This window comes from Actinomyces denticolens (genome assembly GCF_002072185.1).
Classification (GTDB): domain Bacteria; phylum Actinomycetota; class Actinomycetes; order Actinomycetales; family Actinomycetaceae; genus Actinomyces; species Actinomyces denticolens.
In genome coordinates this window covers 1-57,443 of record NZ_MVIW01000009.1, presented here as the reverse complement: position 1 = coordinate 57,443, position 57,443 = coordinate 1, and the positions used below count along the sequence as shown (strand labels likewise).

Here is a 57,443-nt window from a genome sequence, read left to right as displayed (position 1 = left end):
GAGTGGTGCGACCACGCCGTCGCCGCCGGCACCGCCCCGGACGGGCGCCCCCTCTTCCTCTACGGCGGGGACAGCGGCGAGGAGGTCCACGACGGCAACTTCTGCGTCGACGGCCTCGTCTCCCCGGACCGCGTGCCCCACTCCGGGCTCGCCGAGCTCAAGAACGTCCAGCGCCCCGCCCGCGTGGTCTCCTACGACGCCGAGGCCGGCGTGCTGACCCTGCGCAACGAGCTCGACCACACCGACCTGGCCGCCTACGCCCGCGTGGCCTACGAGCTCACCCGCGACGGCGAGATCGTATCCAGCGGGGACATCCCCCTGACCACTCCTCTTCCGCCCCACGGCGAGGCCGCCCTCCCGCTGCCCCTGAGCATCCCGGATACCGGGCGCTGCCACCTGCTCGTCACCTACCGCCTGGCCCATGACGAGCCCCTTCTCGCCGCCGGCCACGAGCTCGGCTTCGACGAGGTCGCCCTGCCCGGCGCGGACCGCCGCCACCGGGCGGTGGCCGCCCTGGATGAGCGCCCCGCCCCCCGGGGCTCCGTGACCGCCACGCGGAGCGGGGCGCGGATCGACGTCGCCGCCCCCGGGCTCACCTGCTCCTTCGATACGCGCACCGCCCTGCCGACGAGCATCAGGGCCGGCTCCGCCGAGCTCCTCGACCGCCCCGCCGAACTCATCATCTGGCGCGCCCCCACGGACAATGACCGCCATATCCGCGCCGAATGGGAGCGGGCCGGCTACCACTGGGCGACGGCGCGCGCCGAGGGCCTGCGGGTCGTGGAGCCCTCCGAGGAGGGCCGCGTCGTCCTGAGCGGTGAGATCGCCATGGTGGCCCCCACCCTCCAGCCCGCCCTGCGCGGCACCATCACCTGGACCATCCGGGGCGACGGCGATATCGACCTCGACCTCGCCCTGCGGCGCACCGAGGGCTTCCCCTCCCTGCCGCGCCTGGGTCTGCGGCTCCTCCTCCCGGAGGCGATGGACCGGGTGTCCTACTACGGCCTGGGCCCCGGAGGGGCCTACGTCGACAAGTGCCGGGCCAGCCGCCACGGGGAGTTCACCGCCGCCCTGAGCGAGCTGCACGAGGATCACATCAAGCCCCAGGAGAACGGCAGCCACGCCGACTGCGACTACGTCGCCGTGGCCGGCGGGGGCGGCGGAGGCGGGGCGGTGCCCGGCGGGCGGTGCCCCGGCCTGACCGTCATCGGCCGCAGCCCCTTCTCCTTCAACGCCTCCCCCTACACCGCGGAGGAGCTGGCGGCCCGCCGCCACAACACCGAGCTCGTCGCGTGCGGATCCACGGTCCTCACCCTCGACGCCGCCATGGCGGGCATCGGGTCGAACAGCTGCGGGCCCGTCCTCGCCGAGCGCTACCAGGTTGCCGAGCGCGACCTCGCCCTGACCCTCACCCTTCGTCCGAACTGCAAGGAGAACCAGCGATGAGCGCGCAGAGCCCCCAGGCCTCGCAGGCCGCCTCGAGTGCCGAAGAGCGCAGATACCTCAAGTGGTACAACAAGGTGGGCTACGGCTCCGGGGACGTGGCGGGCAACGTCGTCTACGTCCTACTGTCCGCCTTCGTCATGATCTACCTGACGGACACCGCAGGACTCAACCCCGGCATCATCGGGACCCTCATGATGCTCTCCCGTCTCTTCGACGGCTTCTCCGACATCGTCTTCGGCACCCTCATGGACCGCACGCGCACGCGCATGGGCAAGGCCCGGCCCTGGATGTTCTGGGGATTCTTCGGCTGCGCCGCCATGATCATCGCGGTGTTCGCCATCCCCTCCTCACTGGGGGACACGGCGAAGTACGCCTGGTTCTTCATCGCCTACAGCCTGCTCAACGCCGTGTTCTACACGGCCAACAACATCGCCTATTCGGCGCTGACCGCGCTGGTGACCCGCAACAGCGCCGAGCGGGTGCAGATGGGCTCGATCCGCTTCATCTTCGCCTTCTCCACCAGCCTGCTCATCCAGAGCGTCACCGTCGAGGCCGTGGACGCCCTCGGCGGCGGCGCCCAGGGATGGCGGGCCGTGGCGATCATCTACGCGCTCCTCGGCCTGGCTGTCAACACCCTGTCGGTCATGTCCGTCAAGGAGCTTCCCCCCGAGGAGCTCGAGGGGGCGGAGGCGGGCCCCGATGACGCCGGGCGGGGCGAGGGAACCGCGCCTGCCGCCGAGGATGAGGAGAAGCTGAGCCTGCGGGAGTCCCTGCGCCTCCTGGGCGGGAACAAGTACTACCTCATCATCCTGGCCGTCTTCCTCCTCGCCCAGGTCTTCACCGCCATGCTCAACATGGGCATCTACTTCATGACCTACGTGCTCAAGGACAAGACGCTGCTCGGCGACTTCGCCTGGGCGATCAACATCCCGCTCATCGCCGGACTCGTCCTCACCCCCATGATCGTCAGCCGGATCGGCCAGATGTACCGCGTCAACGTCGTGGGCTACGTCATCGCCGTCGTCGGCCGCCTGGGCGTGGTCGTGGCCGCCTACATGGGCAGCGTGCCGCTCATGCTCATCCTGTCCGGCGTCGCCTCGCTGGGCATGAGCCCCCTGCAGGGGACTCTCAACGCCCTCATCGCCGAGGCCTCGGAGAACACCTGGCTGCGCACCGGCAAGCGCATCGACGGCCTCATGTTCTCCTGCACCTCCCTGGGGGTGAAGGTCGGGGGCGGGCTGGGCACCGCCGTCGCCGGATGGCTCCTGGCCTTCAGCGGCTACGACGGCAACGCCTCCGTCCAGGCCGACTCCGTCATCCAGATGCTCTTCTTCATGTACGCCTGGCTGCCGCTGGCCGCCAACGGGCTCATCCTCTTCCTTCTGACGCGCCTCGACGTCGAGAGGGTCAACGCCCGGCTCAAGGCCGACGCGCAGTAGCGCGACCGCGGGAGTAGTGATCACCACGGCGGCGGGCCTGCGCAGCAGGCTCGCCGCCGCCGGACGTCGTCGTTAGCATGGGGCCCATCGCGGCAGCCCGCAGGCATCCACTCCCGGAGGAAGAACATGCACGAGCCCATCAAGCTCATCGATCGCGTCCAGGCGATCAACTGGAACCGCCTCGTCGACGACAAGGACCTCGAGGTCTGGGACCGCCTCACCGGGAACTTCTGGCTGCCCGAGAAGGTGCCGCTGTCCAACGACATCCAGTCCTGGGCCACCCTGACCGAGGCCGAGAAGAACATGACCACCCGCGTGTTCACCGGCCTGACCCTCCTGGACACGATCCAGGGCACCGTCGGCGCCGTCTCCCTCATCCCGGACGCCCGCACCCCCCACGAGGAGGCGGTCTACACGAACATCGCCTTCATGGAGTCCGTGCACGCCCGGTCCTACTCCTCGATCTTCTCCACCCTCATTTCGACGGCGGAGATCGATGAGGCCTTCCGCTGGAGCGAGGAGAACGCGAACCTCCAGCGCAAGGCCCAGATCATCCTCAACTACTACCGGGGCGACGACCCGGAGAAGCGCAAGGTCGCCTCCACCATGCTGGAGTCCTTCCTCTTCTACTCCGGCTTCTACGCCCCCATGTACTGGTCCAGTCACGCCAAGCTCACCAACACCGCGGACCTCATCCGCCTCATCATCCGGGACGAGGCCGTCCACGGCTACTACATCGGCTACAAGTACCAGCTGGCCGTGCGCGAGTCCTCCCCGGAGCGCCAGGCGGAACTGCGCGAGTACACCCTCGACCTGCTCATGGAGCTCTACGAGAACGAGGAGCAGTACACCGAGGACCTCTACGACGAGCTGGGCCTGACCGAGGACGTCAAGAAGTTCCTGCGCTACAACGCCAACAAGGCCCTTATGAACCTGGGCTACGAGGCCCTCTTCCCCGCCGACGCCGTCGACGTCAACCCCGCGATCATCGCCTCCCTGTCCCCCAATGCGGATGAGAACCACGACTTCTTCTCCGGCTCCGGCTCCTCCTACGTCATGGGAACCGCCGAGGCCACCGAGGATGACGACTGGGACTTCTGAGCCCGTGGGAGCGGGCGCGCCCGTGAGGCTCCGGCCGACGGCCCCGCCCGTCTACCGGGGATCGAGCAAGGTGGCGCAGGCCCGCGCCCGCGGCTGGGGATTCGATGACGTCATCGACGCCGCCTTCTTCGCCTTCGCCGCGGGCGCCGCCCTCTGGCTGGCCTGGCTCGTCATCGGCGCCGGATGGCACCCGACCCCCTGGGCCCTCCTCGCGGGAATCGCCTTCTGGGGCCTGCTCGCCTACCTCGCGATCCCCCGCGTCCACCAGGTCCTCACCTGGCTCTACGTCCCCGACTACTTCATCGGGCGCACCCGCACGCCCGACGGCCTCCTCGGCGACCCCGTCAACCTCGCCCTCTTGGGCGATGAGGAGGACCTCCACGAGGCCATGCGCAGCGCCGGCTGGGTTCGGGCCGACCCGATCACCCCCTACTCCTCGTGGAGGATCGTCGTGGACTCCCTCCTGCGCCGCTCCTACCCCTGCGCGCCGGTGTCGACCCTCCAGCTCTTCGGCCGCCCCCAGGACGTCGCCTACCAGAAGGAGGTCGAGGGCAACCCCTCCCAGCGCCATCATGTGCGCCTGTGGCACACCCCCGCGAACTGGGTGCTTCCCGGCGGGCGCGCCGTCGACTGGCTGGCCGCCGCCACTTACGACCGCGCCGTCGGCCTATCCACCCTCACCCTTCAGGTGACCCACAAGATCGACGCGGATATCGATGTCGAGCGCGACTACGTCGTCGACGACATCCGATGGGCCTCCCCGGCCGCCACCCTCCAGATCTGGCCCGACTTCTTCACCGCCTACCACGACAAGAACGGCGGGGGAGACCAGGTCATCACCGACGGCGACCTCTACGTCCTCAACCTCCACGGCGTCGTGCCCGACTCCCGGCACTCCGTGGAGCTGGCCCGCGCCAGGGCGGCCGATGAGCGCGCCTCGCGGCGCAGGCCCGGGCAACTCGTCATCGCGCTCGGCCTCATCGCGCTGCTCTGCGCTGCCAGGATCGGGTCGGCGATCGACTCGGCGGCCCTGTCCACCACGATGGACTTCCTCCGGTCCAGCGGGGTCGCCGACGCGAGGACCGTCGCCTACGCGGCGGTGGGCACCATCTCGGTCATCCTCACGCTCATCGTCCTCGCCCTTGGATGGGCCGCCTGGAACGGCCACCCGCGCAGCCGGATCGCCCTGCTCATCGTCCTCGCCCTGAGCGTGAGCATCGACATGTCCCAGGTGGCGGCCCTGGGCGTGCGCCACGCGACCGCCTGGATCCTCATCACCTCCGCGCTCGCCGTCCTCGCCCTCCTGGCGCTCACCGCGCGCCCCGTCCACCGTTGGGAGCGGGCGCGCAAGGCCGAGCGGCGCGCCGCCCGACCCGAGCGCGTCCAGCGGCACTAGGCGTGCTGGAAGCGCCGGGAGCCCGCCGACCCGGCCCCGGGTGGGGAGTGCGATCCATGGCGCGACCAGGTGCGGCGCAGCATGCTGAAGCCATGAGATCGATCGCCGAGCGGACGCGATCGCTCCTGATCGATCTCCATGCGGCATCCGGCCACACGCCCCTGAGCGGGCCGGGCGAAGGGCAGATCGCGCCGCATGGCACGGACTGGGTGGGCCCGGGCGCTGAAGGGAGACGGCGCCCGGGCCGCCCTCTCGTCCGGGCTCCTTCCACCGGTTCGTGTCAGTGCTTCCCGCTACCCTGGCCACATGAGCGACTACCTCGCGGGCCCCAGCGGCGACGATCCCACCGGCGACCCCGCCCCGGTGCCGACGATCCCGCCGCTGCCGGCGCATGTGCGCTTCGGCATCCCCTTCAACGGGGTCGTCCCCCTGTGGTTCGACGGCGACCGGATCGCCTGGTACCGGCCCGCCGACGGCACCGATCTCGCCGACGTCCTGGGCCTGGGGCACGTGGAGACCGAGCCCGGGCCCTCCTCCGTGCCCGAGGGCTGGGCCGAGCGCGTCGAGTTCGGGACGCTGGAGGAGGGGGGCCTGCGCCTGCGCGCCGAGGGTCCCACCGGCCGCCGCGCCATCAACGACGCCGGTACGGGCGTCCTCGTCCCCCTCGGCGATCCGCTGAGCGTGCCCGAGGCCATGGGCGGCGGCCTCGACACCGCCTCCTTCGCCGTCCACATCGCCCGGCTCATGCTGAGGGCGGCTCGCGACGGCGCCATCCTCGTCTTCACCCTGCGCGCTCCACGCGATCCTGAGGCCCACCACATCCTCTCCGTGCCCTCCGAGGTGGACTCCCAGCGCGTCATGCGCTTCCACCTGGGGACGCTCATGGAGATGGAGGGCGGCGCCTGGGATAAGGCGGATCGCCGGGGCGGCATGTCCCTGCTCGACCTGTCCATCCCCTATGAGTCCCTCCTGGCCGGCGCCGGCCCCGAGGCCGAGCAGGGCCTGGACGCCGGCCTGCTCATCGAGCTCGCCGAGCCCGTCGTCGCCTGCCTGCTCAAGCCCGGCTTCCCCTTCGCCCTGGGCTGCTCATACGTGATGCCCGTCAAGGACTGAGCGTCGAGGGGCCGCAGCGGCGCGGGGCGTCATCCGGCTTCCGCGCCGTCCGCCGCACTGAAGGCGCGACGGCGCCGCGTGCCTGATCACCTCTGTGCCGGTGGGGCGGGCGATGACCCGCGGATCCTGTCAAATCTGCGATCCATCGCAGATTTTCCTGCGATGGATCGCAGATTTGACAGGGCGCGAGTATGATCGAGACATGGAATCGCTGCTCCCCAGGCATCTCGCGCCTCTCGGCCGGGACATGCTCGCCGCCTTTCCCTGCATCGTCGTCCAAGGGGCGAGGCAGGTCGGGAAGAGCACGATCTCCACAATGCTCGCCGATGACCGGGCCACCGTCCTCTCCCTGGATGACGACGACGCCCGCCACGCTCTCCAGGCCGACGCTCGCGCCTTCCTCGAAGGGCGCGAGGGCACGCTCATCCTCGACGAGGCGCAGCGGATGCCGGACATCCTCCTCGCCGTTAAGGCCAGCATCGACCGCGATCGCCGCCCCGGGCGCTTCATCCTCACCGGCTCGGCCGATCTCCTGCGGGTCAAAGGAGTCGGCGATTCGCTTGCGGGCCGCGCCGTCGACCTCCCACTGAGGCCCCTGAGCGAGGGGGAGAAGCGCGGGTTGCAGGACGACTTCGTCGGCGCCGTCGTCAGTGGGGGAATTGACGTCCGCGGCCTTCGCTCGCAGTGGGGCAGGGCCGACTACCTCGCTGCCCTTGAGACCGGGGGCTACCCCGAACTCCAGGAACTGCCCGACCGCATGAGGAGCCTGTGGGTCGAAGCCTATCTCAACCGCCTCCTGAGCCGGGACGCCGCCTCAGTCCCCGGCGGTTCGAATCCCGCGCGTCTTGGGACGCTGCTGCGCCTTCTGGCCGCCAATCAGTCGGGCGAGCTCGTCAAGGCCAGGCTCGCCCAGGCCGCCGGCCTCTCGGAGTCCATGGTCTCCAACTACTTGGACGCGCTCAGTTCGGTCTACCTCATCGACCGCCTGCCGCCCTGGACCTCCAGCCTCACACGGCGCGAGACCGGTCGGCACAAGGTCAGCATCATCGATAGCGCGCTCGCGATGCACCTGACGAGCCAGAGCGCCGCGAGCCTCCTGCCCCCGGAGAAGGACGCCATCGGGCCCCTCCTCGAGGGATTCGTCACGAGCCAACTGCTCGCGCAGCAGGGCTGGAGTGAGCAGCGCTTCCGGCTCCATCACTACCGGGACCGGGGCGGACGCGAGGTCGACGTCATCGTCGAGTTGCCGGATGGGCGCGTGATCGGCATTGAGGTGAAGGCCTCATCGAGTTATCGCGCCGAGCAGTTCCGCGGGCTGAGCTACCTCAAGGAGGTCCTGGGGGATCGTTTCATCGTCGGCATTGTCCTGGGGACCGCTCCCGAGGGCTACCAGTTCGCCGATCGGCTCTGGGGCATGCCGATCTCCACCCTCTGGTCCCACTGCTTGGGGAGCCGCGCGCACCAGAGGACCTGACGGGTGCCCGAGCCCTGCTCCCGGGCCGCGCCGCTCAATGGGCTCGCGCCAGGGCGGTGATGCGGGACATGAACTCGGCGAGGAACCGCTCGGCGTCGACGGCCACGGCCGCCCGGCTCGTCCTCGGGGCGCCGAGGCGCCCCACATCCCCGATGGTGCGCCCGCGCGTGGCCCCCTCCAGATCCACCTTGAGGTTGATCGGCAGCATCGTCACCAGGGACGGGTCCACGGCGACGCCGACCGCCAGCGGGTCGTGCAGGCCGCAGCCGCCGAGCCCGGGCGCCGTCGTCTCATAGGCCCGGATGTAGTAGTCCGTCATATCCGCCAGGAACGCGCCCGCGGCCGTCCCCAACTCGCGCCAGCGGCGCGTGTGCTCGTAGGTGAGCAGGGTCTGGAGGGTGACGTCGAGGCCGACCATCGTGGCGCTCACCCCCGAGCGCAGGACGGCGTCGGCCGCCTCCGGGTCCTGGCTGATATTCGCCTCCGACCACGGAGTCACGTTCCCGCTCACCGTGAGCGCCCCGCCCATGAGCACCACGGTCAGTCGCTCAGCCAGGCCGGGGTCCTTCCTCAGGGCGGCGGCCAGGTTGGTCAGCGGACCCGTGGGCACGTACACGAGGTCCTCCCCGTGGGCGCGGGAGGCCTCGATGATGAAGTCGACGGCGCTCGTCCCCTCCGCGGGGCGCGGCGAGGGGACGAGCGCCGCATCCCCCAGGCCATTGCGGCCGTGGATGAAGGCGGAGACCTCCAGAACCTCGAAGTCGTCGCGGGCCACGGCGTGGGGCAGGCCGGGGTAGACGGGCACATGCGGCGCTCCGAGCAGGTCGAGCACCGCCAGGGAATTGCGCGCCGAGTCCTCCACGAGGACATTGCCGTAGGTGGTGGTGATGCCGATGAGCTCGGCCTCCGGGCTGCCCAGGGCGTAGGCGATCGCCAGGGCGTCGTCGATGCCGGTGTCCAGGTCCAGAATGAGCTTGCGGGTCATGATTCGCTTCCTCCTCACCAGACGAACAGGCCGACCATCCCGGCCGACAGCAGCGAGACGAGGATCCCGGACAGGAGCATCCGGCCCACGTTCTTGGAGATGAGGTCGTTGCGCTCCTTGTCCACCAGGCCCTTGAAGCAGCCGATGATCATGCCCAGCGTCCCGAAGTTCGCGAAGGACGTCAGGAAGACTGTGAGCACCGCCTGGTAGTGGCGCGCGTAGCCGCTGATCTCGGCGCTCACCTGCCCCATGGCCACGAACTCGTTGGTGACCAGTTTGAGGCCCATGATCTGGGACATGTCCCAGGCGGTGGAGGTGTCCAGGCCCAGCAGGAGCGCGGGCGCGTACATGACGACGCCGAGCGCCGACTCCAGGGACAGCGGCTCCCAGATCGCCCCGAGGATCTTGTCGATGAGGGCCGCCAGGGCCACGAAGGTGATGACGTTGGCGGTGATGATGAGGATGAGCTTGCCCGCGCCCAGGATCGAGTCGCCCAGGAAGGAGAAGAACGGCTCCTTCGCGGGTCTGCTCGCCGCGCGTCCCGGATCGCGGCGCAGGACCTTGGTGGCCAGGGCGCCCAGGCCCCCGGGAGTGCTGCCGCTGCTCGGCGCCGCCCCGGCGGCCGCCGGTCCGCCGCCCGCTGCGGTGGGCGCGCCCGCGCCGTCCTGGGCGCCGTCGGCGTCCCCGGAGTCGCCGACCCCCTCGTAGGTGACGATGATGTCCTCCTCGGGCGGGACGTCGACGGGGTAGAGCATGGAGGTGACGATGAGCGCGTTGAGGCAGTTGATGGGCACCGCCGTCAGCACGAACTCTGCCGGAACGATCTGGATGTAGGCCGCCAGGATCGACGCCGTCACGCAGCTCATCGACATCATGGCGATGACGACGTTGCGCGCCGGGCTCATCCGCTGCACCTGCAGCTTGGAGACCGCCAGGGCCTCCGTGTTGCCCAGGAACATCATCTCGATGGAGTAGAAGGCCTCGAACTTGGGCTGACGGGTGACCGCGCTGAGCCCACGGCCGATCCACTTGATGAGCCAGGGCAGGAAGCCGATATAGGTGAGGATGTCGAAGACGGGCACCACCAGCAGGATCGGCAGCAGGGCGCTGACCACGAAGTTCACGGGCGCCGGGTCCACGCCCTCGGCCCCCACCCAGTTCGCCAGGGCGAAGTTGATGCCCTTCCAGGCCACGGAGACGAGCTCGTTGAAGCCCGCGGCCGCGCCCTTGACGGCCGCGCGCCCCCAGGTGAAGCTCGTGAGGACCCAGGCGATCACGAGGTTGAGGGCGGTCAGGATCGCCACGGACTGCCAGGGGATCCTCTTGCGGTCATGGGAGAGCAGCCAGCCCGCCGCCAGGAAGACGGCGAGGCCCAGGACGTTGATGGGCAAGTACATGGATCGGTTCCTTCGAGAGACGTGCGGGGGCGGGGAGGGGATGGGTCAGCTGAGGCGCGCGAGGTCAGCCCAGGCGCGCGAGCGCGTCGGCCACGAGCGCCCAGAAGCGCTCGACATCCAGGCCCACCCCCACCCGGGTGGTGCAGGTGGGGTCGGAGTCATCGACGAGCGCACGCATGTCGGCCACGGTCATCCCGTAGGTGAGCGCCCCGCGCAGCTCGATGTCGATCGGGCAGCGCCTGGTGGGCACGAGGCTCGGGGCGATGACGCGGGCGACGGCGCAGGGGTCGTGCGTGGGCGGGTCCGGGAAGGCCTCCTGGTCCTGGTAGGTGGAGCGGAAGAAGTCCATGAGCCCGCCCACGGCATCGGCCAGACGCGGGTTCGCCTCGCACAGGGCCGCCTGGACCTCTGGGGTGCACAGCGCCCGGTGGGTGACGTCCAGCCCGATCATCGTCACGGGCCAGGACTCGCTGAACACGATCCTGGCGGCCTCCGGGTCGCACAGGATGTTGAACTCGGCCACGGGCGTCGCGTTGCCGACCCCGTAGGCGCCGCCCATGAGGACGATCTCCTTGACCCGCTCGACGATGCGCGGCTCCAGGCGCGCGGCCATCGCGATATTCGTCAAGGGCCCCGTGGGGACGATCGTGACGGCGCCGGGCTCACGGCTCATGATCGTCTCGATGAGCCAGTCGACGGCGTGCCGGTCGGGCAGTGGCCGGGACGGCTCGGGCAGGTCGACGCCGTCGAGACCGGTCTCGCCGTGGATGTAGGCGGCGTCGATGGGCTCCCGGATGAGGGGGCGCCGGCAGCCGGCGTGAACGGGAACCTCGGGGCGGCCCGCGAGTTCGCAGACGGCGCGGGCGTTGTAGGTGACCTTGTCCAGGCCGTGGTTGCCGCCGATCGTGGTGATGCCGATCAGGTCGACCTCGGGGCTGCCCAGGGCGAGGAGGATCGCGATGGCGTCATCATGACCCGGGTCGCAGTCGAGGATCATCGGGGTGGCCACATTCGACTCCTTCGTCAGCGTGACTGCCAGGGGGAGCGCGCCGGTCGCGCGCCGGACCTGGGGCGAGTGGGCCTGCGCCCCTGATCAACAACTGACCATTCTAGGCCATCGATCATCGGAAAAGGCGGGGACGGCGGGGGAATGGGCGGTACCCTGATAGTCCGTCCCCCCAAGCGAAGGAGCTCATGCCATGGGGCGCGTCATCGTCGTCGGGTCGATCAACCAGGACATCACCGTCACCGTCGAGCGCTTCCCCGCGCCGGGCGAGACCCTGGCCGGGACGTCCACGAGCTACCGGCTCGGCGGCAAGGGCGCCAACCAGGCCGCGGCCGCCGCCCACGGGGGCGCTGAGGCGATGCTCGTCGGCCGCGTCGGCGGGGACGCCGCGGGCATCACCCTGCGCGAGGAGCTGCGCGGCCACGGGGTGGACGTGAGCGCGCTGCGCACGGATGAGGAGATCACCACCGGCATCGCGTTCATCACCGTCAGCGCCGCCGGGGAGAACACGATCATCCTCGACGCCGGCGCCAACGCCCGCGTCACCGGTGCGCAGGCCGCCGGGGCGATCGATTTGAGGGCCGACGACGTCGTCGTCCTCCAGGGGGAGATCCCGGCGGCGACCAATGACGAGATCATCGAATGGGCCCACCGGGCCGGGGCCCGCGTGGTCCTCAACCTCGCGCCCGTCTACCCGATCGCGCCGGACGTCCTGGCCGGCGTCGATGTGCTCGTGGTCAATGAGACCGAGTGCGGGCTCGTGCTGGGCTCGCCCGCGCCCGCCACTCCGGAGGAGGCGCTCGCGGCGGCGGCCGCCCTGCGCGAGCGGGGGATCGCGGGCGTGCTCGTCACGCTCGGCGCCGCCGGGGCGGTGTGGGCCTGCGCCGAGGGAAGCGGGCACATGCCGGCCATTGACCTGGGGCCCGTGGTGGACACGACGGGCGCCGGGGATGCGAGCGTCGGCGTGCTCGCGGCCGCGCTCGCCGCGGGGCACGGCTTCGCCTCGGCCGTGGCCGAGGGCATGCGCGCCGGCTCGACGGCGGTCCTCGCCGCCGGCGCAGCCGCCTCCTACGCGGCCATCACCCCCGCCTCCCCCGCCCCCTGAGCGAGACCGGTCGAAATCGCGATCGAAACCGGTCGCAGTCCTCAGGCGCCACTCCCGTACCAGCCCCGCGGGACTGGGCGCCGCCTCCCGACGCCGTCGTCCCTCACGCGACACAGGCGCTCCCTGCGCTCCATGAAGGGGGCGGCTCGGGCGACCGGTCGAGCAGGGCCGCGGCGGCCGGTGGGCGAGGTGGGCGCCCCGCCCCTTCAGAAGCAGCGGCGCGCGGCGCATGATGGGGTCATGAGCGCTGATCGAGGACCCACCGCCCGCACTGCCCGAGCCGACCGAACCGCCGGCACCGATCTGCCCGACCTCTCCCGGCCCACCCGGCCCTGCACCGCCATCCAGGACCTCATGGCCGCGGAGACCGAGGCGCGGCGCCTCGCGGCCGGCCCCGCCAAGGCCCTCCCGGACGGTGCAGGCGCTCCCGCCCGGCTGCGCGTCACCCTGGCCGGAATCGTCGAGCGCCTCGCCCCCGAGCTCCTCGCCCTGTCCCACGATCTGCACGCCCACCCCGAAGTCGGCTATGAGGAGCACCGCGCGATGGCCGCCGTCGCCGACCTCCTGCGCGCCCATGGAATCGCCCCCGAACTGGGGGTCTTCGGCATGGAGACCGCCTTGCGCGCGAGCATCGGGCCCGCCGCCACCGCGGGCGGCACCTCCGGCGGCAGTGCATCCTCCCACCCCGGTGCCATCGCGATCCTCGCCGAGTACGACGCCCTGCCGGGCATCGGCCACGCCTGCGGGCACAACGTCATGTGCGCCAACTCCGTGGGGGCCTTCCTCGCCCTGGCCGCCCTCGAGGCCGAGCGCCCCGGGAGCCTGCCGGGCACCGTCGTCCTGACCACCGCCCCCGCCGAGGAGTGCTCCACCGCCAAGGAGGCCCTCGCCCAGGCCGGCATGCTCGACGGCATTGACGCCGCCATCCAGACCCACTCCTACGCCGCCGACGTCACCCACCAGACCTGGCTCGGGCAGCGGCGCCTGCGCATCACCTACCGCGGCATCCCTGCGCACGCCTCCTCCCAGCCCTTCATGGGCCGCAACGCCCTCGACGCCGCGACCCTGGCGCTGACCGGCATCGGCCTGCTGCGCCAGCAGATCCTGCCGATGGACCGCATCCACGCCGTCGTCACCCATGGTGGCGACGCCGCCAACATCATCCCCGAGCGCACCGAGCTCAACGCCTTCATCCGGTCCAAGGACCTGACCACCCTGCGCGATCTCGTGGCCCGGGTGGAGGACGTCTTCCGCGGCGCCGCCCTCATGACCGGCACCGGCGTCGAGATCACCCCCGACCCCCACCCCAATGAGATGCCCGTGCGGGACAACGCCGCGCTCCTGGCCTCCTGGGTGCGCGCCCAGCGCGAGCGCGGCCGCGAGCCCCTGCCGGCGGGCGTTCTGCCCGAGACCATCGCCGCGGGCACGGACTTCGGCAACGTCTCGCAGCGCGTGCCCGGCATCCACCCGCTCATCAAGGTCACCACCGGCGGCGACGTCGCCCTCCACACCCCTGCGATGGCCGAGGCGGCCGGCTCGCCCACTGGGGACGCCGCCTGCCTCGACGGCGCTTACGGGCTCGCCGCCGTGGCCCTCGACTGGCTCCACGACGCCGGGGTGCGCGAGGCCGCCCGCGCGGACTTCGAGGCCACCGGCGGGGCCGTCGACGTCGCCTCCTTCTGGGACGAGTGAGGGGCGCGGCGGCGCGGGTCGCGTGCGGGCCCACCTGGCGGCGCGTCCGGGCCTTGCCCTCGAGCGCGCTCGAAGATCTACGGTCAACGCCATGAACGACCAGGTGCGGCCATCGGCCCTTCAGCGAGCCCTTGACGCCCCGGCGCCGCTGGGCGCGGAGGCGCTGGACGATCTGCTCGACGACTCGCCCCAGTCCTGGGGCGTGGCGGAGGCCGCCGGGCGACTGGGCATGAGCCCTCACACCCTGCGCTACTACGAGCGCATCGGGTTGATCGCCGTGCCGCGGGACGCGGCGGGGCGCCGCCGCTACGACGCGGTGGCCATGCGGCGCCTCGTCTTCCTGGCGCGCATGCGCGCCTCCGGCATGTCGATCGCCGACCTGGCGCGCTACACCAGTCTTCTCAGCGACGGGCCGGGCACCGCCCCCGAGCGCGCCGCCCTGCTGCGCGCCCACCGGGATGCCCTGCGCGGGCGGATCGAGGAGCTGCGCCTCGCCCTGGCCGTCACCGAGTACAAGATCGCCACTTACGACGAAGGGCCCCAACCATGACGCGCAACGAGACCACCAGTACCGCCAGGACCGCCACGATCTCCCCGGTCGGCGCCGGCCGAGCCGACGGCGCGGCCTCTGCCGCGCCAGCGGCTGCGGCGGCGGTCCCCCAGGACGACATCACCACTCCGGAGGCCCTCGCCCGCCGCGACCGCGGTCTGGAGGTCATGCGCATGATCGATGGCGAGCAGGGCCGAGCGGTCATCGAATCCCTGGCGGATATCAGTCCGGCGCTCGGGCACCACATCCTCGCCTATGGCTTCGGCGACGTCTACAGCCGTCCCGGTCTGGACGCCCGCAGCCGACAACTCGTCACCCTGGGGATGCTCGCCGCCCTGGGCGGCTGCGAGCCCCAGCTCAAAGTCCACATCGGTGCCGCACTCAACGTCGGCATCACCCGCGAGGAGATCGTTGAGGCCTTCCTTCACGCCTCGGGGTACTGCGGCTTCCCCCGCGCCCTCAATGCCACCTTCGTGGCGCGCGAGGTCTTCCGCGAGCGCGACGCGCAAGCGGGCGCTGCGCCTGAGGCGACTGGGACCACTGGCGCCTGATCCATCGCCCGGTTGGGCACATCCGTGCGCAGGCGGTGGGGCGTTCGGCGCGCTCGGGGAGGCTGCTTGGCAGATGAATCGTTGGAATGGCGCGGGTCGCGCTCTCATCGCCGAGCCTCGTATGTGCATTCGACTTCAGAATGCACATACGAGGTACTTCACGAGATTCAGGTCAACGTGATTCCAACGAAAAGCCCATGAACCAGGCCGTCTGAGCGTGCCGATCCCCGGACTCCCGGTCGGCCTCAGGCGGCCAGTGCCTCGCGCATGACGTCCAGGCCCACGCTGCCCAGGCGCAGCGCCCGGGCGTGGAAGGCTTTGAGGGAGTCATCCACCCCCGCTGCGCGTGCCGCCGCCAGCGAGGCGTCCCGCGCCTCCTCCCACAGGCGCTGCCCAACGGCGTACGACGGCGCCTGCCCCGGCCAGCCCAGGTAGCGGTCCAGTTCGAAGCGCAGGAAGGACTCTCCCATCGCGGCATTGGCCCGCAGGAATTCCCAGGCCGATCCCGCGTCCCAGCGGCCCTCGCCCACACCCGGCAGGGCGGTGAGCTCGGAGGGTCGGTCCTTGCGCAGATGAACACCGATGTCCAGTACGACGCGAGCCGCCCGCAGCCGCTGGGAGTCCAGCATCCCCATGCGGTCGGCCGGGTCCTCCTGGAAACCGAGGTCCGCCATGAGCCGCTCGGCGTACAGGGCCCAGCCCTCGCCATGCCCGCTGACCCAGCAGCCGTGGCGGCGCCAGGAGTTGAGCTCGCCGCGCAGGAGCGTCTGCATGCCGATCTGAAGATGATGCCCGGGAACGCCCTCGTGGAACACCGTGGTGCGCTCCTGCCAGGTCGCGAAGTCCTCCGTCCCGGCCGGAACGGACCACCACATGCGCCCCGGGCGGGAGAAGTCGTCGCTCGGCGCCGTGTAGTAGATGCCGCCGGTGGACGACGGCGCAATCCGGCACTCCAGGGCGCGCAGAGGAGCGGGGATGTCGAACTGGGCGCCGTCGAGGGCCGAGATCGCCGCATCCGAGGTCTCCTGCATCCAGTCCCGCAGCGCCGCCGTGCCGTGCACCTGCCGCGAGGCATCGGCGCCCAGCCGCTCCAGGGCCTCGGCCATGGTGGTGCCCGGCCCGTAGAGCGAGGCGGCGATGGCCCGCTGCTCGGCATCGATGGCCGCCAGGCGCTCCCGGCCCCACTCGTAGGTCTCGTCCAGGTCGATGCGCGCGCCCAGGAACTCCCGGCTGAAGCGCTCGTAACGCTCACGGCCCACGGCGTCGTCGTCGTCGGCGAGCGGGGCGACATCGGCGGCCAGCCAGCGGGCCGCCTCGGCGTAGGCGTCGCGGGCCTGGCCCGCGGCCGCCCGCAGCTCCGCGGTGAGGGCGGCGGACAGGGCGCCGCCGTCGGCGAGGCGTGCTCCCTCGATCAGCGCCGCGAAGGATGATGACGCCCCCGACTGGTCCTGGGCCTGCTTGATGCAGGCGCGCACCTGCCGGGCGGCGGGGGTGAGCCCGCGTGCGGCCGCCACCCGCAGGGACTCGCGGTGCCCTGCGATCGCCCCGGGCACCGCTCGCAGGGCGGATGCGAAGTTCTCCCAATCGCCCGTGGTGGCCATGGGGTGGTTGTCGAAGGTGTCGCGGATCGTTTGAATCGGGGAGGCGATGTTGTTCAGCGCCCGCAGGTCCTCGCCGGCCTCATGCAACTCGTCCTCGACGCCGAAGCGCTCGCGCATGGCTGCGATCGTCACACGGTCGACGTCGTCGGCGGGGGCGGCGGCATCGAGCGCGGCCAGGGTCTGGGCGCGCAGATCGGCCAGGGCCGAGAAGCCGGCGGGGGAGTAGTCGTCCAGGGCGCCGACCCGGCCGGGCAGGCCGGAGTAGAGGGCGAACTCGGGTGACAGCGCGGCGAGGCGCTCCACATGGCGCTCGGCGACGGCGTCGACCTCGGTGGGAGTGCGAGGGGAGGCGCTGCGCGCGTGAGGCGCGCGGGGATCGGTCATGAGGGTGAGCCTAGGGCGGGCCTGGCACGATCGGATCATGATCTCGAATCCCATCGGCTCCGTCCCCGCCGAGCCCCGCGTCCTGCCCGACCCGCGCGACCCCGATGGCCCCTACCGGGTCATGATGGTGTGCACGGGGAACATCTGCCGCTCCGCGATGGCGGAGATGGTCCTGCTCGATCGGCTCGGCGCGGCGGGCCTGGCCGGGCATGTGGAGGTGGCCTCGTCCGGGGTCTCCAGCGAGGAGCGCGGCAACCCGATGGACCCGCGGGCCAGGCGGCTCCTGCTCAGCAGCGGCTACGGCGAAAGCAGCGACGGCGAAGGCGACTGTGATGGCGGGGGAGCGGTGGCGGCCCGGATCGCCACGCACCGGGCCCACCGCATCACGGACGCCGAGCTGGTCGGCTCTGATCTCATCCTGGCGATGACGGCCTCGCATGAGCGTGAGCTGATGCGCCGCGCGCAGCGGGCGGGAGCCGTCGTCGACGAGCTGGGAGGGAACCAGGGGGCGGGGCGGCGCATCCGCATGTTCCGCGAGCTCGACCCGGATCGCGCGGGGGATCTGGCGGCGATCGCGGCAGGGCAGGCCTCCCGGTCGCGGCTCGATGCGCCCGACCCCTGGTACGGCGGCATGGAGGACTTCGAGGAGACTCTTGCGACGATCGAGCGCGTCGCCGACGAGCTCGTTCCCGCCCTGTCGGCCCTCACCCGAGACCGGTCGATATAGTCATCGAAACCGGTCGGTTCTCCACAGGCTCTCCCCGCCCCGCGAGAGAGGAGCAGGGCCTGTGGACGGCGAACCGGTCTCGATCACCACTTCGACCGGCCTCGGCGCCCATATCGACCGGTCTCGCGCCGATTGATCAGTGAGAGGGGCAGGGGAGGCGGGCGCTCAGCCAGCCGGTGAGTGTCGCCAGGTACTCGCCGCGGGCGGGCTCGGGGGAGAGCGCCAGGTCATGCACCCCGCCGGGGATCTGCCGCACGGTGACGTCCTCGCCGAGGAACGGCGCACGCTCCACCATTTGCGTCACATCGAGCACCGCGTCCGCCTGCAGCACCGCCTCGCGCCCCGCGTCGGGGGGCGCCGACGCGGTCGAGCAGCACAGGAGCACCGGCGCCTCGATCCCCAGGCCATGGCGGACCCGCCGCTGCAGGCGGCGCACGCTCGTGAGGAAGCCCGCCCGCGCCGGCCAGCCGGGCGAGGGCTTGAGCGACAGGTCCCAGTCCCATTCCCCGCCCCATTTGGCGTGCAGGGAGCGGGCGTAGGGGTCGGCCTCGAAGGCCTCCTCGTCATCCGCCTCCGGCGCCGCCGGGTTGACGATGACCCGCCCCGGCATCCACCGCGACATGAGGTCCACCGCCGCAGTGCCGTAGGAGCGCATGAAGCCCGAGGCGTTGAGGTCCAACCACGGCGAGTTGAGCGTGACGGCCGCGACCCGCCCCGGATGATCCGCCGCCCACAGCGCCGCGGACAGTCCGCCGGTGGAGTGCGCGTTGAGGACGACGGCGTCATGCCCCTTCTCCTCGCGCAGGATCCGCACCGCCTCGGTGATCTCCTCGTCGTAGACGAGCAGGTCCGTGGTGTCGTGCGGGAAGGATCCCTCGGGCAGGTCGGTGCCCGCGCGCCCGCAGCCGCGCATCTCCAGGGCGTAGAACTCGTAGTCGGCCTCCTCGAGCGCGGCCGACAGGTGCGTCTGGAAGAAGTAGTCGGTCCGGCCGTGGATGTACAGCACCGCCCGTGCGTGCCGGGCGGCGCCGGCGTTGCGCTGGTGGACGAGGATCGCATGATCCGCCCCGGGCGCGGCTTCGGAAGGGGTGACGGGGATACGGCGCGCGACCCAGGGCTCGCCCAGGAGGTCCGGGATGATCGTGGTCATGCAGGCATCGTAGATCCGGGCGGCCCTTCCCGTGCCGTGTCGCCATTTCGTGACCTTGGTCCCGGAATCGGTGTTCGGCTTGCGCGCCCGCGACTCGGCTTTATACCGTTCTCCCGACCATCCAGAGCAGTTGAGAGACCTGGCTCGACGACGCTGCAGCAACCCCCTGAGAGGGTGAGGGTGCTTCCGCCAGGACCGATGGAGGACTCATGAGCGATCCGAACCCAGGTGCCGAGCCGATCGAGGCCGCCCCGGCTGATGCCGTCGGCGCGGCGGACGACTCGATGATCTCCCTGCGCGACGTCGTCAAGATCTACACCCTGCGCGACGGCACCGAGGTGCGGGCCCTGGACGGTCTCACCCTCAACGTGCCCGCGGGCTCGATCCACGGGATCGTGGGAACCTCCGGCGCCGGCAAGTCAACGCTCATCCGCTGCCTGACCGCGCTCGAGCCGGTGACCGACGGCGAGGTGCGCGTCGCAGGCCAGGACATGACCGCCCTGCGGCCCCGCGAGCTGCGCGAGGCCCGCCGCAGGATCGGCATGGTCTTCCAGCACGCCAACCTGCTCGACTCGCGCACGACGGCGCAGAACATCGCCTACCCGCTCGCCCTGGCCGGCGTCGCCAAGGGGGAGCGCCACGAGACGGTCGCCCAGATGCTCGACCTCGTGGGCCTCGCCGACCGCGGCGGCTCCTACCCCGGTCAGCTCTCCGGCGGGCAGAAGCAGCGCGTCGGCATCGCCCGGGCGCTCGCCGATCAGCCCGCCGTGCTCCTGTGCGACGAGCCCACCAGCGCCCTCGACCCCGAGACCACCCGCTCGATCCTCGACCTCATCAAGGATGTGCGCGACCGCCTCGGCGTCACCGTCGTCATCATCACCCACGAGATGAGCGTCGTCCGCCAGGTCTGCGACTCCGTGAGCCTCCTGGAGGCGGGTCGGATCGTGGAGTCCGGGCCGATCGAGGAGGTCGCCTCCGACGTCGACTCGCGCCTGTCCCACGAGCTCGTGCCCGTCCCGGCGATCCCCGAGGGCTCGCTGGCCGAGGGCGACGCCGTCATCGACGTCGCATTCACCGCCCACCCGGGCCAGCCCGCCGCCGCGCACCTGCTCGCTATCGTCTCCGAGCACGGGGCGGATGTGGCCGGGGGCGTCTTCGAGACCCTGGGGCAGGCGCAGGTCGGCCGCCTCGCCCTGACCGTACCCGCCGAGAGGGCACCCGGCGTCGTCGACGCCCTGGCCGCCGCCGGCGCCACCGCGGAGGTGCGCTCATGATCCCCCTGAATGCCGCTGCCCACCTGGACTCCCTCGCCGTCCTGCCCGCGGGTGCCAGGGACAAGAGGTGGCTGGACAACCCCGCCATCACGGACAAGCTCTGGCCCGCCACCATGGAGACCTTCGAGATGACGCTCATCTCCGGGGCGCTCGCGGTGATGCTCGGTCTCCTGCTGGGCCTGGCCCTGGTGACCACGGGCAAGCGCGGCCAGCACGCCAACCGCTTCGTCTACGAGATCCTCTCCCAGGTCGTCAACATCGGCCGCTCACTGCCCTTCATCATCCTCATGGTGGCGATCCTGCCGCTGACCCGCATCATCGCCGGTTCCTCGCTCGGCTGGCAGGCGGCCTGCGTCCCCCTGACCGTGGGGGCGATCCCCTTCTACGCGCGCCTGGTGGAGACCGCCGTCAACAACGTGGAGGCGGGCAAGGTCGAGGCCGCCCTCATGATGGGCGCCTCCGGCAATCAGATCACCTGGGGCGTGCTCGTGCGCGAGGCCCTGCCCACCCTCATCCAGTCGGCCACGGTCACGCTCATCACGCTGCTGGGCTACTCGGCGATGGCCGGCGCCGTCGGTGGCGGCGGGTTGGGCGACCTGGCCGTCCAGTACGGGTTCCAGCGCAACCAGACCGACGTCATGATCGTCACCGTCGTCCTCATCGTCCTCATCGTCGGCATCATCCAGCTCGCGGGCGACATGCTCAGCCGACTGGTGGACCACCGCTGAGGCCCCGCCAGTCGGCACCGAGCCCATTGACGACGGCGCACCGCCGGAACACGATCGAACCCGCCCCAGCATCACAGCCCCGCCACCGAAAGGAAACTCCATGACCGCGCTCCTGCCCTCCCCGATCTCCCGACGCGCCTTCGCCACCGGCGCCCTGGCCGCCGCCGTCGCCGCCACCCTGGCCGCCTGCGGCTCCGACTCCGACGGCCAGCCCAAGGGCGTGAAGAAGGACGGCGACACCGTCGTCATCTCCATCGGGGCCACCCCCCAGCCCCACGTCACGATGCTCACCCACATCAAGGACAACCTCCTGTCCGGCACCGGCATCGACCTGGACATCAAGGAGATCAACGACTACACGACGCCGAACATCAGCCTCAGCGACGGCTCCATCGCCGCCAACTTCTTCCAGACGCCCAACTACCTCAAGCAGCAGATCCAGGAGCACGGCTACGACTTCGTGTCCATCGCGGACGTCCACGTGGAGCCCATGGGCATCTACTCCAAGAAGGCCACCACGCTCACCGAGATCCCAGAGGGCGGCCAGATCGTCCTCAACAACGACCCGGCCAACACCGCCCGCGGTTTCAAGCTGCTCGAGGCCGCAGGCCTCCTCACCCTCGACCCCGCCGCCGAGCTGCCCACCGACTCCGACGTGACCGACAACCCGCACAACTTCACCTTCACGACGGTCGACGGCGCCCAGGTCGCCAACACGATGCAGGACGCGGCCGCCGTGGTCCTCAACGGGAACTACGCCCTCGACGCCGGGCTCACGCCCGTCGTCGACGCCTTGAAGCTCGAGGCCGTCGACGCCGCCCCGGCGAACCAGCTCGTGGTGCGCGCGGAGGACAAGGACAATGAGTCCCTCAAGAAGCTCGCCGAGATCATGAACTCTGCGGACTTCAAGTCCTACATCGAGACCACCTGGGCCGACGGATCCGTTCTCCCGGCCTTCTGATCCCCGGGCTCGCTCAGCGCCCGGCGCGGTAGCCGATGAGAGCGCCGGTGGAGGAGTCCCAGCTCACGAGTGTCGTCGCGGAGGTGAGGGTGAGCGCAGCGGTGTCGGCGGAGCCCTCCAGGGCGATGCGCTCACCGGTGTCGGCGTCGACCATGGTGCGGAAGGCGTCGGCTCCCGCATTCGCCACGTCGGCATCGGCCAGCAGGACGATGGCGCCGGAGGCCGAGGAGTGCGCGTCGCTCAGGCACGAGGTCACCGAGTTCGTCGCGCCGTCGATCGCGGGCGGGGCGAAGGCGGGGCGGCCGGTCATGGCGACCTCGCTGAGGCAGTGATTCGCGGCCGTCGCCCGGCCCAGGGCGGCCGGGTCGGCGGGGTCGGTCATCTCCTGCTTGGCCTGGGCGAGAGTGGGCAGGCGGCGGGGCGGGTAGATGCTGAAGGAGGGGTCCGAGGGGCGCGTGCCCCGCTCGTAGGACTCCAGGTAGGCGCCGGACAGGTCGAAGCTCGCGTAGCGCTCGCCACCGGCGCCCGGTGTCGAGTACGCGATGACCCAGCCGTCCACGGCGGGCCTGGTGTAGCCGGAGGCGGTGCCCCCGTCCGGGAGGGCGAGGCGCGTGAGCGCGCCGGAGTCGATGTCCACGACTCCAGTGCCGAGGGAGATGTAGCGGTGCTCCTCGTGGATGACGACGCTGCGCGGCTCCCTGGTGGCGGAGTAGCCGCGCGAATCGGTGCCGGCGCCCGGCACGGTCGTGGACCAGAGCTCTTCCAGGTCAGTGGACCAGGCGCTGCACTGGCCGGAGGCATCGCAGGACAGGGCGACGTCGTCGGCGACGGAGGCGCTCCGGCCACTGCCCCAGGGGGCGGGGGTGGCGGCGCCGGTGGCGAGGTCGTAGAGGGTGGCGCCATGGATGAGCCAGCGGTCTCCCCACTGCTGGACGGTCGGGGTGCTGTTGGGCGCGGGAGTCTGGTCGTTCCAGTTGAGGGTGGAGGCCCATGCCTGGGTGGGGGTGTTGTTGTTCTCGCTGATCTTGTAGGCGGTCAGGTTGACACGGCCGTCGATGGTGTAGACGTGGTCGGCGGAGGCGACGACCTCGGCGTCGGGGCCGACGGTGGTCGACCAGGCCTTCACTGCGCCCGCCTGCCATTGGTCGGAGGGGTTGGGGACGATGGGACGGTACTGGTGCTCGCCGTCGCCCAGCGCTGAAACGGTGGGGGCGGAGGCGTCGGCCTGGGAAGCGCCCGGCGTGGAGGCGAGGTACCAGCCGGTGCCGGTTCCGGTGGCGGCCAGGAGGAGGGCGGCGAGCACGCTCACGGTGCTCCTGCGCCGGTTCCGGTCCTGGCCATCGATGCCCATGGCCTGAGCATACTGAGGGGCTCGGCGGGAGCGACAGGCTGGCGGTGGAACGTTCGGCGCGCGCCATCGTTCCTGGAACTATGTGGGGCTCGCTGTGGGGCGTGCGACCAGGTCCCGAACTTGGGGGGCGACAATCTTGCCGACCTCGAGGGCCGGGCCGGTCAGGTCGAGGGCGTTGGCGGCCCCTCCTGAGTCCTTGGTGAAGAACTTGATGACCAGCAGGGCGCCGTCGGGGTAGCGCCACACGAGGAAGGACCATCCGTGGCGGGCGGAGAAGGATGTGAGGCCCTCACCGGGCGCCCCGTCGATCGATGCCGGCGTCGTGGGCACGCTGGCCTTGATCTGCTCGAAGGTCCTCACCCCCTTGGTCCGGAACTCGCCCGTGAAATCAGACGGCTCATAGGAGACCAAGAGCTCGGACGGGTCGGACTCGCGATCAAAATTCACGTCACTTCATAGGACGGAAACTCTTAAATTTCATTCCAGACTAGGAAACATCGATCACTCCACCGCCCCGCCCCTACAACTTCGCCCACCAGCACTAGAACGCACGCCCTGCTTTGCTGATTGTTCCGGCCATCAGCTTATCATCCAGCATTCGGAGTGGCAGTTGCAGCAGTATCACCCGTCAGGTATCCCCTCGCTTCCAGGAGCTCCGGGCCTCTGACAATAAGAAGATCCATCAGCTTCCTCATGGCCTCCGGGCTACCGAAATCACCTTCGTAGCGAATAGTTGTAACACTAATGACCGCATTACGGTCTTCATCGATCCACGCCGCCTTCACCGCCCCATCTTCATATATGCCGATGATTTTGGCGTTCACCCCCGCAACATCTTCTACTAGTGCATCCGACCGCTCATCTGGATCCTTGAGAAGCGAGTGGAATTCAAGCCCATAGCCCGCCGGCTGGTCGGCCCGCGCCATATCGACATACATATGGTTACCCGACTTTGCATACAATTGACAATGATAAGAACCCGGCATCGCGAATGATATAACCGGATCCACTGAATCTACGGTCTCATTCCGCACGTGCTCGATGAAGTATGGAATAATATCGTCTTTCGTCAAACCGGAGCAGTAAGGTCCCTGCAGCCCTTGACTCGCCTTCCAGTGCCGCCAAGCCGCATATCCACCGACACTGGCCACAAGCACAACGGAGCAGACCAGAACAATGCACCACTTCTTCGACCTCAAACTTAAACAACGCACAACAACACGATCCTTTCGAGGCATATCAAACTAATTGCGAATCCTAGTCCACCGACCATCAATGCACTTTACCGCCAGCGTTGGCAGCTCCATCGTCTGCGGCCTGCCCAACAACCGGATCAATGAGATTATTCGGAATCGATCCACTACCGAGCCAATTCTCGAACTCCGCTTTGTACTGCTCATTCGACTCGATCATTTCGAGATCGATCTGCGGATACCCGTCTTCACCAGTAGCCGTGGAGGCGCCCCAGTCCATCCATGCATAGTCATCTCGGGCCGACCCTCCCGCTTCGTTGTACGCGGAGGCAGACAGTCTCCCGGAATTAGACAATTGAGTATATCGTGAGCGAGCCATCGCATGCTGAGTCTGCTTCTTCAGTCTTCGACACTCTGAACTGCGTCGATCTGCTGCTGGCTGGCTTCAGCTTCGTCATTGAAGTACTCGGTCCCGGCCGGTGTCGCAAGTTTGACGGCCAGGCCAGCGGTCTGAGTGTAAGGATTGGGAATCATCGACATCCCCTCGCCCAACCCTGTGAGCATTGTCCCGGCAAGAGTTTCGCTGGCTGAACCGTCCTTACCTCGACGCTGAGATTCGGCCTGATCCGCAATGTAGCCGATGATCTGACCATCTTGAAAGCCACCCGTGGAAAGCTCATTCGTGAACCTGCCCTCCTGGGTGTCCGTGCTCGTGGTGCCATTGAATGCAACATCCGGATAATTATCGATTGTCACCTTCGTTCGCCAAGCAGAATGTCTCCCCACTCCACGCGCTAAACGCTGAAGCGATTGATCATCTGAAGCCGCGACACTGATCAATTTCTTAATATCACCATCGCTCACGCCGTGGATACGAGCCGGTCCACTACGAGCGTCAAATGTCCTGGGATGCTCAGCGTCAGAGCGGTGAGTAATCTTATTATCCACCTCGTACATGGAGTTCTCCAAAATGCACGCAGTGTTGTTCTTGGCGGCCGTTGTGAACTTGGGGAGGTCATACCCTGAGATGATGTCGATACCCTCGCCGGTGGCCCACGCGGCGCGCTCATCGACGTCATCCGTATTGTCAGGATCATCAACACGCTTCGCGGACGCGCCCGCGAACAGCGCCGTCAGGGCCTCCATGCTCTTGGGCGTCGTCCAGTCATGCCCCCTAATTTTCTGCATACGCTCGCGACTCTCCTGGTTGGGATCCCAATAGTCATTGACCGGATGAGCCTCATCATGAATCACGCCACCACCCGAATCCGGGCAGGTCAGATACTTCACCGCCGCGTCGGGATTGTTCCCCATCGCCGTGAACACCCCTGCCAAAGGATCGGGTGAGCCGCCGTGATACACAGGAACCTTGTACGCCGCGGTCGAGGGATCGCTCGGATCATAAGGAACATCCTCGAGGTCATCCGCAAGTTCTACAAGGAAGTCCGGGTCATACTCACTGGTCGTAGCGGTTAGCAAGCCGTTCAATCCTGTGATCCGCCCATAATGAGCCTTGTCAGTAACCGACCTGTAAATATGCTCCTCGAGGTCGGCCTCGGCACCACGACTGTTCTTATAGGTTCCGCCCACACGAGATCCAGCGGCGAGCATATTCCCCAGGATCACCATATCGGCCTCGACAGAACTGCTAGGCGTCTGCACATGGGCACTATACTGGTCCGCACTCGGTCGAGAATGATCACCGCGCGCCGCCTCGATCCTCGCAGGAATCTCGAGATAGCGATCCACTCCGACGCCATTGATGAAGGCTTTGGAGTAAAGCGGATTGTCCTGCATATCGGCAGCGCCCTCCACTGTCGCCGCAATAGTTTCACTATCCCCCTCAGAACTTCCTCCCATGGCATCTTTGACTACGGCGGCATCGCTTTTAGCCTTGGTCAAGGCATCCGCATTGTGCTTCTTCACATTCTCCGGATTATCCGAAGCACCATCGGGAAGATAGTATCCCTCCACTTTCTCACCGGATGCGTTATACAGCGGCACGCCTGAATCGTTCACTGCCTTCACGCTGTCCCGGCGCGTCCTCAATTCATCGGCGATGCTTTTCATCTTCCAGATCTGATTCGCGAGACTGCCACCTATGGCCAGATCATCGCTAATGCCGCAGGGATCCCATGCCAGATCATTGGCGCCCAGAAGCTCGCCTCGACCGTCCCAGGCATGATCGAACCATTTCTGAAGGGATTTGATATACGAATTCAGTTTGCTGTAACTGCAATAGACCACCGTCATCTCAAGACTCCTTTCCTGTGGCGGTGCGCCGCAATCAGTGAACTGTGATCCATGTCGCCTCAGCGCTATCGTCGTCATCGACGCATTCACTTGGATCAGCACCGATCGCGGACGAGATGTAACCGGAGATCGTCGCCATCTCATTCTGCACCGCTGAGAACACCATATCAATACTGGCCGCCATCTCATCCGCGGCAGCGCACGTCCAGGCGTCCGTCAGACCATTCGACATCGTCCCACCGGCCGTCTCGGAGGCTTGTGGGTCCGTCCTCCAGATCTCATCAGCATATTCGGATGCCCAAGTCTGCACCTTCCGCTGCGCGGCCAACTTCTTATTCACCACCTGAGGTTTACCGTTATCTCCGGTATTGAGCGAGCAATTCACGCAGGTCATCCCCGAATCGGCCGCATCGGTCACGACAGCCCCTCCTTCTTAAGAACAATCGATCAAGCAGTTGCATACCCGTAAATCAACTATAACGGCGTTGGACCGCGCAGTCAACGGGTGCGACGGCAATGAGTAGGCTCCCTTTGGCCTTTCACGCTCAGGGTATTTCATTGAGATTATCCGAAGTCTTGTCGAGCTCTGAATCAACGGCAAGCCCTACCACAGACCTCGCCGTCGCCCGCTCATCAGCGTCACGAAAAGATCGCACCCATCATGCTATCGAGTCATGCTATCGAACCGACTCCGCCGACGTGTAGGGAACCTGCACCCACGACCACCCGCGAGTGGTGGCCAAAACACCTCGGCCGATGGGGGCCGGACCGCCAACCGATCTGGGGAGACGAGCCATCAACGGCTCGCCGTCCTGCGCGGACCTGGGCGCGAGGATCAACCCGGTTCTGGTCTTCTTCACTATCGAGGCCGGCCCCCGATACATTCCTTGCACCTCGTCAGAACCGCAGGCTATCAGCACGCCGCCAACCTCGTCCCGGCACGCCTTGAGATGCTCCTCCAGTGCCGGCGCGATCGCATGGTCCGCCCCGAGCAGCTCGAAATCATCAACGACAACCAGTGCTTTGGCCCCATATGGTTTGAGCGCCTCACGCAGCTCGTCCGCTTTCGCGCCCCCGTCAAGAACTGCCGCTGCTCGTGGCGCAAGCCCCTGAAGGGGCGAGCGGCGCGGGGTCACGAGGATAACGGGAGCCCCTGCTCGCATTGCAGTATCAACTGTGAAGCACAGAGCGGTCGAGCGTCCGGAGCGCCGGGGGCCCAGCACCATCACGCCGTTTCCGATGTCCGGCAGCGACACCGTCTGAATGTGGAGATTGTCACCGCCCACACCCAACGCGATCATCCCCTCGTTGATCGATGGGCCCAGGGCCCAGGCGTCCTGGGCGGAGATCGCCATCGGAAGATCGTCGACTCTTCCGGGAAGGAGCAATTCCGGAACGTTCGCCCACACTTCTTTGGCGCTGCTCCCCTCACGATGCGTGGCCGCCACTTGCGCCGTTCCAGCAGGATCGCCGTCGAGGAGCGCCACCTGGACTTCGCGGGGCGTCTCGCCGCTTCTGAAACCCCTTCCAGCAGGCATTGCAACGGGAACATCCTTCGGCCGCATCCCGATGGCGTCGAAGTCCTCCGGGGCGGGCATCCGCAGGAGCAGCCTGTCCTCCAGCATCATGCCCATGCGCCCGCGGAAGCACGTCCGGTCCCCGGTCACCACGACACGGAGACCCACGGCCAGTCCCTCGCGCATAAGCGACTCCACATTCTGCAGGAGGACTCCGCCGTCCACATCCTCGAAGGATGCGGTGAAGCCGTCCCAACGGTCGATGAGGAGCAGGAGGTATGGCAGTGCCTCCCCCGGCGGTGCAGTGGCCCGCTGCTCCGCGAGGGTGGCGCACCCCCGCAAGGCGAACACTTGTTGCCGGCGCGCGACCTCCTTGACGAGAAGGGCGAAGAGCCGACGGACCCGATCGGGCTGGTCCCTGGTCACCACGGCGCCCACATGGGGCATTGAGACAAGGGGGAGCAGCGCACCCGAGCCGCCGTCGATCCCATACATGTGCACGGCTGCCGGGGACGATGAGCGAGCGATCGCCGCCGCGATGAGCCGCAGGAAGCACGAACGCCCCGTCCGCGGAGCACCGGCGATGCCCAGGTGGCCGCCATGGGCGTAGTCCCACGTCATCACCCGCTGTGCCTGTTCAGCAGGCATGTCCTCCATGCCCAGAGGCACAGGGGGCGTCGCATCCCCGTCGCTGGAGCGTCGGCCCGGAGCCCCCGGTGCCGAGGCGAGGTCATCCAATGTGATCGTCTCACCGAGGGCCGGTAACCACGGGCTCCTCGGATCAGAGGCCTTGGATTGGGCATGGGCCTGCCGCATCGCGTCCACCAGGCGCGCCAGATCCGTCGGCGTCGAGACGTCCTCCTCCGTCTCGACCCGCATCGGCGCGGGCGCCGCCAAGGATCGCAGCGTCAACTGCGAGGCCAGTGCCTCGGCGCCGCCGACTTCGCCCCGGGGGCGCCCGCCCACTCGCGAGGCCTGGAACTGACGCAGACTGGTCAGTCCGAGTCTGGCGAAGGCCCGTCCAGGCAGCGTGGACGGCACATGAGCAGCGTCCCGGGCCTCGATAACGTCTTGGGAGTCGTTCTCATCAGTCACCCGCAGGGCGATGCGCAGGTTCGTGTTCGACTTGATCTCCGCGGAAACCACGCCCGCAGGACGCTGGGTGGCCAGCACCAGGTGCACGCCCAGGGATCGCCCTCGCCTCGCGATGTCCACCAGGCCCGTGACGAAGTCCGGGAGCTCCGCCACGAGGGCTGCGAACTCATCGATGATGATCATCAGGCGCGGCATCGGCTCATCCTCGGGGGTCATCGTGGCCACATAGTCCTCGATGTCCTTCGCACCCAGGCGGGCCAACTGGTGCTCCCGGTGCCTCAGCTCGGCCCCCAGGGACTCCAGGGCCCTGCTGGTGAGATGACCGTCGAGGTCCGTCACCATGCCCACCGTGTGCGGCAGGCGCGCGCAGTCCTTGAAAGCCGCGCCGCCCTTGTAGTCCACGAGCACGAAGGTGAGCGCATCCGGCCGATTCCCCAGGCACAGTGACGCGATGAGGGTCTGCAGGAGCTCGGACTTTCCCGAGCCCGTTGTTCCCGCCACGAGGGCGTGGGGACCATCGCGGCTGATATCCACGGAGAAGGGGCCCTCCGCGTCCTCCCCCAGGACGGCAGTGGTGCTGCGCCCTCGATGGGCCCACCTCTCCAGGACCGCCCCAGCATCCGGCTCCTCCATGCGAACCACCTCGAGCAGCCGGGAGGAGACCGGGATGAGTGCGGCGGCGCCCTCGGAGGAGACGTCCCTGACCGCGGCCTGGGATCGGGCCACGCGTTCGGGCCAGCTCGCGGGAACCAGGTCGAGCAGCACCTGCTCCACCTCCATCTCACCGGCACGGGCGAGCGTGGCCGTCGTGGGCCGCGCCACCACCACCGAGCGGCATTCCTCGGGCAGCCCCACGGGATCGGGATCGAGGCACAGGAAGCAGATGCCGTGCTTCGCACCCTCCCGCAGCACCTGGACCATCCCCGGGACCAAGCGGAGCTGACGGGATCCATCGAGGATCACCACGGTCCTCGGCACCATGCGCTCATGCGACTGCTGCTTCTTCTCGGCGGCCTCGATCCGTGAGACCAGTTCATTGACCCTCTGCTGGACATCGTTCGCCACCAGGCCTGCCTGGGCGCGCTCGCCCTGACCGCCGATGCCCCGCATATGGGGGAGCCAGCGGGACCAATCCCAGGCCTGCTCGCCCGCCCCTCCTTGCACTGAATCGCTCAGGAGGACGAGTTCCAGATCGGCCGGCGAGTGCAGAGTGGCGCACTGTGACACCATCCACGTGGCGAGACGCAACCGTTCCGGCCCCGTCACTCCCACGACTCCCAGCACGCCCAGCGGCACAGTGACAGGGACGTCGGGCGCGGTCCACATGAGAGGAGCCTCATGGCTCGCCCGCTCCTGGGACTTGATCTCCACATTGGAAGGAAGATCAGCCGTCCCCACCCGGAGCTCGAGCCAATCCGGGTCCGCCGGGCGTCTTTCCCAGAGCCCCGAGCGGGGGCCCGTGGCCCGCAGGAGGAGCTCGGCGGGATCCGGGAAGTCGGCGCGTCGCTCGCCGCGCTCCGTAGTGAGCGCGTCCAGAGCGGCTTTCTCCGTCTTGGCCTTGGTGCTCTCGTAACGGGACATCGCATCACGGAAGGTGCGCTTGCGAGTTGTCCGGCCCTGGATGTAGTTGGCGATCATCATGAGGGGCGATAACGCCACAAACATGAGTGATGCGAGGCGATGGAACATGACATAGGAGCCCAGGGCCATGAATACCGGAGAGATGAGCATGACGAAGGGGAAGGGCGGCTTGACCTGCTTGGTTGGCCGCCGGGGCATCATGAACTCGGTGTTCCGCGAAGCACGCTGGAGCCTCGGGGGCCGATTGAAGTCGATGGTGGGAGCACCGGGCGTCGGGAAGGAGACGGCGTCAACCTCCGGAACTCTTCCCACGGTGAGGAGTGAATCCCCCGCAGTGAGCACCGCGCCCGGCTCCCAGGGGGAGTCCGCGGTGATCGCCCGCCGGTCGAGCTCGAGCAGGCGCCTGCCGGCCTCCGGATCGATCTCCTCGATGCCGGAGAGCTCGATCTCCGTATCCTGCTCCTTCTTCCTCCTCCACCTGCGGCGCCTGCGCCGTTTCGGGGTCTCCTCTCCCCGGGATTCCAGGACCACGGGGCCGGGCAGGGGGTGACTGCGCCCTGGGATCCGATCCTGGGCGGGGAGATCCTCAGCGCCGTCGAGGGGCGTGAGCCGGACGGCTCCGCCCACCTCCACCCGGGCCCGCAATCGGGCACCGCCCTCGAACCCATCAAGGGGAAGGTCCGTTCCCTCACCCCCGATCGTGTAGTCGCCGAGGGACCAGCGCCGCACGGTCCCCGCGCCGCGGCCTCCGACTATCCGCACCTCCACGACCCCGGTGGGCTCCTCCTCTTGCGGGGAGGGCGCGCCGAGGGAGAGCAGCATGCCGTGCCGGATCGGCGAGTCCGTGATGAGACCCTGCGGATCGAGCCTCGTCGGCCCGTCCCAGAGCTCGGGCGGCGTCGCCTGCTCGCCGTGGGCCTCGGGCACGACGAGCCTCAATTCACCCGGGGCCGGCGTCCCGGCGAGCGAGGGCTCGGGGAGCTCGTGGGCGAGCGAGCGGGCGAGGTCCCCCACGGTTGCCTCGTCCGGGGCCGTGGCCAGAACATCGCGGATGAGCGGCGGTTGCCCGGCGATCGGCCGGGTCACCCTGAGCAGAAGGCGCATGGCATCCTCCTTCAGGCGGGAATCCGCATGACGGACAGCCCCGGCGCGAGATCCTCCACGAGGGCGGCCGTCAACGGGTCGATCCGGTGCAGGTCGTCCACCCCGGCCAGGTCGAGCAGGGCGAGGACGTCCTGCGCCAGGGCGGGGCGCCCGTGCCGCGAGGCCAGACGGAGGCGCTCGCGCCACAGGGACTGATCGAGGTCCAGGACCTGCAGCCCGACGCGGATCGCGCCCGCCGCCCCATCCGGGTCGGGGCCGCGCAGCAGGGCCGCCGCGCGCAGGGCCGCGTCCACGATGAGCACCCCGGCATCCCGCTCGGTGCGCGCCCGGGCGAGCCACGCATAGCGGCCCTGCGGCGCACCCTGGGCGATCGGGCCGCGCACCATCCGCAGGGCCTCGATGAGCAGATCGCGCTCAGCGTGCTCAGGGGCGGTGCGGGACTGAGCGAGCAAGGAGCGCAGCACGTCCCAGTCCGTCACGGCGCCCGGGCCGAGCAGCAGTCGTCCCTCCTCGTCCTCGCGCAGGTGGGGAATGCCCTGGGCGTCCGCGCCGAGCCAGGCGCGCAGCCGCTCGATCGTACTGACGACGACGTCGCCGGTCACTCCGGCGGGCCAGAGCAGTCCTCCAAGGGTGGCGGGGCGGATGCCCTGCGGGTGGAGGGCCACGCAGGCGGCAGCCTCGGTCAGGAGGTCGAGGCGGGAGCGCTCGACGGGCCCGGGGGCCTCCACCATGACGGATCCGAGCAGGCTGATCCTCACCGGTGCGGCGTGGAAGGCGCCGGAGCTCAGCGGCGGAGCCGGGGGATCGGGGATGGGCGGGCGGCCGTCGTCGCTCGTGGGCTGCTGGCGGTCCGTGGCGAAGAGCTCGGCGAGGGCGGTCAGATCGAGTTCGGTGGCGCGCGAGGCGGTGACGCGGATGCCCAATGGCGCCACCTGGGCTGTTCCCGAGTCATCGACGATGATCTGCCAGCGGGCGCGCTCGGCCGATCCAGTGCGGACCATGCTCAGCCCCCGGCCGGCGACCACGGGGACGTCATGCCCGGAGACGAAGACGATCTCGGGGGAGTCGGTGAGCGAGCGTCCCTCGAGCACGTCGGGGGCGGGCGCGGTGGGGAGCATGGCGGGGCTGTCGAGGACGGTGAGCCGTGGCCCGAGGATCGCGCCGAGCTGGCGCGGCAGCCCGATCCCGGTCAGACCGGCACGCCCGGACCATGGGTTGAGCCCCACCTCGAGGGCGAGGGCGGTGATGATCTCCTCGGCCATCCTCGGGTCGCCCGTCACCACGACGTCGGAGTCCGCCGAGGCGAGATCGATGAGCACATCCGCGCCGTCGTCGTTGCGCCCGAGCGTGACCAGGCCAGGGTACCGGGGGGTGCCGGGATGGGTCGGCAGGCCATTGGCGGCGGCCTGGGCACTGAGGGACCAGATCATGCCGTCCTCCGAGCAGGTCCAGGGCTCAGGCGCCTCAAGACTGGGCCATGCCAAGTACACGGAGATGGAGGAATCGTCGACGATCGCCGCGTAGATGCTGAGGGCCTGTCCCTTCTCCGGGAGCGACCTGAGAGCGGCGTCGAGGCGGGCAGTGCGCTCCGGATCAGCACTGATGCGCAGCAGCCGCTCCCGCTCACCCGCCCCGTCACCTGGCGCCCCGAAGAGGCCTCGCCGACGCCGCAGGATGAGCGCGCCCGTGATGGAGGCGGCGAGGAGGCCTCCGACGGCGGGCAGTTGGGTGGGGCGCAGGTCCCCGAGTGCGCTCGAGCGCCCGACGGCGTCGGCCCCGCCGTGGCCCTGTTCCTGCGGGGCACTGGGCACGGCCGGCGCCTGCCGCTCCGGAATGGGAACCGCGACGACCCGGTCGACGCCCTGGGCGCTCTCGGGCATGATGAGGAGCCAGTTGGGCTGGATGAGCCGGGCGAGCTCCAAAGATCGCCCGTCGGGCTGGACGCGCCCGGCGTTGAGGTCGTAGATCTGCTGGTAGGCGCGGCCATCACCGAGGCTCCGCTCAGCGATGTCCCAGAGGTTGTCGTGGTAGAGGCCGTCCGGGGGCCGCACGATGTAGACCCGCTGCCCCACGAGCTCGGCCCCGAGCTGGGGGTCGAGCTCCTGATCCCCCAGCATGTAGCGCACTCCGGTCTGCTGAGCACCATCCACTGCTCCCCCCGGGGGCGCGCCCGGGACGTAGGAGGAGGGAAAATCGGCCGACTGCGTATTGTCACCGATCGAGGGGTCCGCCTGCGCTGAGGCGGCGGGGCCATTGGCGCCGGGGACCACTGGGCCGCCATGGAAGGTGGCCGCGCTCGCCGGGGTGGCGGCGCCGAAGATGAGCAGGGAGGAGACGAGCACGCGCACCACGGTCTGCATGCCGCCGGACAAGGGCAGGTGGGCGGGCATGCCGCTCCCCCGCGCCGCGGAGACGAGCTCCACGATGGCGCAGACGGTGAACTGGAGCCAGGCGGCCCAGATCACCCAGATGAGCACGCCGAGCAGTGCGGTCAGGGAGAGCTCCCCGGTGAGGGCGTCGAGGCTCCAGTGGCCGGGCAGCGGCGGCGCACCGGTGAAGTGGAGCAGCGCAGTCGGCACGCCCACGATGATGACGAGCAGCGTGAGGCCCGCGATCAGTGCTCGGACGACTGAGCGCGGCTCGTTGACCGGCTCAGCGTGGAAGCGGCTGGGGCCAGTGACGGGTGCTGGGCTCTGCTTGCTCATGGTTGCCCTTCAGTGATGCCCTGAACGGTGGTAGCGGTTCCATCCACGGTGATGGGGATGGAGGAGATGCCGACGGCGGAGAGCAGGGCCGTGGGGGCGTCATCATGAATGGTCACGGAGATCGTGTCCCCTTGGACGATGACGGTCGCGGTGCCGTCGATGCTGTTGTCGGCGAGGTAGTGCAGCGCGGCGGAGCGGGCGGCGGTGGGGTCGAGGGTCGGCGCGCCCCCGCTCCGCGTCCTCTCGAAGGAGAGTTGCTGGGCCCCGGCCCTGGCGGCCTGCTCCGCAGCATCGGCGAGGGTGGCACGGGCGTTGAGCGCGCGGCCCCCTTCCAGGCAGAGCCCGGCCAGCAGTATGAACGCCGCGGTGAGGAGGACAGCGGCGAGGGACACCGTGCCGCGCTCCGCGCCCAGGCGTCTCAAGCGGCGTCTCATCGTGTTCCCCTCCAGGTGTCGACGGGAGCGGTTCCGCTGCCCTCGATGGTGGCGATGCCGGGCAGGCCGGCGAGCCCGAGGTCGGAGAGCGGAACTCTGCATCGCACTGTGACCTCCACTCGCCCGCCTCGCGCGAACCCGGAGGTGTTGGTGGTGGAGGCGCAGTCCTTATCGGCCACGTCCGAGGAGGCCAGGGCGCGCGAGGAGGCCTCGGATGCGGCCGACGCGGAGCGCTCGAAGGAGGCCGCCCTGGCGGCGTCCCGTGCGGCGGCCTGCACTCTGCCCTCCGTCGACACCCACCGGCCCATGGCCACGATGAGCATGGCGACGAGGATGAGCACCGGCGCGATGACGACCATCTCCACGGACGAGGCGCCGCGCTCCTCGCGCCGCGCCCGCCGTGCCCTGGTGATGACAGCTCCGGCTCTCATTGATCGCTCCGGAATTCCTCGATCGGCGATGACACTGTGGCGCTGACGTCCGGTGAGAGGCCGGCGAACACGTCCCGGGGCCGTCCCGAGACCGTCACCTCCACTTCCTCGCCGTTGACCTGGATACTCACGGCGACATCCTCCAACGCCTGCCCGCCCACGTTCCTGGCGTAGTCCGGGGTCGTCTGACGGGCTTGCGCGATGGACTCGGCGCTACCGCCCCCCGTTCGCACGATGCGGGCCGCCTCCCTGGCCGCAGTGGTGGCGACCTCCTGGCCGTACCAGTTGAAGGACACCTGGACGGTCAGGAGGATGATCGCCATGAGCAGGGGGAAGAAGGCCAGGAGCTCGACGGTCGAGGCACCGATCTCCTCAGACAGGCGGCAGGGCCGTGAGCGCATCACGGTCCGACTTTGATCTTGTTGGCCTGCTCCGTGACGTAGCTGTAGATGACCTTGCCGACGAGCCCCACGAGGGCGATGAGCAGGCCGGTGATGATGACCCACTCGATGGTGGAGGCGCCCTCCTCGTTGTTCTCGAGCCGCTCTCGGAGAGTCTCGCGGGTTCGAGTGGCCGTGATCTGGAATCGGCACAGTGTGGACAGCATGTCTTTCCCTTTCTGGTGGTGATCGTGCTGGACGGTGGGTATGGGGCCGCGGCTCAGGAGGAGACGAGGATTCCCATGATGGATGGGTAGACGAGGAAGACGATGAATCCGAGGGCGAGGATGAGCTGGGCGACGAGCATCGATTCGGAGTTCTGCCCGGCCCGCCCCTCGGCCTCGGCCAGTTCGCGGCGCCTCATCGATCCTGCGCGGGCCGCGAGGGATTCGCGGATCTTGGCGCCGTCCTCGGAGACGAGGGCCAGGGCGGCGGCGAGGTCCCTCAACTCGTCGATCCGCAGTTCCTCGCCGAGACGGCCCATGGCCACCCACGGGCTCTCCCCGCGCAGGCGCGCGGTGGCGAAGGCGTCCCGGAGGCGGATCATGCTCGGGTCGTCCGAGAGTCGTGATGCGGCGTCGAGGGCCTCGGGGACGCCCCGCCCGGCGGCGAGGGACATGGAGACGAGGTCGAGGAAGGAGCCGACGACGTGGCGGAAGTTCCGCCGGCCCTCGTCGGCCGCGCGGCGGAGCCTCAAGGTTGGGAGCATCGCGCAGACGAGCCCGAGGATGACGGCCACCAGCGCCGGGGTGGACAGGCTTGAGCCGAGGCCGGCGGCGATTGCCAGTCCACTGAGCACGAGCGGTGCCATGAGACCCGCCAGTCCGGTCAGCACGGAGAGCGCGAGGTGCTGCTCCATGGAGCGGGTGGTCACGGCCAGATCCGAGCTCAGCTCACTCGTGTCGACGCCCATGCGGCGCAGGAGCGTGGAGGCGCGCAGTCCGATCATCTCGGTCCACGCCGAGTCCTCGGCCCCTGCGGGGGCGAGACGGCGAGCGTCCTGGCGCAGGCGATCCTCGCCGCGCAGGGAGTCGAGCTCGGCCAGTGCCGAGGCGGGCTGCACGCGGCCGGGGAAGAGGATGACTGAGAGGAGGAGCAGGCCGAAGCCGCTGATCGCCCCGCCCGCGAGGATCCATGTGCTCGTCACGCGTCCTCCTCACCGACGGGGGCGGCCAGGAATCGCTTGGGCAGGGTGACGCCTGCCAAGCGGCGCATCCACAGCATCCCGAGCGCGAAGAACATCGCGACCACCACGAGGACCAACTGCCCCTGAGCGCTGTTGTAGGGGGCCACGAAGTCCTGGTTGAACAGGGCCAGGCCCAGGATGACGAGCAGGGAGAAGATGAGGACCATCTGCGCTGATCGGCGGGTCCCCGCGCGGGAGGCGGCCACGCGCTGGCGCATGTCCAGTTCGGCCCGGGCCGTTTCGGCGAGGGAGCCGAGGAGGGCCCTCAGCCCTGGACCGCGCAGTCGGGCGTTCATGATGAGCGCGGAGATGATGAGATCGGCGGTCGGGTCATCGAGGTCGTCAGCGAACTGGCGCAGCGCCGTCGGGAGGCTCACGCGCACGCGCATGCGATCCGCGAGGAGCGCGAGGTCGTCGCGGATGACGGGGGCGGCCGCGTAGACGGTGGCAGGGATCGCCTGCTCCAGGCCGACAGCGCCGGCGATGGTATCTCGCAGGGACTCCGCCCAGGTGGCGAGGGCCTCGATACGTGCGGCGGCGGCCTTCTCCTCCTTGCTTCCGCCGAAGAACATGGGCCAGACCAGGACGAGGATGGCGCCGGAGGCGGCGAATACCACCCAGCGGGTGAGCACGAGGAGGCCGAGCCCGAGGGCGAGCGCGTAGAGGGTCCGCTTGGAGACGCCGCGCGCCGCGCTGCTCGATCGCTGCGGGGCGGGAAGGATGTCGATGCCGAGGAGGTAGGCGGTCGCGAGGAACGCGCCGCCGCCGATCATGGCGCCGGCGAGCAGCATGGGCGCCTGTGCCGCGCCGATCATGAGGCCGGCTCCGCGTAGGCGGCGGCCGGGTCGTACCCGGCCTCCATGAGGTCGGCGGCGCAGGCGATGGGGGCGGCGGGGACCGCCATGCCCCGCCCGTTGTCCGCGAAGACCTCACTGGAGAGCACGCGCCCGTCGACGCCGTTGACCTCGCGCACGGAGGCGACGTAGCGGCGCATCTGGCCGCCTTGCGCGTAGCGGTTCTCCCTGGTCAGGAAGATGACGAAGTCGACGGCGCCGGCGATGAGCAGATGGGTCGCCTCCTGGGGGAGGCGCTCGGCGGATTGGATCGCGTATGTGGCGATCCTGTTGAACACCTCGGCGGAGGAGTTGGCGTGGATAGTGGACAGGGAGCCGTCGTTCCCCTGGCTCATGGCGTTGAGCATGGTGACGATCTCGTCGCCGAGGACCTCGCCGACGATCACCCGCGAGGGATTCATTCTCAGGGAGCGGCGCACGAGATCGGCCATGGTGATCGCGCCGGCGCCCTCGGAATTGGCCAGACGCTCCTCGAACGCCACGACATTGGGATGGAGGTCCTCGAACTCCCCCAGCCCGAGCTCGAGGGCGCGCTCCACGGTGATGAGGCGCTCGGAGGGCGGGATCTCGTTGGCGAGCGCCCGCAGGAAGGTGGTCTTCCCCGCGTTCGTGGCGCCCGCGATCATGATGTTCTTCCGGGCCGCCACCGCTGCCGCGCAGAAGGCGGCGAGTCGGGGGCTGATCGAGCCGAGGGCCACGAGCTCCTCCAGGCCGACGCGGGCCAGGCGGGCCCGGCGCAGGGAGATCGCGGGGCGCGCGCAGACGTCCATGACGGCCGAGAGTCGTGACCCGTCGGGAAGGCGCAGATCCAGCTGCGGGTTGGCGGAGTCGAAGGGGCGCGAGGCGAGGCCGGAGTACGAGCCGAGCACTTGGACGAGCTCGACGAGCTCATCGTCGGAATCGGCGACGGGCACACCGCGTTCCTCTCGGCCGTCGGCGTACTGGATGAAGACGTTGTCATAGCCGTTGATGTCGATGTTCTCGACATCGGGATTGTCCAGCAGGGGCTGGAGCCGGCCGACTCCGAACAGGGCGGCATGGATGCCCTGGGAGATCTCCTCCTCGTCGAGGGCGGTGAGGAGCGTCTGTCCGGCGGCGATCTGCTGACGCGCGTGGTTCTCCAGCACACGGCTGATGAGCGCCCGGGCGAACTGCCTCTCGTCCTCGCCGGTCATCGGGGGCAGGCCGGAGACGGCGTCGTCACGGCGCTGCTGGGCGAGGAGATCAGCGACCTCTTCGCGCAGGCGCCTCACGAGGTCCTGGTCCACGCTCATCGGGGACCTCCCGCCGACAGTCGCGCCGCCACGTCCCGTGCGGAACGCACGAGGAGGGATCGGCGCACGGACCGCGCCTGGCGCCCGGAGAAGGCGTCAGCAGCGGCGGGGTCGTCAGCGATGGTGCCGATGATGGGAACCTGGATCCCGCTGGAGGCGAGGAGACGCTCCAGATCGCCCATTTCGTGCCGCTTCTTCCACGGCGCGATGAGCAGGACGCCGAGCCCGGGGCGCTCGGAGCGGTGCGAGGTCTCCTCGATGATCCACCGCAGCCTCTCCCGGAGGTGACCATAGGAGTCGATCCCGGGGCGGACCACGAGGAGCAGCGCGTCGGCAGCCATCGCGACGGCGAGGCTGGGGCTCCCGGGGAGCAAACGGCCCAGATCAGCGACGACGTCGCCGCTGCGCTGAAGGCAGGACCCGAGCGCGCCCCAACCGGCGCCGATGGCGGAGGCCTGGTCCGGGCGGGCGAGCCCTGTGAGAACGGAGAGGTCCCCGTCGATGACGCTGGCGTGCTCCAGGGCCGTCGTCGAGGGGTTCCTGCGCACTGCCGCCGCGAGGGACATGAGCCCGTGCTCGGGATCGAGGGGCTGGCCCTGACTCGTACGCGCGCGGTAGAGCAGGTCGGAGCCGGCGGGATCGAGCTCGGCCAGCAGCGCCTGCCGGGGCCACACGGCCGCCAGGGCGTGCGCGGTGATCGACACTCCGGGAGCGCCCTTGGCTGAGGCGAGGCAGATAAGCATTCAGCTCGCCCCGATCGGCTGGCCGGGAGCGGTGAGGATGAGGGCGACGGTCTTCTTCGCCGAGCTCGTCACCACCTTGGTGTCCTGCGTCGCCGGGACGATCAGTGAAACGCTCAGCCCGGAGGAGAGATCCTGTTCCTTCCCCGTGCTCTGGGCGGGGCCGGCGGTGAGGACCTGCGCGCCCTCGACGAGCACGGCTCCCGTGTCGGTGTCCACGATGTTCACCGTGTCCCCGGCACTCAGGCCGGCCGCCGGGTAGCGGCCCTGCTCGAGGAGGACGCCGGCCACATGCTGTCCCTCACCGGGGATGGTGCCGGTGGCGATCTGGGATGTGTCGACGAGCTGCCCCGCGCTGATCTCGGTGCGGGCCCTGCTTCCGATGATGGTGCTGGCGGAGTCGGCAGGCACGAGACCGCTCACCGTCGCGGATACCGGCGTGGTGGTGAGATCCTCCGCAGTGATCGATTGCCCGGCGGCGATGGTGCGGGCGGCGACGACGACGTCCACGCGCTCATCTGCGCGCATCGCGAGCATTCCGGCCAGGAGCGCCCCGCCGACGATGAGCAGGACGGCGAATGCCGCCAGAAGTGGCCGACGCTCCCGCGGGGGCTTGGGCAGGCGATCGGTGCGGGCCTCGCGCTGCTGCCGGGTGGAGGCCATCCCGCGGGAGGCGCGGTCACGACGGCGCTCAGCGGCACTGTCCGAAGGTGTGGGCATGGCGATCCTCGATCGTGGTTCGGCCTGCAGGGACGCCCGGTACGTTACCGCACCGTGACCAAACGAGGCCCTGTGGCGATCCTCCCAGTCGGCTCGGGGCGCCGTGTACGCCACGCAACGCTGAGAATCACGGGGTTTCACTGGGGGTGGGGAGTGGTCCACGGGGACCCTCGACGTGCCGTTATCTACCTGTTACAGTCCTTCGGGGCACTTCCGCAGCGTCTTTCCGCATCTTCGGCGGGGGGCGGGGGCGCCCGCCGGCAGATAGCGCCACCAGGCAAGGAGGACACGGAATGAGTGACGTCAGCGCTAACCTTGAATCGATGGAGAGCCTTTACAGGACGATCAGTGACGACGTGACGTCGGGCGCGAGCATCATCACGAGCGTGACCAACGCGTTGAACAGCACGGTGTGGGAGAGCACGAACGCCACTGACTTCCGGGCGCAGTGGGAGGAGTTCAAGCCCAAGCTCAAGACCTTCGTGGAGAGCCTGGTCACGGCCGGCAACGCCGTGGCGAACAACCACAACGGCCTCAACGACGTCAACGGGGAGGGGCGCGACCCGCTGTCCCAGATCCCCTACCCCGAGGGCATCTGAGCCCTGACGCCGCGTCCTGCGGGGCGGTGGGCCAGGGCGGATTGAAGCAATCCTCTCAGCACCACCCGCTCCGCAGGACGCGGCACTCAGTCATTGAGACCGCATCACTCCCATGATTCGATGTGGATCCACTTGCGATACGCCAAAGGAGGCACTTTTGAGACCTGCCGCAGGAAACCACCTCGTAAGACACCGTCGGGCCAGGGCTTCAGCCCTCGCGGCGGTCGCTTTCGCCGCCGTGCCGTTGGTGGGGTGTTCTGGTGGGGGTGCTGGGGGTTCGGGGTCGGTGGTGCCGGTGGCCAGTGATGGTGCGGCGGTCTCGTCGGGGCCTGCTGCGCCTGAGGCGTCATCGTCGGCGAGTGCTGCTGCGTCGGTGTCGGCCGGTGCGGTGGGGGTCAGTGCTGAGGCGTTGTCGGATCCGGCCACGGGGTATGTGGTGGAGTCGGTTCCCGAGGGCCTGACGCCGGGTCAGGAGGAGATCGTGCGGGCCTATGTGGCTTATGACCGGGCCACGTGGGAGCAGTACCGCACCATGGACGGTGACCTGACCCAGGTTGAGGCCACCACCAGCGGCGGCCAACTCGAGGTGGTCAAGGCCTCCTACGACGACTTCCGAGCCAAGGGACTGCATCAGGAGGGCCAGACGGCCACCAAGATCATCTACGTCACCGGCACGGAGAACTCCAGCCTCGCCAACGTCGAGGTCTGCTCGATTCAGACCGATATCAAGAATGTCTCCGCCAGCGGAGAGGCCCCTGCCCCTGACGATCACGAGCACCGCTTCCATGTCTCGATGCACCTCGTGCGGGGGCCTCAGGGTTGGACCGTCGACTCAAGCGACCAGATAGGGGTGGACGATTGCTGAACCGCCGATACCGCATCGCACTCGCACTGACCTCCGCCATCTTGATTAGCTCGACGCTTGTCATGCCCGTTTCGGCGTTCGCCGACAGCAAGAGAGCATCTGACGGAGGTGGTGCGTCTCCCAGCGCCTCTTCGGGCCCGGGTGGTTCGGGTGTGGCGTCTTTGGAGGTGACGTTCTCGGTGTCCTACCCCGATGGGGGCGGGGCGGTGAGTGTGGGCACGGGCGGCTCGGGCACCACGGCGGTTCACCCCGAATGCTGGTGGGAGCAAGGGCCGGACGGCAAGACACTGGCCGCAAACGTCACCCCTCCCAGCGGCGGAAAATCCGATTTGCCATTCTACCCCAATTACAAGTCCCATGCTGATGACGCTGAGGGGCACTGGTATATCCCCACCTGCGATTCCGCCTACGCTATTGATAAGCAAGCTTATGGACGGAAATGGGTGGACTGGGTGCTGCAGCCAAGCCGTTTCGTTCCGGCCTCGCAGGCTCCTCCCGCCCCGTTGGTGGATGGTTACACGCTGGCGGGGGCGGCGCGTGAGGCGGTGAGCATTCCGGCGCCGGTGGTTGATTACAACCCGAAGCTGGACAGCCCGGCGGGGTCGACCGTGGTGGGCATGGACACCTGGGTGTGGGCCACCAGTGAGGTGCCGCGCACCGTTCAGATCACCGCCAGTGCGGGCGGGGTGTCGGCCATCATGACGATCACCGGCACGCGCCTGGACCTGTCGGCCCCCGACGCCACCAGCGAGTGCACCGGCTTCGGCGCCCCCTGGGCCCCCGGGGCCCCCGAGGGGAGCAGCGACTGCACCATCACCTTCAACCGCTCCAGTGCCGACCAACCCGGCCGGGCCACGCCCCTGACCGCCTCCGTCCGCTACACCACCGCCTGGAGCGCCAGTGACGGCACCAGTGGCGCCCTGACCGACATCACCACCACCTCCACCACCCCCATCCCCGTCGCCGAGATCCAAACCATCAACACCACCACACCCCACTAGCGAGCCGCCTCGGCCCTGGTCCCTGCGCCAGACGGCCGCAAGCACAGGCATCGGCATTCCTCCAGGAGACCACGGTCAATGAGCAGCGCACCTTCCCCCTCACCATCCCCCGGCCCATCACCGGACCCTCAACCGACGCCATCACCGTCATCGTCTGGTGGTAGTGGTCCTGGTCGGCCTGCTCCGACGCCCACGGCCACCCCTCAAATGGCGCCCGTGGCTCCGGACCCGAGTGATCCGGACAAGGTGACCAACGAGTTCAAGCAGGCTTTGAAGTGCGTCTACGATAGGTTGTTGAGCGCTGAGAAGACACTTGAGGCGGACACCGCGACCTCGGATGATTCTAAAGGGGCGAAGCTGACGCGGGGCCTGGGCAAGTACGGTAGCGTGTGGGAGTCGACTGCGGCGGAGAACGCGGCGACCGACATCAGAGGGATGGTGTCCGATATCCTTCTCGAGGTGATCAACACGACGTCGTCCGTTGGTGACGCGTGGCGGAAAGAACCAGATCTCGTCGATAAGGACGAGGAGAAGGCCAAGGCCGAGTGGTGGTGAAACGATGACCTACGTGTACCTCAATCCTGAGGGGCTGCAGTCGCTGATCGATGGGATCAAGTCCTACGCGAACCTGGTTTATGATGAGATGCTGGGCGTGTCCAACGCCAACATCTTCTACAGCAGCAGCAACGGTGTCGCGCCCGCCGAGCTGTCCGGTTTTGTTAGTCGGCTCGGGAGCCGTGGTGCGGACCTGAAGGATCAGGCCTCATACCTGCAAACACGGCTCGACGCGGCCAGGGCCTCGAATGAGTGCGGCGTCTCTCCGATGACCATGGACGGTAAGATCTCATATTATCTGCCCGACGATCAGTCCGACACCCCGGAAGCGGTTTCAGCCGCCAACCATGTCGACGAATGGCGCCAAGCAAAATCAGACGCCGAACAATTCAAAAAGGCATCATTGGATGGCGATGAGGACACCATGACCGCTCTCCTGAATGGTTCCATGGCGAACAATGAGTGTTCTCAAACATACGCGATTACTTTCGCTAGCACAATGGGTGCTGACTACATGCTCGACGCTCCCCTGCGGGTTCAAGGCGAGCGCATGGACCCTACAGCCAATAGGGAGATCATCTCGACGATGGAGGATCGGTTTGGCAACCTGTTGGCCACTGCATCACAGGGATACAAGGACGAAGATAGCCGAGTCAGTTTACATTCATACAATCTTCGAGACGATATTTACGACGCCATCACTCAGAAGGAGCATAGTGGACGCGTCACCGTACTGGACGCATATATGACCAGTGCTGGAGCGGCGGATCCTTACCAAAAACAGTTTCTAATAGATTTGGCGGACAAGATGGAAGATGTCACGGACTTTCCGGATCAACCACCCGGGGTTTATTGTGACGACCGAGGATTCATGCACTACTCAGATCCTGGAAACAAGTACCTGGTCGACGAGGCCGGCCGCCCGTATTCCATGGATCCACTCTCTGCGCCACTGGGGGCAATGGCCTACAATCCCGAGGCCGCAGTCGACTACTTCGCGGCGCCGAACTACTCCAAGTCCGAGGACTATGCTCCGACAGCCAATGTCACCGCACGCGGAGATCTTCTGGAGAACCGTAAATGGAGCGGGGAGAGCCTCGAGGGACTCAGCGCGGCTTACGCGGCAGCTTCTTCTCGCCGCTACCCTGACCTCAATGACCCCAATCCGCGCTTGAAAACAGAACAGCGGGCGACTTGGGCGACGGCACAGGGAATCAATCTACTCGCCGCTCACAACGATATCGCCACTAACAGTGAAACACGAAGAAACATTGGAGTGCTCTTAGGTAACTGCGGCGGAGAGATGGAAATGATCGCGGAAAATAATTCCACGACATCGATAAATGAAGACAATCCGGAACGCAAAGTCCGTGTACCAGCTCTAACGCCATCCAATCCTGACGGCACTACGACTCCGGCATCGAAGCAGATGGCCACTGACATGCGGAAGCTCGTGCGCAACGCCGTCCAGGATGACGATGCTCTCACCGCCATCGGTCAGGGTACCATGAAATACGCCATCGCGGATGCCAACGCCGGGGCGATGTCGCAGTCCAGTGTTGAGGACAAGCAGGAATATATCGGAACGGCGTTCGACAAGGAGACTAACCTCATTCACTGGCTGGATACGCAGAATCCCAGGAGTTCTTCCAGTGACGGCGCAGCCGTGGCAGGCGCCAAGGCTACCGCAGGTTTGCTTGGACTCGTCCCAGGAGGGACAGTTCCCTCCACCTTCGCTAGTGCCGGCCTAGAATTCGCGGAGGTTAAGTCGAAGGATGGTGCGGATAAGCTGGCAGTGGACCCGAACGCTCTCGCGATCGCCCAGGCCGATGTCGCGGCGCGGAATGGGGCGTTGGATGTGGACCCGGACATACAGCCGTGGTACCGAGTATCGCCGTACAACGAGCAACGGGGAATGGTGGATGTCTCGACGGAGGGGAAGAAGGACGCCTTCAGGAGTTGGCTGTCCGGGCTGCCTGACCGCGATGGGATATTCTGGACGACGATGGTCAAGAACACCCGGCAGACATCATGACGCGCGCTCGTACTGCGGCGCTCGTGTCGGATGCTCGCATGCAGTCCGGGGCGCGGGAAGAGCGCCGTTTTCTTGGGCCTGTCCGGTATCGTCGCCGTGATTCATCCGCTGCCCGGTGCGCTCGCCCACCTGAAGGAGATGTATCGTGACTCGACCGTGTCGGCGCTCATGGAGGCCGGTGGTCGTCGTGTGCTGCGCGTGCGTGTTGGCGGTGCTGGGAGTCGTCGTACTCCGATTCACCGGCCTTCCGTCCATTCTTCGGTCGGATGAGCGGCTCTGCGGCGATCGTTATTCCTCGGATGAGTTGCACCGAATCATGAACTCCACCGCCGTGAAGGACGAGCAGGGCTGGTTCGCCACCTGCCAGATCCGTTTTTCGGAGGAGAGCCCGTTCTCGTTCCTCGACATCGACGAATCCACCCGAGGAGAGATACTCCTTCACGGACAACCAGCCCCCCTTACCGAGGACGAGATCCTTTCCAAGGACGGAGTTCGCGGGAAAGTCGAGCGCCTGGAGCTGGACGGCTTCGACGGCACGGTCCTGCTCTGGACCGACGATCACACTTACGGAGCATCAAGCATCATCTGGTTCAAACCGGACGGTAACGTCCTCGGGCTGTCCTTTAACACGATCAACGCACAGGACGGCGACACCCAAGCCAGGAACATGGCGATAGACCTGTTCAAGTACATCTCCGAGGAGACCCTCGCACACCCCTACCACTGAGAATCATGACTCCCGAACCCCTCCCCAGAAGAGACCATCGAACCCATCGAGGACAATGCCAATCATGTTCCAACCGGCCAAGGCGCCGGCAAGGATCAGAGGCACCAATATCAAAGCCGAATAGCCTCAAGCGCGCCGCCCTCACGCTGACCGCGGCATCCGCCCTCCTCGTCTCATGCGCGCTGCCAGACCACCGCCCACCCGAGCCCACACCCGTGATGACCTCGGAGAAGGCCTGCGCCATGATCCCCACGCACACCCTCAACAACATCGCAGGAACCCCCGCCAGGGACGAGCGCATCAGAACATTCAGCCGAGGGAACTTCAGATGTGACGTGAATTTTGATCATGAGTCCGACCCGTCCGAGCTCTTGGTCTCCTATGAGCCGTCTGATTTCACGGGCGAGTTCCGGACCAAGGGGGTGAGGACCTTCGAGCAGATCAAGGCCAGCGTGCCCACGACGCCGGCATCGATCGACGGGGCGCCCGGTGAGGGCCTCACATCCTTCTCCGCCCGCCACGGATGGTCCTTCCTCGTGTGGCGCTACCCCGACGGCGCCCTGCTGGTCATCAAGTTCTTCACCAAGGACTCAGGAGGGGCCGCCAACGCCCTCGACCTGACCGGCCCGGCCCTCGAGGTCGGCAAGATTGTCGCCCCCCAAGTTCGGGACCTGGTCGCACGCCCCACAGCGAGCCCCACATGACATCCGGCGCCGGGCCGCGGATCCCCCGGCCCACCGCCCCACCACCAACCAGACTGTAACAGGAAGGTCACGGTGCAACCCGGCAAATGACAGCCCTGAGGCGAGAGCCCTCACCGATTCAACGAGCCCCGCCTCACAGCGCGACTCCCCGCGGCACCTCAGTCGACAATGCCGTAAAGACGGTCCCCGGCATCCCCCAGGCCCGGCACGATGTAGCCCTGCTCGTTGAGGTGGTCATCCACCGCGGCCGTCACCACCGTGACGTTCGCGCGGTCTCCGATGGCCTCCTCCAAGTACTTAAGGCCCTCCGGCGCCGCCAGCAGGCACAGGGCCGTCACATCCCTCGCGCCCCGGTCCAGCAGGTAGTTCGTGGCGTCCGTGAGCGTGTGCCCCGTGGCGAGCATCGGGTCGACGATGAAGCACTGGCGCCCCGAGAGGTCATCCGGCAGGCGGTTGGCATAGGTGTCCACCTCCAGGGTCTGCTCATCGCGCTTCATCCCCAGGAACCCCACCTCGGCCGTGGGCAGGAGGCGCGTCATGCCCTCCAGCATTCCCAGGCCCGCCCGCAGGATCGGCACGACGATCGGCCGCGGCGCTGCGATCCGATGGCACTGCGCCACCGCCACCGGTGTGGCGATCTCCACCGGCTCGGTGCGCACATGGCGCGTCGCCTCATAGGCCAGCAGGGTGACGAGCTCGTCCACGAGCTGGCGGAACACCGCCGAGTTCGTCGTCCGGTCCCGCAGGACCGCCAGCTTGTGATCGATGAGGGGGTGGTCGACGTCGATGAGATGCATGGCATCAGCCTACGGCGCCCGGAGCACCGACGTGGGCGCGGCGGAGCGCGAACCGCGAGTGCCCGCCGCGCCCCGCGTCCGGACGAATCCGCCCGGGCTCTCCCGACTCAGGCGTTGCCGAGGTAGTCCAGCCAGCTCTCGTAGTGGTCCAGCACGTCGTGGGCCACCTGGTCCGCGGTCCAATCCATGACGTCGTAGCCCTGGCCGCCGCCGCGCGGGCGCACCTCCAGGCGTACCGTGAGGTCATCCGCCTCATGGACGACGACGCCGAAGGCCGCCACCGGGGCCTGCACCATCCGCACCACGTAGCGGAAGGAGTCGAGCCCACTGGAGCGCTCGACGGCGGGCGCCACCGTCCCGCCGTCCGCCGCGCCCTCAGCGGCCGGGGCCACGGCCAGCTCGGCGGCATTCTCGCCGTCGCCGGCCTCGGGCCCCGCCGTGACCAGGAGGGTGGCGCGGCCCAGGAAGTTGCGCTCGTCGTCGGGATCCTGGGCCTCCGGGCCCTCCACGTAGACCTCGGCCACCAGCTCCTCCTTGCGCAGCTCGGCGGCCACCGCCTCCAGGGCCGGCACGATCCTGGTGTCCAGGGCGCGCTGGGCCTGGGCGGGGGAGACCGACTCGAAGGTGTGCGACAGCCGATCCCGCCACGAGATGCGCTTGAGGCCCGCGGCCGTGCCCGTCAGGCCCAGCGCGCGGTTCCGGAAGACGTGCGAGCGGGCGTCGCGGTGGCTCGCCTCCGTGCGCAGCGCCTTCCACAGCCCGTACATGACCAGCAGGAGGACGGCGCTGAAGGGCAGGGCCATGACGATCGTCGCCTGCTGGAGGATCGGGATGCCGCCCGCCAGCAGCATGGCGATCGTCAGCACGCCCACGAGCACCGCCCAGAAGATCCGCAGCCACGGCCGGGCATCGCCCTCATCCCCGGTGCGCGTGCGCGTGGACAGGTTCGCCATCACCAGGGCGCCCGAGTCCGCCGAGGTCACGTAGAACAGGATCCCGATGAACAGCGAGAGCGCCACCAGGGCCGGGCCTCCGGGAAGGGCCTTGAGCAGCGCGTAGAAGCCCTGCTCCGGGGTGGAGGCGGTGAGCTCGGCGAAGGCCCGGTCCCCGCCCCGCACGACGGACAGGGCGTGATTGCCGAAGATCGACACCCACATGATCACGTAGCTCAGCGGCAGCGCCAGCGAGCCGAGCACGAACTGGCGGATCGTGCGGCCGCGCGAGATGCGCGCCAGGAACATCCCCACGAAGGCCGCCCACGTGATCCACCACGCCCAGAAGAACAGGGTCCAGCCGTTGAGCCAGTCGGTGGGGCGGCTCCAGGCGTAGGTCTCCAGGGTCAGGCCTGGGAACGAGGTGGCGTAGTCGCCGATCGAGCCCACCAGCGCGTCCAGCAGGAACGCCGTGTCGCCCGTGACCAGTACCCACAGCGCCAGGGCGATCGCCAGCAGGACGTTGATGTTCGAGAGCATGCGCACCCCGCGGTCCACCCCCGAGACCGCCGACGCCGTCGCCATGAGGACCGACAGCGCCACGAGCCCGATCTGGGCCGCTGTGCCCTGCGGGATGCCGAACAGGATCGTCAGCGCGACATTCAGCTGGACGATCCCCACGCCGAGGGAGGCCGCGATCCCGATCGCACCGCCGATGAGCGCGGCCGCGTCCACGACGTCGCCGAGGATCCCATCCGTGCGGTGGCCCAGGATCGGGCGCAGAGTGGCGCGCACCGCGAGCGGCTGACGGCGCCGGTAGGCGAAGTAGGCCAGCGCCATGCCCACCAGGGAGTACAGTCCCCAGCCGGAGATGCCGTAGTGGAGGAGGGTCAGGACGATGGCGTTGCGGGCCGCCTCCTCGGTCTCGGGAGCGCCCGTGGGCGGGGAGAGGTACTGCGAGACGGGCTCGGCGACGGCGAAGAACATGATCCCCGTGCCCACGCCCGCCGCGAAGAGCATCGCCGCCCAGGAGAACGTGGAGAACTCCGGGGTGGAGTTGGAGGGGCCCAGCCGCGTGGTGCCGTAGCGCGACAGCGCCAGGACGACGACGAACACGAGGACCGCCGTGATCTCCAGGATGTAGAACGAGCCGAACCAGCGCGACGCCCAGGCGACGGCGGTGTCGAAGATGCCCTGGATGGTGCGCGGGACGAGGATCGCCGTGAGGGCGAGGGCGCCGATGACGCCTCCCGAGACCGCGAACACGGTGGTGTTGAGGCTCTTGTCAGGTGCCCCTTCGGAGTCGTTGGCCCGGGGGGAGCCCTGGGGCGCGAGGGGGGCCCGATCTGTCTGGATGCTCACTTGTCTGTCTCCTTCCACCCGAGTCCCAAAGGCATGTAACGTTTGCAGGTCATTCACCCTCTCAAGGCTGGGAGGATCCTGGGAATGATAGATCGGAACGATGACGATCCGAGGCGGCGGCGATGGGAGCACGGCCGTCGAGGGGCCGGGGCGGCGCTGGCGCTCGCAGCGGCGATCTCGCGCCGGGGGTCCTGCGGCCTGTGGGAGGCTTGGGGTGTGATTGAGCGATCCTCGCCCACGCCCCATGCCCTCGCCGCGGCCGCTTCGGGCGACCGGCGCCCGGCACTCCTGGAGGAGCGCTACGGCCCCGCGATGGATCACGCGCTCGTGCTGGCCGAGGGGGCCGCCCGGGCCGGGGAGGTGCCGGTGGGCGCCGTCGTCCTCGATGCCGGTGGCGAGGTCCTCGCCGAGGCCGCCAACGCGCGCGAGACCGGGCATGACCCGACCGCCCACGCCGAGATCCGGGCTCTGAGGGCCGCTGGGCGGGCGCTGGGCCGCTCCCACTTGGACGGCTGCTCACTGGTGGTGACGTTGGAGCCCTGCACCATGTGCGCCGGCGCGATCCAGTTGGCGAGGCTCGCGCGCGTGGTGCTGGCGGCCTGGGAGCCGCGCACCGGGGCCTGCGGCTCGATCCGCGACGTGCTGCGCGATCCCAGGGCGAACCACCGGGTGGAGGTCGTCGCCGGGCTGCGCTCCGAGGTCTCCGCCGCCCTCCTCCGGGACTTCTTCGCCCCCCGCCGCTGATCCTCTCTCTTTCCCCCCTCTCGTCGAGACCGGTTGAAAACGCCATCGAAACCGGGTGGCTGCCCACAGGCGGTCGCGTAGCATCAGCGTGCGCGCCCCGGTGGAGAAGGGCAGGGCGGCTGGTGAGAAGCAGAGGAGAGCCCGATGAGCGGGGAGATGACCCTCCAGGTCTTCCTGGACCACGTCAACGCCGGCAGGCCCGTGCGCCCCGGTACTCCCGAAGGGGCCTTCCAGGGCGCCTTCGCGATCGAGGCGCAGCGCCTCACCGCCGAGCTCAACTCCGCCTTCCACGACCCGGACGGGATCCGCGATCTGCTGTCCCGGATCGCCCACCGCCCGGTACCCGAATCGCTGCGCCTCTTCCCGCCCTTCACCACCGACTTCGGCGCCAACACCCATTTCGGCGAGGATGTTTTCATCAACTCGGGATGCCGTTTCCAGGACCAGGGCGGCATCTGGCTCGGTGACCGCTGCTTCATCGGGCACGACGTCGTCATGGCGACCCTCGATCACGGCCTTGCCGTCATCGACCGCGCCACCACCTACCCGGCCCCCATCCGGCTCGGCGACGACGTGTGGGTCGGTGCCAAGGCCGTCATCACCAAGGGCGTGACCGTCGGCGACGGGTCGGTCATCGCTGCGGGCGCCGTCGTCACGCGGGATGTGCCCGCGGGCGTCGTCGTCGGAGGAGTCCCGGCTGCGGTGCTGCGCGAGATCCCGGCCTCCTGAGACCGTCCGCCGCTTGCGCCCCGCTCATCGAGACCGGTCGAAAACGCCACCGAAACCGGTTCGCGAACCGGTCTCGATCGCCACTTCGACCGGTCTCGGCGAGGAGGGGAGGGGAGTGAGGGAGGTCGCAGGGGAGGCCGGTTGGGCGGGAGGCGCGCGGGCGTGTACCCTCAACGCCTGAGGTAGCGTGTCCGAGCGGCCGAAGGTGCAGATCTCGAAAGTCTGTGTGGTTCATAGCCACCCTGGGTTCGAATCCCAGCGCTACCGCCACTGAGTGAGGGCCCCGATCCATGGATCGGGGCCCTCACTCGTGGATCGCCGGGCGCTTCGTGCTGGTCGGGCTCCCGGTGCTCGTTCTGGTATCACTGGGGCTCCGCCGACAGGTGCGATCCGCACCCAGTGGTGCCGTCTGCACCCAGAGGTGCGTCCTGCCCGCACCTCTGGGTGCAGACGGCACCAGTCGGCGCGGAGAGCACCGCCAGCGGCTCACACGTACTGACGGGCCTGGTTGACCGCCTCCATGCCGTAGCCGCCGCCGAAGAGGAACACATGGATCATGAGCATGTGCAGGCGGTGCAGCCCCACTCGCTCGCGCCACCCATCGGCCAGGGGCGAGACCTCGTTGTAGGCCCCGATGATCCGCGTGAGATGCGCCTGCCCGAACATTCCCAGCGCCGCCAGATCCGTCTCCGCGTGCGCTCCCTGCGCCATCGGGTCGATGAGGACGCCGACGTCGCCCGGCAGGCCCGTCCCGGAGACGGCGCCACCGCCCACGGATCCCTCGGCCGGGCCCCGCCCCGCGCGCGACGGCGCCCAGTCGGTCTCCCCGACCGGCACCCACAGCACATTGCCGCACCACAGGTCCCCATGCGTGCGGGACACCGCGCGAGCCGGCCCCCGCGCCGCCGCCCCGGCCTCGACGAGGGCGGGCTGCGGGGAATCGAAGAGGCCGTCGGCCAGCCGAGAGCAGACCCTCTCCAGCACCCGCGCCCCCCGCTCACTCAGCGCTCCGGAATCCCGGCAGTCGCCGATGTAGGCGCCGATGCGGTCCTCGGCGTAGAAGACCCCCCACGTCCGGTCCGTCTCCGCGCGGTCCGCGGAGTCATGAGGGCGCAGCCGGATGCGCGAGCGCCCCATCTGCCCGATGCCGTCCCATCCCGGGGGAGACGCCCCGAAGAACGGAGCGCCCGCCGCGTGGGTGACCGCCAAGGCGCGGCCGAAGGCCTCCGCCGCCTCGGCCGTGGCGCCCCCATGGGTCAGGCGCGGCTCCTCGATCCAGCCCTCGCCCTGCGTCACCGGGACGACGTGCGCGCCCCCGTCCGGCATCGCCTCGGCGAGCCACCTCAGGCCCTGCGCCTCCACCGCCGTGGAGACCGGCCCCTCATCAACCTTGCGGAACACGCTCGCGCTCATGGGCCCAGCCTGACACGCCCGGGTGCCGTCGCGCAGCAGCCGGCGCCCGCGCAGCGCCTCCGGCGCCCTCGGGCCGGCCCAACCATCGTGCCCGTGCCCTCAGCCCCGGGGACGGCGCCGCCCCGTCCCCCGCGTTGCCGGAGCGGACCACGGGTCCTCGGGCCACGCGTGCTTCGGGTAGCGCCCGCGCAACTCGGCGCGCACCCGCGGGTATCCCTGTCGCCAGAAGGAGGCCAGGTCATCGGTCACCGCGACGGGACGCCGCGCCGGGGACAGCAGGTGGATGAGCACCGGGACCCGTCCACCCGCCACGCGCGGCGTGCCCGCCCACCCGAAGCACTCCTGCACCCGCACCGCCAGCACCGGGCGGGCCAGGGGCTCACCGTCGTCGCCGGTATAGGCCAGGCGGACGCGCGAGCCGGAGGGCACATCCAGGCGCTCCGGGGCGAGCTCGTCGAAGCGCGCTGCCTCGGGCCAGGGCAGGAGCGCCCGCAGCGCCGCCACCATGTCCAGCCGTCCCAGGTCGAAGCGCCTGCCGTCCACCGCCAGCGCCCGGACCGCCGGTCCCAGCCACGTCTCGGCGGCGCCCACCAGCGACTCGTCGTCCACCTCGGGCCAGGGCTCGCCGATCTCGGTGCGCAGCAGCGCCAGGCGGCCGCGCAGTTCGCGCGCCTCGTCGCTCCAGGGCAGGATCCCCGGGCCCTCCTCCCGTACCGCCCGGGCGACGGCGCTCGCGGCCTCGCCCGGGCCCGGCGGCGGGCCGGGGGTCGTGGCCAGGACGATCGCGCCCAGGCGGCGGGCGCGCTCGGTGCGAAGGCGCCCCTGGGCCCACACGGTCCGGGTCTCCTCGCTGAGCCGATCCGCGGCGACGGCGAGGGCCAGCTCCTCGTCAAGAGGCGCAGCCGCGCGGATGAGGGCGTCGCTGCGGCCCGGGGAGCGGTCGACGTCGGCCACGGCCAGCCACTGCGAGGAGGCGAGTGGGGAATCCGCAGGGAGGCGCAGGCCCGTGCCGCCGACGCTCGCGTAGGCGGCCTCCGCCCGCGCCCGGCCGGAGGAGGGGCCCGCAGTGGCGGCGGGAGCAGTGATGGACGGCCCGGTGGGGCCGCGGCGGCGCGCGATCCACTCGGGGTGGGCGAGTGCCGCCAGCAGCGCCACCGACTCCTCGGCTCCGCCCGTCCAGCCCGTTCCACCCGGCCCGCCGAGTCCGTCGAGTCCGTCGAGCCCGTCGAGGAGCCGGGCGCCGTCGGCGCTCCTGGAAATCAGGGACCGCAGGGCCCCCTGAGCGCCCGCCGCCCCGCCCGCGCCCCTCGCGGCCCCCGCACCGGCGAGCGCCTCGGTGACCGCCCGCTCCAGGCGCTCGGCCTCCTGGACCCACTGCGCCGTTCCGCGCGGGTCGGCCGCGCTCTCCCGGCGCCCCCGCACCGACTTCGCCAGCGCCGCCAGGTCCGCCCCCGGCGCCCGCAGATCAGCGGTGAGGAGCGCGGCGGCCCGGGCGGCGGGCCGCGCCCCGATCAGCGCCGCCGCCACGAGAAGCGCCCTGGCCTCCCGCACCGGCGCCGGGATCGCCGCCACGGTTCGGCCCAGCGGAGTGATCGGGCCGCTCCCGCCGGAGCGATCCTCCGCCCCGCGGCCGCCTCCCGCGTCGTCGTCCCTCCCGGCCTGCTCGACCAATCCGAGCGAGACCAGTGCCGCCTCGGCCGTCCGCATCGCCGCCTCCGGCGGCGGGTCGATCCAGGCGGGCGAGTGCAGCCCCGCCCCGTCGGGCGCGCCCCAGGCCGCCAGCTCCAGGGCGAGCCGGGTGAGGTCGGCGGACAGGATCTCCGGGGTCGGGGATGCCGCCGCGCGAGCCCAGTCCGACGGCGTGCAGCAGCGGTACACGGCGCCCGGCCCCTCGCGCCCGGCGCGCCCCGCCCGCTGCACCCCCGCCGACCGCGACTCTCCCACCGTCACCAGCGAGCTCATCGAGCGGGCGACGTCGAGCCGCGGCTCGCGCGCCAGCGTCGAATCGACGACGATCCGCACTCCCGGCACTGTGAGCGAGGACTCGGCGACATTCGTCGACACGACCACTCGCCGCAGCCCCGGCGCGCTCGGTGCCAGCGCCGCGTCCTGGGCCGCCGCGGGGAGCCTGCCGTGCAGTGGCAGCACATCGACGTCGCCGGGCCCGTCCCCGGATCCGCCGCCGCGCTCGGTGCGCAGGATCCGGCGAAGCCGGGCGACGACGTCGTCGACCTCGCGCGCCCCCGGCAGGAAGACGAGGGCATCGCCGTCGTTCTCCGCCATCGCCCGCGCCGCAGTGCCCGCAACATGCGCGAGGAAGTCCGCCGGCACCCCGTGCGGGCCCAGCCGCGCCGTGGTCGCCGGCGGCGGCGCCCAGCGCTCGACGATGGGGTGCGGGGCGCCGGGAACCTCGAGGAGCGGCGCGAGCGAGGCGCCCGCATCACGGGCGCTCCCGGCTCCTCCGACCGCCCCGCCGAGCAGCTCCCGCAGGCGCCCGGCGTCCAGGGTCGCCGACATCGCGATGAGGGCGAGGTCCTCGCGCAGACCCGCGCGCGCGTCGAGCAGGAGCGCGAGGAGGAGATCGGCATCGAGCGCCCGCTCGTGGACCTCGTCGAGGATGACGGCGCCCACCCCCGGCAGGTCGGGCTCGGCCTGGAGGCGGCGCAGGAGGAGGCCCGCCGTGACGACCTCGATGCGGGTGGACGGCCCGGTGCGGCGCTGCCCTCGCACCGCGTAACCGACGGTCCCGCCCACGTCCTCCCCCAGCAGGCTCGCGAGCCGCATGGCGGCGGCCCTGGCGGCCACGCGGCGAGGCTGGGTCACGATGACGCGCCCGGCCTCCCCGGCCTCCCCGGCCCCGTCGGGCCTGTTCGCCCCGCCGAGCGACAGCGCGACGAGCGGGGGCACGAGCGTGGTCTTGCCCGTGCCCGGGGGCGCTGTGACGACGACGGCCGGCGCCCCGGAGTCGAGGGTGGGGGATGCCAGCAGGGAGCGCAGGCGGGGAAGCCCGGCGACGACGGGCAGATCGGGTGGCGAGGCCAGGAGCGCCTCGAGGGCGCGCGGGTCGGCGTGGTCCGCTGGCGTCATGCGGGCATTGTCCCCCGGGGGCGACCGAGGCCCATCGCCGTCCCGCCATCGGGCCGCCCGGTGCCAGGACGGCGATGGGCCTCATAGGGGCCGCGGCACCATGAACGGGTAGGCTGCCCTCGGAGCACTCGGAGACAACTGGAGGGAGGCCCCGTGGCAACGTCCCCCGCCGCGGCCGGAACCTGGGATGAGGACCCCGCCGGCGCCTCCATCGTTCTCGCCACGGGCCGCGCCCGCCACGATCTGCTCGTCATCGCCGAGCCCGCCCTCCTGACCGATCTCGACGACGCCTGGGGGCGCCCGTCCTCCCGCGTCCGCCTCTCCTTCCTCCCCGGTGTCTCCGCGCCCGGCTCATCCGGTCAGGAGGACTCCCTCATGTCCTACGACCGCGGGGGACTCGGCGTGCTCGTCGCCCGCGGCCGGACCTGCCTCTTCGAGGGCCGCGCCGCCCGCCGCACGACGGCATTCGCCCGCATCGCCGCGGGCGCCGGCGTCCGCGCCGCCCTGCTCGTGGGCCGCGCCTCCTCACTGGGATCCCCCCGGCCCGGCGACCTCCTCGCCATGGGCGATCACCTCAACTTCTCCGGTATCCCCCTCTTCCCCGCCACCGGGCCCGTCGAGGCCTCCTGGGACGAGCCCCTCACCGAGGTCGTCGCCGGGGTCGACGGCGTGAGCGGCAGCGCCGTCGCCGCCCTTGTCCCCGGACCAGTGCGCCCCGGCCGGGCCGAGGCGGCGGTTCTCGGGGGCCTCGGCGCCGACGTCGTCGTCATGGACACGGTCGCCGAGGCCATGGCCCTGGCGGTGCGGGGGGTCAAAGTGGCGGGACTGCTCTACGTCGACGCGATCGCCGGCGCGCCCCCCCGCCCGGGCTCGGGCCGCCGCAGCGCCGCCCGGGCGGCCGGCCGCCGCGCTGCCGTCACCCCGCCGGTCGGGAT

At 69.4% G+C, this 57,443-nt stretch carries 50 protein-coding genes, 1 tRNA gene and 1 riboswitch (1 of these 52 running past the window's edge); of the genes, 25 read left to right on the top strand and 26 right to left on the bottom strand.

Translation table 11 applies throughout. From position 1 onward, the window contains the following. From B1H55_RS03990 to B1H55_RS03965, 6 genes are all read left to right on the top strand, one after another. A protein-coding gene (locus B1H55_RS03990) for a glycoside hydrolase family 2 TIM barrel-domain containing protein (RefSeq protein ID WP_077240840.1) crosses the window boundary here: on the top strand, positions 1-1,446 show its 3' end. 1,761 nt of this gene lie to the left of the window's left edge; only the last 1,446 of its 3,207 coding nucleotides appear in the window; the start codon falls outside the window, past its left edge; it ends in the stop codon at positions 1,444-1,446. Further along, entirely contained in the window at positions 1,443-2,885 is a 1,443-nt protein-coding gene (locus B1H55_RS03985; protein WP_073452480.1) for an MFS transporter, read from the top strand. Before B1H55_RS03990 ends, B1H55_RS03985 begins: the two co-directional genes overlap by 4 nt. A 126-nt stretch (positions 2,886-3,011) precedes the next feature. After that, positions 3,012-3,986: a class 1b ribonucleoside-diphosphate reductase subunit beta gene (gene nrdF, locus B1H55_RS03980; protein WP_073452482.1), complete on the top strand. Its 975-nt coding sequence runs from the start codon at positions 3,012-3,014 to the stop codon at positions 3,984-3,986. Further along, entirely contained in the window at positions 3,967-5,382 is a 1,416-nt protein-coding gene (locus B1H55_RS03975; RefSeq protein ID WP_077240841.1) for an LssY C-terminal domain-containing protein, read from the top strand. Before nrdF ends, B1H55_RS03975 begins: the two co-directional genes overlap by 20 nt. A 306-nt stretch (positions 5,383-5,688) precedes the next feature. Beyond that, on the top strand, positions 5,689-6,495 hold the full coding sequence (locus B1H55_RS03970; protein WP_231952652.1) for a hypothetical protein: 807 nt from the start codon (positions 5,689-5,691) through the stop codon (positions 6,493-6,495). A gap of 202 nt (positions 6,496-6,697) precedes the next feature. After that, complete coding sequence (locus B1H55_RS03965) at positions 6,698-7,969, top strand: ATP-binding protein (RefSeq protein WP_073452485.1); 1,272 nt, start codon at positions 6,698-6,700, stop codon at positions 7,967-7,969. A 34-nt stretch (positions 7,970-8,003) separates the two neighbouring features. On the opposite strand, the gene B1H55_RS03960 is transcribed toward B1H55_RS03965, so the two are convergent. The 3 genes from B1H55_RS03960 to uriH form a co-directional block, all read right to left on the bottom strand. Beyond that, positions 8,004-8,954 carry a nucleoside hydrolase gene (locus tag B1H55_RS03960; protein WP_073452487.1) on the bottom strand — a complete coding sequence of 317 codons (951 nt, stop codon included), beginning with the start codon at positions 8,952-8,954 and terminating at the stop codon, positions 8,004-8,006. A 14-nt stretch (positions 8,955-8,968) separates the two neighbouring features. Beyond that, entirely contained in the window at positions 8,969-10,351 is a 1,383-nt protein-coding gene (locus tag B1H55_RS03955; protein WP_077240842.1) for a NupC/NupG family nucleoside CNT transporter, read from the bottom strand. 64 nt (positions 10,352-10,415) lie between these two features. Then, positions 10,416-11,360 carry a uridine-preferring nucleoside hydrolase UriH gene (gene uriH / locus B1H55_RS03950; protein ID WP_073452490.1) on the bottom strand — a complete coding sequence of 315 codons (945 nt, stop codon included), beginning with the start codon at positions 11,358-11,360 and terminating at the stop codon, positions 10,416-10,418. Positions 11,361-11,550: 190 nt separating this feature from the next. Between uriH and B1H55_RS03945 the strand changes: the two genes are divergently transcribed. The 4 genes from B1H55_RS03945 (at position 11,551) to B1H55_RS03930 (ending at position 15,255) form a co-directional block, all read left to right on the top strand. Then, positions 11,551-12,462, top strand: coding sequence for a PfkB family carbohydrate kinase (locus tag B1H55_RS03945; protein ID WP_073452492.1), 912 nt, complete (start codon positions 11,551-11,553; stop codon positions 12,460-12,462). A gap of 240 nt (positions 12,463-12,702) precedes the next feature. Further along, positions 12,703-14,154, top strand: coding sequence for an amidohydrolase (locus B1H55_RS03940; RefSeq protein WP_080461589.1), 1,452 nt, complete (start codon positions 12,703-12,705; stop codon positions 14,152-14,154). A gap of 91 nt (positions 14,155-14,245) precedes the next feature. Next, positions 14,246-14,704, top strand: a complete 459-nt coding sequence (locus tag B1H55_RS03935; RefSeq protein WP_073452495.1) for a MerR family transcriptional regulator — start codon at positions 14,246-14,248, stop codon at positions 14,702-14,704. Beyond that, on the top strand, positions 14,701-15,255 hold the full coding sequence (locus B1H55_RS03930) for a carboxymuconolactone decarboxylase family protein (protein ID WP_077240843.1): 555 nt from the start codon (positions 14,701-14,703) through the stop codon (positions 15,253-15,255). Before B1H55_RS03935 ends, B1H55_RS03930 begins: the two co-directional genes overlap by 4 nt. A 245-nt stretch (positions 15,256-15,500) precedes the next feature. Here B1H55_RS03930 and B1H55_RS03925 read toward each other — a convergent pair whose 3' ends face one another. Next, a complete protein-coding gene (locus B1H55_RS03925) occupies positions 15,501-17,240 on the bottom strand; it encodes a DUF885 domain-containing protein (protein WP_077240988.1) in 1,740 nt (579 codons plus the stop codon). A gap of 37 nt (positions 17,241-17,277) precedes the next feature. Here B1H55_RS03925 and B1H55_RS03920 point away from each other — a divergent pair, with 37 nt between their 5' ends. Then, a complete protein-coding gene (locus B1H55_RS03920) occupies positions 17,278-17,967 on the top strand; it encodes a low molecular weight protein-tyrosine-phosphatase (RefSeq protein WP_073452501.1) in 690 nt (229 codons plus the stop codon). Positions 17,968-18,103: 136 nt separating this feature from the next. Here the strand turns inward: B1H55_RS03920 and B1H55_RS03915 are convergent, their stop codons facing one another. Beyond that, on the bottom strand, positions 18,104-19,117 hold the full coding sequence (locus B1H55_RS03915; RefSeq protein ID WP_077240844.1) for an alpha/beta hydrolase: 1,014 nt from the start codon (positions 19,115-19,117) through the stop codon (positions 18,104-18,106). A 114-nt stretch (positions 19,118-19,231) separates the two neighbouring features. Beyond that, positions 19,232-19,322: riboswitch (SAM riboswitch) on the top strand. Between the two features lie 4 nt (positions 19,323-19,326). Between B1H55_RS03915 and B1H55_RS03910 the strand changes: the two genes are divergently transcribed. The 3 genes from B1H55_RS03910 to B1H55_RS03900 all read left to right on the top strand — a co-directional run bounded on the left by B1H55_RS03910 (position 19,327) and on the right by B1H55_RS03900 (position 22,080). Continuing rightward, on the top strand, positions 19,327-20,391 hold the full coding sequence (locus tag B1H55_RS03910; protein ID WP_077240845.1) for a methionine ABC transporter ATP-binding protein: 1,065 nt from the start codon (positions 19,327-19,329) through the stop codon (positions 20,389-20,391). Beyond that, entirely contained in the window at positions 20,388-21,119 is a 732-nt protein-coding gene (locus tag B1H55_RS03905; protein WP_073452507.1) for a methionine ABC transporter permease, read from the top strand. The genes B1H55_RS03910 and B1H55_RS03905 overlap by 4 nt, the downstream gene beginning before the upstream one ends. Positions 21,120-21,219: 100 nt before the next feature. Next, on the top strand, positions 21,220-22,080 hold the full coding sequence (locus tag B1H55_RS03900) for a MetQ/NlpA family ABC transporter substrate-binding protein (protein WP_231952650.1): 861 nt from the start codon (positions 21,220-21,222) through the stop codon (positions 22,078-22,080). Positions 22,081-22,093: 13 nt separating this feature from the next. On the opposite strand, the gene B1H55_RS12480 is transcribed toward B1H55_RS03900, so the two are convergent. The 17 genes from B1H55_RS12480 to B1H55_RS03825 all read right to left on the bottom strand — a co-directional run bounded on the left by B1H55_RS12480 (position 22,094) and on the right by B1H55_RS03825 (position 40,958). Beyond that, positions 22,094-23,431, bottom strand: a complete 1,338-nt coding sequence (locus tag B1H55_RS12480; protein WP_077240846.1) for a hypothetical protein — start codon at positions 23,429-23,431, stop codon at positions 22,094-22,096. 78 nt (positions 23,432-23,509) lie between these two features. Continuing rightward, on the bottom strand, positions 23,510-23,878 hold the full coding sequence (locus B1H55_RS03890) for a hypothetical protein (RefSeq protein WP_077240847.1): 369 nt from the start codon (positions 23,876-23,878) through the stop codon (positions 23,510-23,512). Between the two features lie 140 nt (positions 23,879-24,018). Further along, a complete protein-coding gene (locus B1H55_RS12185; RefSeq protein ID WP_143221405.1) occupies positions 24,019-24,504 on the bottom strand; it encodes a hypothetical protein in 486 nt (161 codons plus the stop codon). A gap of 199 nt (positions 24,505-24,703) precedes the next feature. Then, complete coding sequence (locus B1H55_RS12180) at positions 24,704-24,904, bottom strand: hypothetical protein (RefSeq protein ID WP_143221406.1); 201 nt, start codon at positions 24,902-24,904, stop codon at positions 24,704-24,706. 119 nt (positions 24,905-25,023) lie between these two features. Next, positions 25,024-26,877, bottom strand: coding sequence for a DUF6571 family protein (locus B1H55_RS12175; protein WP_143221407.1), 1,854 nt, complete (start codon positions 26,875-26,877; stop codon positions 25,024-25,026). Positions 26,878-26,911: 34 nt separating this feature from the next. After that, positions 26,912-27,295 (bottom strand): hypothetical protein, encoded by a 384-nt coding sequence (locus tag B1H55_RS03880; protein WP_077240849.1) that lies wholly within the window; start codon positions 27,293-27,295, stop codon positions 26,912-26,914. A gap of 259 nt (positions 27,296-27,554) precedes the next feature. Next, positions 27,555-32,174: an FtsK/SpoIIIE domain-containing protein gene (locus B1H55_RS03875; RefSeq protein WP_077240850.1), complete on the bottom strand. Its 4,620-nt coding sequence runs from the start codon at positions 32,172-32,174 to the stop codon at positions 27,555-27,557. Between the two features lie 11 nt (positions 32,175-32,185). Next, complete coding sequence (locus B1H55_RS03870; protein WP_077240851.1) at positions 32,186-34,879, bottom strand: LysM peptidoglycan-binding domain-containing protein; 2,694 nt, start codon at positions 34,877-34,879, stop codon at positions 32,186-32,188. Beyond that, positions 34,876-35,313: a pilus assembly protein TadG-related protein gene (locus B1H55_RS03865; protein ID WP_231952648.1), complete on the bottom strand. Its 438-nt coding sequence runs from the start codon at positions 35,311-35,313 to the stop codon at positions 34,876-34,878. The genes B1H55_RS03870 and B1H55_RS03865 overlap by 4 nt, the downstream gene beginning before the upstream one ends. After that, positions 35,310-35,744 carry a TadE family protein gene (locus B1H55_RS03860; RefSeq protein ID WP_077240852.1) on the bottom strand — a complete coding sequence of 145 codons (435 nt, stop codon included), beginning with the start codon at positions 35,742-35,744 and terminating at the stop codon, positions 35,310-35,312. The genes B1H55_RS03865 and B1H55_RS03860 overlap by 4 nt, the downstream gene beginning before the upstream one ends. Beyond that, positions 35,741-36,145: a TadE/TadG family type IV pilus assembly protein gene (locus B1H55_RS03855; protein ID WP_077240853.1), complete on the bottom strand. Its 405-nt coding sequence runs from the start codon at positions 36,143-36,145 to the stop codon at positions 35,741-35,743. The genes B1H55_RS03860 and B1H55_RS03855 overlap by 4 nt, the downstream gene beginning before the upstream one ends. Next, a complete protein-coding gene (locus B1H55_RS03850; protein WP_077240854.1) occupies positions 36,145-36,351 on the bottom strand; it encodes a hypothetical protein in 207 nt (68 codons plus the stop codon). Before B1H55_RS03850 ends, B1H55_RS03855 begins: the two co-directional genes overlap by 1 nt. 53 nt (positions 36,352-36,404) lie before the next feature. Then, positions 36,405-37,331 (bottom strand): type II secretion system F family protein, encoded by a 927-nt coding sequence (locus B1H55_RS03845; RefSeq protein ID WP_077240855.1) that lies wholly within the window; start codon positions 37,329-37,331, stop codon positions 36,405-36,407. Next, the gene (locus B1H55_RS03840; RefSeq protein ID WP_080461588.1) at positions 37,328-38,185 is read right to left on the bottom strand and encodes a type II secretion system F family protein; all 858 of its coding nucleotides are present in this window, start codon (positions 38,183-38,185) and stop codon (positions 37,328-37,330) included. Before B1H55_RS03840 ends, B1H55_RS03845 begins: the two co-directional genes overlap by 4 nt. Continuing rightward, positions 38,182-39,498: a TadA family conjugal transfer-associated ATPase gene (locus B1H55_RS03835; RefSeq protein ID WP_077240856.1), complete on the bottom strand. Its 1,317-nt coding sequence runs from the start codon at positions 39,496-39,498 to the stop codon at positions 38,182-38,184. The genes B1H55_RS03840 and B1H55_RS03835 overlap by 4 nt, the downstream gene beginning before the upstream one ends. Continuing rightward, complete coding sequence (locus B1H55_RS03830; RefSeq protein ID WP_231952646.1) at positions 39,495-40,202, bottom strand: hypothetical protein; 708 nt, start codon at positions 40,200-40,202, stop codon at positions 39,495-39,497. Before B1H55_RS03830 ends, B1H55_RS03835 begins: the two co-directional genes overlap by 4 nt. A 39-nt stretch (positions 40,203-40,241) precedes the next feature. Then, complete coding sequence (locus tag B1H55_RS03825) at positions 40,242-40,958, bottom strand: SAF domain-containing protein (RefSeq protein WP_077240858.1); 717 nt, start codon at positions 40,956-40,958, stop codon at positions 40,242-40,244. Positions 40,959-41,251: 293 nt separating this feature from the next. Here B1H55_RS03825 and B1H55_RS12475 point away from each other — a divergent pair, with 293 nt between their 5' ends. From B1H55_RS12475 to B1H55_RS03790, 7 genes are all read left to right on the top strand, one after another. Beyond that, positions 41,252-41,557, top strand: coding sequence for a WXG100 family type VII secretion target (locus tag B1H55_RS12475; protein WP_157750289.1), 306 nt, complete (start codon positions 41,252-41,254; stop codon positions 41,555-41,557). Positions 41,558-41,993: 436 nt separating this feature from the next. Continuing rightward, positions 41,994-42,422 (top strand): hypothetical protein, encoded by a 429-nt coding sequence (locus tag B1H55_RS03815; protein WP_077240859.1) that lies wholly within the window; start codon positions 41,994-41,996, stop codon positions 42,420-42,422. Positions 42,423-42,874: 452 nt separating this feature from the next. Further along, positions 42,875-43,423, top strand: a complete 549-nt coding sequence (locus B1H55_RS03810) for a hypothetical protein (protein WP_143221409.1) — start codon at positions 42,875-42,877, stop codon at positions 43,421-43,423. 216 nt (positions 43,424-43,639) lie between these two features. Further along, complete coding sequence (locus B1H55_RS03805) at positions 43,640-43,978, top strand: hypothetical protein (protein ID WP_143221410.1); 339 nt, start codon at positions 43,640-43,642, stop codon at positions 43,976-43,978. 4 nt (positions 43,979-43,982) lie between these two features. After that, the gene (locus B1H55_RS12165) at positions 43,983-46,013 is read left to right on the top strand and encodes a DUF6571 family protein (protein WP_143221411.1); all 2,031 of its coding nucleotides are present in this window, start codon (positions 43,983-43,985) and stop codon (positions 46,011-46,013) included. Positions 46,014-46,329: 316 nt separating this feature from the next. After that, positions 46,330-46,740 (top strand): hypothetical protein, encoded by a 411-nt coding sequence (locus tag B1H55_RS03795; protein ID WP_143221412.1) that lies wholly within the window; start codon positions 46,330-46,332, stop codon positions 46,738-46,740. A 242-nt stretch (positions 46,741-46,982) separates the two neighbouring features. Beyond that, positions 46,983-47,444 (top strand): hypothetical protein, encoded by a 462-nt coding sequence (locus B1H55_RS03790; RefSeq protein ID WP_143221413.1) that lies wholly within the window; start codon positions 46,983-46,985, stop codon positions 47,442-47,444. Positions 47,445-47,602: 158 nt separating this feature from the next. Here B1H55_RS03790 and upp read toward each other — a convergent pair whose 3' ends face one another. Beyond that, the gene (upp, locus tag B1H55_RS03785; RefSeq protein WP_073452515.1) at positions 47,603-48,241 is read right to left on the bottom strand and encodes a uracil phosphoribosyltransferase; all 639 of its coding nucleotides are present in this window, start codon (positions 48,239-48,241) and stop codon (positions 47,603-47,605) included. Positions 48,242-48,348: 107 nt separating this feature from the next. Further along, complete coding sequence (gene betT, locus B1H55_RS03780) at positions 48,349-50,535, bottom strand: choline BCCT transporter BetT (RefSeq protein WP_077240864.1); 2,187 nt, start codon at positions 50,533-50,535, stop codon at positions 48,349-48,351. 312 nt (positions 50,536-50,847) lie between these two features. Between betT and B1H55_RS03775 the strand changes: the two genes are divergently transcribed. The 3 genes from B1H55_RS03775 (at position 50,848) to B1H55_RS12470 (ending at position 52,278) form a co-directional block, all read left to right on the top strand. Then, positions 50,848-51,279, top strand: a complete 432-nt coding sequence (locus tag B1H55_RS03775; protein ID WP_077240991.1) for a nucleoside deaminase — start codon at positions 50,848-50,850, stop codon at positions 51,277-51,279. Positions 51,280-51,423: 144 nt separating this feature from the next. Then, positions 51,424-52,008 (top strand): DapH/DapD/GlmU-related protein, encoded by a 585-nt coding sequence (locus B1H55_RS12990; RefSeq protein WP_096519528.1) that lies wholly within the window; start codon positions 51,424-51,426, stop codon positions 52,006-52,008. 181 nt (positions 52,009-52,189) lie between these two features. Next, positions 52,190-52,278, top strand: a tRNA-Ser gene (locus B1H55_RS12470). Positions 52,279-52,494: 216 nt separating this feature from the next. On the opposite strand, the gene B1H55_RS03765 is transcribed toward B1H55_RS12470, so the two are convergent. Together B1H55_RS03765 and B1H55_RS03760 are read right to left on the bottom strand one after the other, a co-directional pair. Beyond that, positions 52,495-53,421 (bottom strand): fructosamine kinase family protein, encoded by a 927-nt coding sequence (locus B1H55_RS03765; protein ID WP_073452519.1) that lies wholly within the window; start codon positions 53,419-53,421, stop codon positions 52,495-52,497. A gap of 99 nt (positions 53,422-53,520) precedes the next feature. Further along, positions 53,521-56,508, bottom strand: a complete 2,988-nt coding sequence (locus B1H55_RS03760) for an ATP-dependent RNA helicase (protein ID WP_080461585.1) — start codon at positions 56,506-56,508, stop codon at positions 53,521-53,523. A gap of 153 nt (positions 56,509-56,661) precedes the next feature. On the opposite strand from B1H55_RS03760, the gene B1H55_RS03755 reads away from it, so the two are divergent. Then, a partial coding sequence (locus B1H55_RS03755) for a nucleoside phosphorylase-I family protein (protein ID WP_080461584.1) occupies positions 56,662-57,443 on the top strand: 782 nt, incomplete at its 3' end.

What these genes read in the sequence shown, in the direction of transcription:
- B1H55_RS03985 (WP_073452480.1), top strand. Translation starts at nt 1,443, where the DNA reads ATGAGCGCGCAGAGCCCCCAGGCCTCGCAGGCCGCCTCGAGTGCCGAA.
- nrdF (WP_073452482.1), top strand. Translation starts at nt 3,012, where the DNA reads ATGCACGAGCCCATCAAGCTCATCGATCGCGTCCAGGCGATCAACTGG.
- B1H55_RS03975 (WP_077240841.1), top strand. Translation starts at nt 3,967, where the DNA reads ATGACGACTGGGACTTCTGAGCCCGTGGGAGCGGGCGCGCCCGTGAGG.
- B1H55_RS03970 (WP_231952652.1), top strand. Translation starts at nt 5,689, where the DNA reads ATGAGCGACTACCTCGCGGGCCCCAGCGGCGACGATCCCACCGGCGAC.
- B1H55_RS03965 (WP_073452485.1), top strand. Translation starts at nt 6,698, where the DNA reads ATGGAATCGCTGCTCCCCAGGCATCTCGCGCCTCTCGGCCGGGACATG.
- B1H55_RS03960 (WP_073452487.1), bottom strand. Translation starts at nt 8,954, where the DNA reads ATGACCCGCAAGCTCATTCTGGACCTGGACACCGGCATCGACGACGCC.
- B1H55_RS03955 (WP_077240842.1), bottom strand. Translation starts at nt 10,351, where the DNA reads ATGTACTTGCCCATCAACGTCCTGGGCCTCGCCGTCTTCCTGGCGGCG.
- B1H55_RS03945 (WP_073452492.1), top strand. Translation starts at nt 11,551, where the DNA reads ATGGGGCGCGTCATCGTCGTCGGGTCGATCAACCAGGACATCACCGTC.
- B1H55_RS03940 (WP_080461589.1), top strand. Translation starts at nt 12,703, where the DNA reads ATGAGCGCTGATCGAGGACCCACCGCCCGCACTGCCCGAGCCGACCGA.
- B1H55_RS03935 (WP_073452495.1), top strand. Translation starts at nt 14,246, where the DNA reads ATGAACGACCAGGTGCGGCCATCGGCCCTTCAGCGAGCCCTTGACGCC.
- B1H55_RS03930 (WP_077240843.1), top strand. Translation starts at nt 14,701, where the DNA reads ATGACGCGCAACGAGACCACCAGTACCGCCAGGACCGCCACGATCTCC.
- B1H55_RS03925 (WP_077240988.1), bottom strand. Translation starts at nt 17,240, where the DNA reads ATGACCGATCCCCGCGCGCCTCACGCGCGCAGCGCCTCCCCTCGCACT.
- B1H55_RS03920 (WP_073452501.1), top strand. Translation starts at nt 17,278, where the DNA reads ATGATCTCGAATCCCATCGGCTCCGTCCCCGCCGAGCCCCGCGTCCTG.
- B1H55_RS03915 (WP_077240844.1), bottom strand. Translation starts at nt 19,117, where the DNA reads ATGACCACGATCATCCCGGACCTCCTGGGCGAGCCCTGGGTCGCGCGC.
- B1H55_RS03910 (WP_077240845.1), top strand. Translation starts at nt 19,327, where the DNA reads ATGAGCGATCCGAACCCAGGTGCCGAGCCGATCGAGGCCGCCCCGGCT.
- B1H55_RS03905 (WP_073452507.1), top strand. Translation starts at nt 20,388, where the DNA reads ATGATCCCCCTGAATGCCGCTGCCCACCTGGACTCCCTCGCCGTCCTG.
- B1H55_RS03900 (WP_231952650.1), top strand. Translation starts at nt 21,220, where the DNA reads ATGACCGCGCTCCTGCCCTCCCCGATCTCCCGACGCGCCTTCGCCACC.
- B1H55_RS12480 (WP_077240846.1), bottom strand. Translation starts at nt 23,431, where the DNA reads ATGGGCATCGATGGCCAGGACCGGAACCGGCGCAGGAGCACCGTGAGC.
- B1H55_RS12180 (WP_143221406.1), bottom strand. Translation starts at nt 24,904, where the DNA reads ATGGACTGGGGCGCCTCCACGGCTACTGGTGAAGACGGGTATCCGCAG.
- B1H55_RS12175 (WP_143221407.1), bottom strand. Translation starts at nt 26,877, where the DNA reads ATGACGGTGGTCTATTGCAGTTACAGCAAACTGAATTCGTATATCAAA.
- B1H55_RS03875 (WP_077240850.1), bottom strand. Translation starts at nt 32,174, where the DNA reads ATGCGCCTTCTGCTCAGGGTGACCCGGCCGATCGCCGGGCAACCGCCG.
- B1H55_RS03870 (WP_077240851.1), bottom strand. Translation starts at nt 34,879, where the DNA reads ATGAGCAAGCAGAGCCCAGCACCCGTCACTGGCCCCAGCCGCTTCCAC.
- B1H55_RS03865 (WP_231952648.1), bottom strand. Translation starts at nt 35,313, where the DNA reads ATGAGACGCCGCTTGAGACGCCTGGGCGCGGAGCGCGGCACGGTGTCC.
- B1H55_RS03860 (WP_077240852.1), bottom strand. Translation starts at nt 35,744, where the DNA reads ATGAGAGCCGGAGCTGTCATCACCAGGGCACGGCGGGCGCGGCGCGAG.
- B1H55_RS03855 (WP_077240853.1), bottom strand. Translation starts at nt 36,145, where the DNA reads ATGCGCTCACGGCCCTGCCGCCTGTCTGAGGAGATCGGTGCCTCGACC.
- B1H55_RS03850 (WP_077240854.1), bottom strand. Translation starts at nt 36,351, where the DNA reads ATGCTGTCCACACTGTGCCGATTCCAGATCACGGCCACTCGAACCCGC.
- B1H55_RS03840 (WP_080461588.1), bottom strand. Translation starts at nt 38,185, where the DNA reads ATGATCGGCGCGGCACAGGCGCCCATGCTGCTCGCCGGCGCCATGATC.
- B1H55_RS03835 (WP_077240856.1), bottom strand. Translation starts at nt 39,498, where the DNA reads ATGAGCGTGGACCAGGACCTCGTGAGGCGCCTGCGCGAAGAGGTCGCT.
- B1H55_RS03825 (WP_077240858.1), bottom strand. Translation starts at nt 40,958, where the DNA reads ATGCCCACACCTTCGGACAGTGCCGCTGAGCGCCGTCGTGACCGCGCC.
- B1H55_RS12475 (WP_157750289.1), top strand. Translation starts at nt 41,252, where the DNA reads ATGAGTGACGTCAGCGCTAACCTTGAATCGATGGAGAGCCTTTACAGG.
- B1H55_RS12165 (WP_143221411.1), top strand. Translation starts at nt 43,983, where the DNA reads ATGACCTACGTGTACCTCAATCCTGAGGGGCTGCAGTCGCTGATCGAT.
- B1H55_RS03795 (WP_143221412.1), top strand. Translation starts at nt 46,330, where the DNA reads ATGAACTCCACCGCCGTGAAGGACGAGCAGGGCTGGTTCGCCACCTGC.
- B1H55_RS03790 (WP_143221413.1), top strand. Translation starts at nt 46,983, where the DNA reads ATGATCCCCACGCACACCCTCAACAACATCGCAGGAACCCCCGCCAGG.
- upp (WP_073452515.1), bottom strand. Translation starts at nt 48,241, where the DNA reads ATGCATCTCATCGACGTCGACCACCCCCTCATCGATCACAAGCTGGCG.
- B1H55_RS03775 (WP_077240991.1), top strand. Translation starts at nt 50,848, where the DNA reads ATGGATCACGCGCTCGTGCTGGCCGAGGGGGCCGCCCGGGCCGGGGAG.
- B1H55_RS12990 (WP_096519528.1), top strand. Translation starts at nt 51,424, where the DNA reads ATGAGCGGGGAGATGACCCTCCAGGTCTTCCTGGACCACGTCAACGCC.
- B1H55_RS03765 (WP_073452519.1), bottom strand. Translation starts at nt 53,421, where the DNA reads ATGAGCGCGAGCGTGTTCCGCAAGGTTGATGAGGGGCCGGTCTCCACG.
- B1H55_RS03760 (WP_080461585.1), bottom strand. Translation starts at nt 56,508, where the DNA reads ATGACGCCAGCGGACCACGCCGACCCGCGCGCCCTCGAGGCGCTCCTG.